This is a genomic window from Promicromonospora sukumoe (genome assembly GCF_014137995.1).
GTDB lineage: Bacteria > Actinomycetota > Actinomycetes > Actinomycetales > Cellulomonadaceae > Promicromonospora > Promicromonospora sukumoe.
The window spans coordinates 2,165,658-2,221,927 of record NZ_JACGWV010000001.1 but is presented as its reverse complement, the minus strand read 5'-3'; the positions used below and the strand labels follow the sequence as shown (position 1 = coordinate 2,221,927).

The following is a 56,270-nucleotide window of genomic DNA, read 5'->3' as shown; positions in this document are numbered from 1 at the left end:
CCAGGCGTCCGGCGAGCTCGCCGAAGCGATCCGCACGCGTCGGCCCAGCGACGTCCGCATCCGCAAGGTGTACCGCTCCGCCCTGCTCCTGGACCCTGTCGCCGCCCAGGGCCTGGCCCGCGACCGCGACCGGCACGGCGCGCAGATCCGCATCACGGGCGACGAGATCAACGAGACGATCATCCTGGACCGCCGCCTCGTCATCCTGGCCGGCGACGTACGCGCCGGGCAGCGCAGCTACAGCGTCATCACCCAGCCCGAGACCGTCCAGGGCGTCACGTCGCTGTTCGAGGCCGCCTGGCGGTCGGCCACCGACCTCGACGTCTACGACACCCGGATCGCCGAGATCCGCCGGCTCGCACCCCAGGTCCTGGACCTGCTGAGCCAGGGGGTCAAGGACGAGACCGCGGCCCGCACCCTGGGCCTCGGCGTGCGCACCTACCGCCGCCGCGTCGCCGAGCTCATGGACGCCCTGGGCGCCGGGTCACGCTTCCAGGCAGGAGTCCGGGCCCGGGAGCTCGGGCTCGTCTGACCCGGTCTCCGACGGCGGTCGCACGGGACGCTGGTCGGACGCGGACCGGCGGGCATGTCAGTGGCTGGTGCAAGACTCCCCACGTGACCGAACGCGCCCCCGTACCCGTCGACGTCGTCCACCGGATCGCCGCGATCCTCGAACGCCTGCCCGAGTGCCGGGAGCACGACGCCTGGACCGGCGTCGCCTGGAAGACCCGCGACGCCACCGTCGCCCACGTCTTCGGCGGCGAGGACGGCCTGGTCCGCGTCACCTTCCGCGCCGAACCCGACGAGGTCCACGCCTTCCAGCACATCGGCCCCCAGTACTTCAAGGCCGACTGGGGCAGCAACGTCGTCGGCGTCGTCCTGGACCAGCACACCGACTGGGACGAGCTCACCGAGCTCCTCACCGACTCCTACTGCATCCAGGCACCCGACCACCTCGCCGCACAGGTCGACCGCCCGGGCATGCCCGACGCCGGGTGAGTAGCCTCGACGCATGAGCAACCGCGAAGCCGTCGAGACCTGGATCCGCGACTACGAACGACTCTGGCGCACACCCGGCACCGACGGCCTCGACCGGCTCTTCACGGCCGACGCCACCTACCTGACCTCACCCTGGGCCGAGCCCATCACCGGGCTCCCGGCGCTCGCGGAGTTCTGGGAGAGCCACCGCGACGGTCCGGACGAGGAGTTCACCCTGACGGCCCAGGTCATCGCGGTGGACGGCCCGACGGCGGTGGTGCGGGCGAGCGTGGAGTACCTCGAGCCGGGGGACCGGTGGCGGGACCTGTGGGTCCTGGAGCTCGACGTCGACGGTCTGTGCGCCGCCTTCGAGGAGTGGCCGTTCGCCCCGGGTCTGGAGGGCCAGCACAACGGTCAGTAACCCTGCTTCCTGGCGACGGCCGACGCGGGCCGGGCTCCCGCCCGGATCTCGGTCAGGGCGGCGTCCAGGGCGCCCACGACGTCGGACGGCAGGGTCAGGCCGGAGACGTGCGGCGTGACGGTGACGTCGGACCGCCGCCACAGGGGCGACGACGCCTCCAGCGGCTCCCGCTCGACGACGTCCAGCGTCGCGTGGCGCACCGTGCCGTCGTCGAGTGCGTCCAGCAGCGTAGACGTGCGGACGGCCGAGCCGCGGCCGATGTTGACCAGGTGCACGCCGTCGAAGGCGCGCAGCAGCCCGGGCGTGACCAGGCCGTCGGTGTGTGGCGTGTGGGGGAGTGCGAGGACGAGCACATCTATACGTGTCGGGTCGAACGGTGTCGTGTCGAGTCGTGCTGCGCCGTCGCGCGTTCCGTCGGGGCCTTCGCCGGAGAATGCCTGGGCGAGGGGGAGTGCGGCGTCGAATGCGTCGTCGGGCCGGCCGCTCCGGCTCAGCCCGACGACGCGGTACCCGAGGCCGCCCAGCGACCGGGCGATCGCCGCGCCCATGGCGCCGGTGCCCAGCACGACGGCCTCGCCACGCGCGGGCGCGACGGGCGGGTTCGACGCGTCCCAGGCCGCCGTCGCCGACTGCGTCAGGTACCGGGCAACCTGCCAGCGCTCCGCGAGAACCCAGGTCAGCACGTACTCGGCGATGCGCCCTGGCATCGTGCCGGTGGTGCGGGTCAGGAGCACGCCGTCGGGCAGGGCGGGCGCCAGGTGCTCGACGCCGGCAAAGGGGGAGTGGACCCACGCTGAGCCTCCCGCCTGTCCTGGATCGGTAGTGATCGCGAGTGTCGCGTCGCGCTCGGTGACCTCCAGCCCGTGCGCGCGGGCCCATCCGTCGAGGGCGTCGCGCCAGGTGGGGTCCACACCGTCGCCGAGGCGCACGGTAGGACGACGGCGGAGCGCGTCGGCCAGCGCATCCACATCAGGTTCACGGGCGTCGGGTCCAGGCGTCATGCGGCGATTCTGCCTGGAGGAGCGCGCGGCTCCGTTATGTCAGCGAGCCGGGGTTGCCGGTCGGAGCGCCGATCTTCGGTGAGGAGCCTCCAGAAGCCCGTCAGGGCGTCAAAGTGACGAGGCGATGCCTGCTGGCATGGCTCGGAGCCCGACGACGATCACATCCCGACCACGCTGCACGGAGCACGCACAGCACAACGCGCTCGTACTGCAGGCTGGAGCACCCAGGCGGCTCGACGTCGATCACCACGAGCACCACGAGGTCGAACTTCGCGCCCCGCAGGGTGCGCACACGGCACAGAATCAGCTTCAGAACCGGCACAGATGCTGAGATCTCGCCATTCTGGGCTAGATCCGATAATGCACATTATGTCATTTCGGCGTGGAGGCGACGCGCAGACAGGTCCCCCGATGACGGCGGCACTCTGCGTCCAGGCCGGCAGTCTGCCGCGCAAAGTTGGCACTCTGCACCGAGGTCGGTCCAGGCCTGTGCCGACCTCGACGCAAACTGCCGACCCCCAATACGGACTGCCGACTCTGTGCGGCAGGCTGCCGACCCGAGCGGCTGAGGCGGCTGGTGATCGCAGGCCTACGCCATGCATCTGCTGCCAGGACCTGACTGGTTCCGGCAGAAACTGCATGGTCCGACACGGGGCTAGACGCGGCTCACCGGCGGCCGCGCCGTGCACCGGCCCAGAGCTGGCGCGTGGCCCGATCCATGGCCTTGCGCGACCCCTACCCGCCCGCTGAGTCAGAGCTTTGTGCAGCCCTTGGCCCCGCCCCTGATGCGAGATCCGTCGCCGAACCGGTCGGTTGCGTCGAGACCGGTCCACCGACCGACCGGTCTCGACGCAACCGACCGAAGCCATGCGAACACCGGGCCGGCGCCCGAGCGCCCAACCGGCACCTACTGGCTCAGCTCGCCCCACCCCTACCCCAGATGCCGGGCCGCACCTCTAAAGCATTGTGTATAGCGCAACACAACTGTTTTCAAAAACCAGGTAAGATCACCACGGTAGCAGGCGAGAAATCTGCGGCGGCTCCCCTGCTACCGGGCATACGCTCCGAGACGATGAACCTCGCCGGGATACTCGCCGCCTCCACGAGCACAGCCGTCCTCGTGGAGGGCGAGAGCGACCGCGCGGCCGTCGAGGCCCTCGCCGCACGACAGGGCCTCCCCCTCGCCCGCCGTGGTGTGCAGGTCATCGCCATGGGCGGCATCACCAACATCGGTCATCACCTCGTCGCCCTGGTGGACCTGCCGCCGAACGCCACGAGAACCATCCGGATCGGCGGCCTGTACGACGCCGCCGAGGAACGCTTCGTGGTCAAGGGCCTCGACCGCGTCGGGCTCCGCCCCGCGGCGTCGACCACTCCCCTGTCCGAGCACGGCTTCTTCCGGTGCGACCGGGACCTCGAGGACGAGCTCATCCGGGCGGTCGGCGTCGACGCGTTCGTCGAGCTCATCGCGGCCGAGGGCGAGCGGCGCAGCTTCGAGCGCCTCCAGGGCCAGCCGGTGCAGCGTGACTGGACCGTCGCCCAGCAGCTGCACCGGTTCCTCGGCAGCAAGGCCGGCCGCAAGGAGTACTACGGGCGGCGCCTCGCCGAGGTGCTCCCCCTGGACCGCATACCGGAGCCCCTGGAGGCGCTGCTGCGCTGGGCGGCCTGAGGAACCAGCCGACAGGAGAAACGAGCCGTCAGTCCCGCCCTGGGTCGAGCACCACCATCCCGGCGCGCGGCGCGGTGTCCATGGTCGGCAGCAGCTCCGCCGCCTCCTGCAGGCCCACGACCCGGTCGAGCAGGTCCTGCGGGCGCAATGCCCCCGAGGCCACCAGGTCGAGCATCTCCGGGTAGTCGACGGCGGCCATGCCGTGGCTGCCGAGCACGTCGAGCTCCCAGCCGATCACGCGCCCCATCGGCACGCGCGGGCCGCCGTCGACGGGCGGGAAGAGGCCGACCTGCACGTGCCGGCCACGGCGTCGCAGGCTCAGGATCGCGTCGGCGCACGTCCGCTCGCTCCCGACGGCGTCCACCGCGACGTGCGCACCGCCATCGGTCACCTGGTGCACGACGGCGGGGACGTCGAGCCCGTCGGCCAGCACGGTGCGCTCGGCGCCGGCCCGGCGGGCGGCCTCCAGGGCGCCCTCGGACCGGTCGACGGCGACGACGCGCGCCCCACGCGCCACGGCGATCATCACGGCGCTGAGCCCGACGCCGCCCGCACCGACGACCACCACCCACTCCCCTGACTGGACCCGCGCCCGGCCGGTCACGGCCCGGTAGGCGGTGGCGAACCGGCAGCCGAGGCTCGCCGCGGCCTCGAAGGACACGTCGTCGGGCAGGGCCACGAGGTTGGCGTCGGCGGCGTTCAGCACGACCAGCTCCGCGTACGAACCCCAGTGCGTGAACCCGGGCTGCGTCTGGTCGGGGCAGACCTGGGCCTGCCCGGTGCGGCACCACTCGCAGGTGCCGCAGCCGCTCACGAACGGCACGGTGACCCGGTCGCCCTCGCGCCACCGGGTGACGCCCGCCCCCACCTTCTCCACGGTGCCCGCCAGCTCGTGGCCGGGGACGTGCGGCAGGGCGGGGATGTCGGTGTCGTGACCGGCCCACGCGTGCCAGTCGCTCAGGCACAGCCCGGTGGCGTGCACGCGCACGACGCCGCCGCCGTCGGGGGCCGCCGGGTCGGGGACCTTCCGCACGGAGGTGGGGCCCTGGAACTCGTCGAAGAGGATCGCTCGCACCGACGGATTCAACCACGCGACGCTGACACCCCCGGGCGCCCTCACTCCCCCGACAGCAGCCGCAACACCGGGGTGAACGCGTCCACGAGCTCCTCGGACACCACGAAGTAGGAGACGCCGAGGCGCTCGCGGCGCTCCCGGAGCTGGTCGGCCATCTCCTGCGGCGACCCGCTGACCACGGACACCGCTCCCCTGGCCGCGAGCGCCGCGGGGTCGATGCGGTCGGCGAGGTAGCGGGGTACGGCGTCGCCGACGGCCATGAGGTTGATGTTGAGCTCGACGGGTGCGTCCCGGCCGGCGGTGGTGGCGGCGTCGTGCAGGAGCGTGACGAGTGCGGTGGCGGTGGGTGCGTCGGCGTCGAGCGGGATGCCGAGGGCGACGGTGTCGGCGTGCTGTGCGGCGAGGGTGAGCATGCGGGGGCCGCCGGCGCCGATGAGGAGCGGTACGTGGGGCAGGTCGGTGCCGTGCGGGAGCACGGAGGCGTCGGTGGTGGTGTAGTGCTCCCCCGTGGTGGTGACGGCCTGGCCGGCGAGGAGGCGGCGGATGATGTCGACGGACTCGGCCAGGCGGGAGACGCGGACGCCGGGGCGGTCGAACGTGCGTCCGATCATGGCGTCGTCGGGGCCGGTGCCGGGGTGGCCGGCGCCGATGCCGAGCTCGAAGCGCCCGTCGGACAGGACGGCGAGGGTGACGGCGTCCTTGGCGACGAGCACGGGGTGGCGGAAGTCGTTGGCGAGGACGTAGGTGCCCAGGTGCAGGCGGGTGGTGACGGTGGCGGCCGCGGCGAGCAGGGGCAGCACGGACAGGCCGTGGGCGATGCTGTCGGGTGCGACGAGGGTGTCGAAGCCGAGGCTCTCCACGTGTCGTGCGTGGTCCAGCCAGGCGGTGCCCGTGCGTGCGGGGGTGGCGACGACGCCGAAGCGGAACGGGGTGCTGGCGGTCATGGGTGTCTCCGTCCTGGGCTTGTCTCCTGTCCAGGTAACCCTCGGCCCCCGGCGGCCGCCAGCGCATTCGCCGGTGGGCGAAGCCGCGACCGCGCACCCGACGTGCTCCGTCGCAGGTCAGCGCCATATTCCGGCATATCGGGAGTGTCAGTGGCCCCGTCTAGGGTGACGGTCATGGTCGCTCCTCCGCGCCTCGAGCGCATCACCGTCGACGAAGCCGCCCGCCGTTACCTGGCCGCGGTCGAGGTCGAGACGATCCGTGGGGTCCTGTCCCCCGCCACCGCGCGCAGCTACACGCGTGACGTGACGGAGTTCGGGCGGCTGACGGGCCGCGAGCGCATCCTGGACGACGTGACGGGCGGGGACGTCGACACCGTGCTGGTGCGGTACCAGTCCGCGCCCGACGCCCGCTACACGGACCCGGACCGCAAGCCCGGCCCCGGGCGCAGCACGGCGACGGTCAACCGGTTCCGACAGTCGGTGACGCGGTTCTTCGCGTACGCGGCGCGGGAGTGCTGGGTGCAGGCCGACCCGATGCAGTGGGCCGCGCCGCCCGCGAAGGTGCGCGGCACCCTGCGTACGGCCCGGACGGCGCTGTCGGCGGGTGCGGCGCGCAGTCTGCTGACCTCCCCGGCGTCGGACACCCCCGCGCGCACGGACCAGGACCTCGCGCTACGGGACCGGCTGGTGGTCGCCCTGCTGCTGGTCCTGGGCCCGCGGGTCTCGGAGCTGGCCCGCACGGACGTGGACGACGTCGCCCGTGAGCCGGAGCGCACCACGTGGCGCATCCGCGGCAAGGGCGGCAGCACCCGCACGGTGACCCTGTCCCCGCCGCTGGCCCGCGCCCTGGACGACTACCTCACGCACCTGCGGCCCACCCTGGCCGCCAAGCGCCCCCGGGACGACGACGCGCAGCGCGCCCTGCTGCTGTCCTGGCGGGGCCGGCGCATCGACACCCAGGCGATCCGCGCCCTGCTGGCCCGTGCCGTGCGCCGCATGCCCGCTCCTTACCAGCGTGAGGCCACCCCGCACGCCCTGCGGCACACCACCGCGACCCTGCTGGTCGCCGACGGCTGGGACGTCAAGGTGGTCGCCGAGCTCCTCGGGCACGCGTCCATCGCCACCACCGGCGTCTACCTCGACCGCATCGAGGGCGAGCTGGCCGCCGCCATCCGGTCCCACCCGCTGGCGGCCGCCTTCGACTGAGCGCCACCGGATCGGCCCGGCGGGCCCGTGGTTCCGAGTGCGCCCCCACCCCCTGCGGGCGAGACTCGGTAACAGACCCGACCGAGGAGCGCGCCGATGCGGACCGACCGATGACCACGCTGCTGGTGACGGGTGCGGGCGGTCCCGCGGGCCGTGCGCTCGGGGCCCAGCTCGCCGCCCGGGCCGCCGCGGGCGCCGACCTCACCTGGGTGGGGGTCGACATCGTGCCCGTCGACGACCCGAACTACCCCGCCACCGACCACGCACCCCGCGCCGACGCCTGGGACTACGTCACCGGCATGCGGGACCTGGTCGTCAAGCACGCCCCCGACCTGGTGATCCCCACCGTCCAGGACGAGCTGCCCCAGGTCGCCGTCCTCGCCCAGACGCTCGACCACGCCACCACGGTGCTGACCGCTGCCCCGGGGCCTGCGGCGCTCGCGGCCGACAAGCTGCTCACCATGCTCGCGCTCGACCGCGCCGGCGTGCCCGTCCCCCGGTACGCGCTGCCGACGGACTTCGAGAGCGTGGACGAGGCACTCGCCTGGGCGCACGGCCCCGTCGTCATCAAGCCACGCGTCTCGCGCGGCGGACGCGGCGTCCGGCTCGTCGAGTCCGCCGCGGACCTCTCCGCGCCCGGCGACCCAGGAGACCTGACCGGGCCCGCCGGACCGACGGTCTGGACCGCCCTGGACGCCTCCTGGATCGTGCAGACCTTCGCCGAGGGCACCGAGTACTGCCCGCAGCTCTTCCGCCCCACCGCGAGCGCCGGCACCCCCGGCATCGACGGCACAGGCACCACGGCCGTCGTCCTGGAGAAGACGGTGCTCAAGCAGGGCCGCGTGGGCAACGCCGCCGCCGTCGTCCGCCCCGCCGCCGGCACCCTGCCCGACGTCGAGGACGTCGCCCGCCGCGCCGTCGCCGCACTCGGGCTGACCGGACCCGCCGACCTCGACATCCGCCGCGACGCCACGGGCGCGCCCCTGGTCCTGGAGGTCAACGGACGCTTCGGCGCCAACAGCGAGCACACCCCGGAGCTGCTCGACGCCGTCCTGGGCACCTACCAGCACGGCACCTACCCGGACGGAACAAGCCGACCAGCGCAGGCACCCCGATGACCGACGCCCTGGCCGCGGCCGTCCTCGTCTTCGGCGCCACGATCCTCGTCATCGGCCTGGCCCGCCTGCTCATCGTGCCCTGCGCCCTCTGGTTCGAGGTCCGCCACCGGCGCCCGCCCGCGGGCACCCCACCCCACGCCGCGACGATCTTCGACCCACCACCGGCCGCGCCGCCCTCCATCACGGTCGTCGTCCCCGCCTACAACGAGGGCGTCGTGCTCGACGCCTGCGTCCGCTCCATCGCCCGCAGCGACTACCCCGACTTCGAGGTCGTCTGCGTCGACGACGGCTCCACCGACGACACCTGGGCACAGCTCCAGGCGCTCGCGGCCGAGCTGCCCCGCGTGCGCGCCCTGACCCAGCCCAACGGCGGCAAGGGCGCGGCCCTGAACCACGGCATCCGCGAGGCCCGCGGCGAGCTGCTCGTGCTGGTCGACGCCGACGGCGTGTTCCGCCCCGACACGCTCGGCGAGATGGTCCGCGCCTTCAGCGACCCGCGCATCGGCGCCGTGTGCGGCGACGACCGGACCGTGAACCTCGACCGGGTCCAGACGCGCTACCTCGCCCTCGTCAGCCACGTCGGGACCGGGCTCGTGCGCCGCGCCCTGGACGTGCTGCGCTGCCTGCCCATCGTCTCCGGCAACACCGGCGCGTTCCGGCGCGACGTCCTGGACCGCACCGGACTCCTGCGCGAGGACACCGTCGGCGAGGACCTCGAGCTCACCTGGCGCGTCTACCGCGCCGGGTACCGCGTCGCGTTCGCACCCCGCGCCCTGGTCCACGCCGAGTCGCCCTCCACGCTGCGCGGCCTGTGGAAGCAGCGCGTGCGCTGGGCCCGGGGCCTGCTCCAGTCCGTCCGGTGGCACCGCGACATGATCGGCAACCCCCGCTACGGCGTCTTCGGCCCCTACCTGGCCCTGACCGTCGCCACCCAGGTGCTGCTGCCCGTGATCCAGGTCGCCGCGTTCGCCCTCCTGGTCACCCTCGCGTCCCTGGGCGACACCGGCTCCGTCCCCGACACCGTCTGGGAGGTCGTCCTGTTCACCGGCCTGGCGCTCTCCGTCGGCCTGCTCCTGGTCGCCGTCCTGCTGGACCGCTCACCCGGCGACCTGCGGCACGCCTGGACCCTGCCCCTGTGGCCGTTCTACTCCGCGGTGATGAGCCTGGTCATGATCCGCGCGATCTGGCTCGAGCTGAGCCGCGCCGACAACCGCTGGAACAAGCTCGAACGCACCGGCACCATCTCCGTCGACACCGGACGGGAACCATGAACAAGCACACCGCCCACACCGCGAACCGCAGCGCCGTCCGCGCCGCCGCCCGTACCACCGCGAGCGCCGCGACAGTCGCCGTCGCCGCCACGCTCGCCCTCGGCGGCTGCACCGCAGACCCGATCCCGCCCACCGTGGACCGCCCGCTCGTGCGGGCCGACGACGTCCAGTCGATCAGCCTCGGCATCGAGGACGTCACCGACAACGAGCAGGACTGGGACGCCGTCCGCGAGCGCCTGGACGCCGCCCACGCCAACATGGTCACGCTCGCCTCGGGCCGCGTCGAGTTCGTCGCGTTCGACTGGGAGGCCCACCCCGAGGCCGTCGCCGACGAGGGCACCGACCACCTCGCCGTGGCCATCGACGAGCTCGCCGCGGGACCGGGCGACGAGCCGCGTCTGGTCGACATCCTGATCGACGCCCTGATCCCCAAGTGGATCAGTGAGGACCCCTCGGTGGGCGGCGTCGCCGAGGACGGCTCCGTCTCGAAGTACACGCCGTCGGCCACCGCGATCCACGACGGGCCCGTCGGCGACCGGTACCTCGAGCTCGTCGAGGAGCTCGCCCGCCGCTACCAGCCCGACCAGATCACGTTCACCGAGCTGAAGTTCGACGACGAGACGTTCGGCAAGGACGACTCGGCCCTGTACCGGCAGATGACCGGCGAGGCGGACTGGCCCCGCCGGGACGACGGGAGCATCGACCAGTCCGCGCCGGAGATCGGCGAGTGGCGCTCGCAGGTGCTGGCCGACCTCCTGGACCGTGCGTCCGCGGTGCTGGACGACGTCGCCGCGGACACGGGCAAGCGGACCAAGCTCGGGATGGACACGCTGATCAACTGGGACGACCCCACCGCCGGGGTGCCGGACTCGGGCCTGAGCTACCCGGTGCTGGTCGAGCACGCCGACCGGCTGGTGCTGTGGGGGTACCTCGGCATCGGGAACCACACGCCGCGGGAGCTCGAGGATGTGCTCGCGGCGCTGGAGCGGTCCGGGATGCCCATGGAGAAGTTCATCGTGTCCGTGGGGATCTGGGACCACGGGGAGGCCGACGGCACGATCTCGCCGAAGCTGATGGCCGCCGGGGTGCGCGCCGCCGACACCCACGGCATCACGTCGGTCAACGTCACGCCGTACACCCTGATGACGCCGGAGCACTGGAGCGCACTCAGCGAGGTGTGGACGACGCTTCCCGCGACCCTCCCGGCGCCGAGCCCGTCGGAAGGGTCACCGTGACCCGGGTACCGCCGGCCGCGTTCTCTGAAGCCGTGCTCTCGACGACGACGTCGCCCCCGTGCGCGCGCACGACCGCCGCCACGACGGGCAGCCCGAGCGTGAGCCCCCGCACCTCCTGCCCGGCCCGCCCCAGCAGCTCCTGACCGTCCGCCGGCCCGGTGTCGGCGACCTCGACGACGGCGCCCGGCGTCGTGACGCCCACCCGCACCGTCACGGACCCGCCGCGCGGCGTGCGCCGGACCGCGCCGTCCAGCAGGCTGTCGATCGCGACCACGAGGGCGTCGGGGTCGCCCGGCACCAGGACCGGCCCGGGCAGCTCGGCCGTCAGGGACACCCCGGCGACCCGCGCCATCGGCCCCAGCTCGGCGACGCAAGCGCCCGCCACGTCGGCCAGGTCCAGGTCCTCGCGGCGCAGGCCGAACGTCCCGGCCGCGAGGTGCGCGGCGACCAGGAGCTCGTCGACCAGGCGCAGCATGCGCCGCCCGTTGCGCTCGATGACCTCCGCGTACCGGTGCTGCTCGTCAGTCAGGGAGCCCACGCCCAGGAGCTGCGCGTACCCGATCACGGCGGTCAGCGGGGAGCGCAGCTCGTGCCCGACCAGGCCGAGGTCGGCGTCCGGCCCAGGTTGCTCTGCCGGCTCGGACGGCCCGGGCTCGGGCGTGCTCACCCGAGCACCGTCGGCGACGCCGGGGCCAGCCGCATCGTGGACCGCACCGTCTCCAGCGGCTCGGCGTACCGGCCCTGGGTGAACCGCGACCAGTACCGGGCGGTGGCCCGCACGATGTCCTCGTCCATGTAGTCGCGGTGCGCCTGGGAGCTGAAGGCGCGCAGCATCCGCAGCTTGGTCTCCAGGTACTCGTCGATGTCGATGAACCGGTTGGGCTGGTAGTCGATCGTGGACGAGGGGCTCTGGAAGCACGCGAGGTCGGCCACGCCGCGGCACGCGACCTGGACGGCCTGGTGCACGGCCCGGTGGTCCTGGTGCCGGTCGTGGTTGCTGTGCGTGTAGACCTGGTCGGGGCGGAACTCCCGGACGACCTCCTCGACGGCGGTGATCGGGCCGGATGCCGGGTCCAGGTGCGTGTCCTGGAAGCCGAGGTGGATCAGCTGCGCGCCCACGAGCTCCGCGGCCTCCTGCGACTCGCGGTGCCGTGTCCCGGCGTCCCCGCCGACGGCGCCGCCCGACATCGTCAGGATCACCAGCCGGTCCCCGGTGCCGGCGTGCGCGGCCAGGGAGCCGCCCACCCCGATCTCGACGTCGTCCGGGTGGGCGCCGACGGCCAGCACCGTCTTCGTGCGGGTGGCCGCGCGCCGGTCGCGGCCGCGGCGCACGAGCATGCTGGCCCGCTCGACGAGCAGGGCGACGTCGACGGGCTTGACCAGGAACTCGTCCACGTCGCCGCGCAGGGCGCCCACCGCGTAGTCGACCCGGTTGTGGGCCGTCAGGACGATGATCGGGACGCCGACGGCGAGCCGATGCACCTCGGGCAGGATCTGCAGGCCGGAGCGCCCGGGCAGCTCGACGTCGATCACCACGAGGTCGAACTTCGCGCCCTGCAGCGCCGCCAGCGCGCTGTCCGCGTCAGCGGCCAGGACCACGTCGACGCCCGCGTGCTGGGCCAGCACGGTGCGTGTGAAGTCCCCCGCGTCAGGATCGTCCTCGACGACCAGCGCGGACCATGCGGGGGACGGTGCACCGGACAGCTCGTCGGTCATGCGTCCTCCTCCACACAGGGAGCCACCCCGCCCCTTGGTCGCCCTACCTCGTACGACGGTATGCAGGAAAACGTCCGGGCGCCTGTCGTCCCCGCACCTGGCCCCGCCCAGGACAGGTGTGCCGTGGCACGATAAGAGTTCCGGAGGAGGACACGATGAACCGGCGCATCCTGGTGGTGGACGACGACGAGGCGATCCGGGACGTCGTGCGCACGGGCCTGGAGGTGGTTGCCCGCTGGACGGTGGCGGTCGCCGGGAACGGGGCGCAGGCCCTGACCCTGTGCAGCGCCGACCCGCCGGACGCCGTCCTGCTGGACGTCATGATGCCCACGATGGACGGGCCCACCACGTTCTCCCGGCTCCAGGACGACCCGCGCACACGCAGCGTCCCCGTGATCTTCCTGACCGCGAAGGTGCAGCCCGCCGAACGGCGCCACTACGAGGGCCTCGGTGTCGCGGGCGTGCTCGCCAAGCCGTTCGACCCCCTCGCGCTGCCCGGCCAGATCTCGGACCTCCTCGGCTGGCGCGACTGACGGGCCGGCGCGACTGAGCCACCGTGATCTGCGGGTTCGCCGGGCGTGACCTACGCTCGGGCACATGGGGGCGCAGTCACGTGACGTCTTTCTGCGCTGGTGCTGGGTCTCCGGCGCCGTCGTCGCGCTGCTCGTGGTGATTCTCGCGAGCCCCCTGGACCAGTCCACCCGCGAGCAGGTCTCCATGGCCGCGATCGCCGGCGCGGGCGTCGTCGCCGCGATCAGCTGCGGGCACCGCGCCCTGCTGTCCATCGGCCGACGGCGGCGCGCCTGGGCCACCCTCTCCCTCGGCGGTGTCGTCGGGCTGGCCGGCAACGTCTACGCGGGCCTCGTCGGCGACCCCGAGACGGGAGACGTCGCCTACATCGCCGCCCTCCTGCTCGGCGTGCTCGGCCTCTCCCTCTTCCCCGCCGTCCGCCCGCGTGGCCGCGAGCTGCTGCGGATGCTGCTGGACAGCGTCGTCGTCGGCGGCTCCGTGCTGTACATCGCCCTGTTCGCCGTCGCGCTGCAGGCCGACGGCCCCCAGGGTGAGCCCGCGCTGACCGCCTATGCATTGCCCGTGGTGGATGCGTTGCTCGCCACCCTCGCCGTCCAGGTCATGACCCGCACGAACGCGGCGGAACGCATCCCGCTCGTGCTCGTCGGCGGCGGGTTCGTGCTCTACGCCGTCGCCGACGTCGCCTTCGCACTCCTGTCCGCGCAGGGCAGCTTCACGTTCGGCAGCCCCGTCGACGCGGCGTGGGCCGGCGGCTACCTGGCCATCGCGCTCGCCGCCCGGCACCCCGCGGCGTCCGGCAGCCCCGTCGTCGGCCGGCGCGAGGCCGGCACCCCCGTGCTCGGCACCGTCGTCACGTTCTGCCTGTTCCTCGCCGCCGCACTGGTCCGCGTCGGACAGACCCAGTCCAGCCACCAGTCCCTGCCCTGGGTCGCCAACGCGCTGTGGGTCGCGGTGCTCGTCGCCGTCGTCACCCGCCAGATCCTCGTCGTCGTCGACAACGAGTCCCTGCGCCACGGCCTCGAGCGCCGCGTCCAGGAACGCACCGCCCAGCTCCGCTCCCTGGCCAGCGAACGCGCCCGCACCCTGGAGTCCGTGGCCGACGGCATCTACGGCGTCGACACCGAGGGCCACGTCACCTTCGTCAACACCGCCGGCGCCTACACCCTCGGCGCCTCCGCGTCCGACCTCGTCGGACGCGACGCGCACGCCACGTTCCACGCACCCGCCCACGACGGCACCCCCCTGCCCGCCGACGGGTGCTACATCGCCGAGGCCCTGCGCGACGGCCTGACCGTCACCGCCGAGCAGGACCTCTACCTGCGCCCCGACGGCAAGGAGGTCCCCGTCGAGGTCACCGCCAGCCCCCTGCGCGACGACGGCGTCATCCGCGGCGCCGTCGTCGTCTTCCGCGACGTCACCGAACGCCGCGAGGTCGAACGGATCAAGGACGAGTTCGTGTCCGTCGTCAGCCACGAGCTGCGCACCCCGCTCACCGCCATCCGCGGCGCCCTCGCCCTCCTGGACTCCAACGCCCTGCAGGACTCCCCCGAACAGGCCGCACGCATGGTCCGCATCGCCCTGACCAGCAGCGAACGCCTCGGCCGCCTCGTCGACGACATCCTCGACACCGAACGCCTCGAAGCGGGCACCACCCAGCTCCACCTCGCCGACCAGCCCGTCGACGCCCTCGTCGCCGCCGCCGTCGACCAGGTCTTCGTCCTCGCCGACGAGGCAGGCGTCACCCTCGAAGCAGCCGGGTCGCCCGAGATCGTCCGCGCCGACGCCGAACGCGTCGTACAGACACTGACCAACCTCCTGGGCAACGCCGTACGGTTCTCCCCCGCCGGCGGGACCGTCCGCGTGACCGCCGCACCCGTCGGCGACCTCGTCGAGGTGCGCGTCGACGACCAGGGCCGCGGCATCCCGCCCGACAAGCTCGAAGCCATCTTCCGCCGCTTCGAACAGGTCGACGCCTCCGACACCCGCGAACGCGGCGGCTCCGGGCTCGGCCTGACCATCGCCCGCAGCATCGTCGAACGCCACGGCGGCCGCCTCTGGGCCGTCAGCGACGGCGAGGGCACCGGCTCCAGCTTCCGGTTCACCCTGCGCCGCGCCACCCCCCACCCGCCCGCCCCCGGACACGGACCCGACGGCACCGCCCAGGCCACCCGCGTCGTCGTCGTCGACGACGACCAGTACGTCGTCGACGTCCTGCGCACCGTCCTGGAGGAACGCGGCTACGACGTCGTCGGCCTCACCGACGGGCGCGCGGCGCTCGCCGTCGTCGAGGACGAGCACCCCGCAGCCGTCGTCCTCGACCTCGCGATGCCCGGCACCAGCGGCGCCGAGGTGCTCAGCAGGCTGCGACAGTCCGCCGCGACCGCCGACGTCCCCGTCGTCGTCCTGTCCGGCACCCGCCCCCACGACGCCCTGGAGACCGCGGCGCTCGCCGACGACTGGCTGGTCAAGCCCGTGGACCCCGACCGGATCGTGGAGACGGTGCGCGACGTCATCCGGCGCCAGCCGCACCACGGCCGGGTGCTGCTGGTCGAGGACCACGAGGACCTGCGCACGGTCGTGGCGACCGTCCTGCGCAACGCGGGCCTCGTCGTGACGACGACCAGCTCGGTGGACGAGGCGCGCGGCGCGCTGGCCCACGGCGCCGACCCCGACCTCGTCGTGCTCGACCTGACCCTGCCCGACGGCAGCGGCCGGGAGCTCGTCGCCGACCTGCGGCGTGACGGCCGGCTGCGCCGGGTGCCGCTGGTGGTCTACACGGGGGCGGAGGTCAGTTCGAAGGAGCGCGACGACCTGCGCCTGGGCAGCACCGTCTTCCTCACCAAGGGCCGCACGGCCCCCGACGCCGTGCTGCGCTCCGTGCTCGACCTGCTGGACGTCGCGGCCGGCCGCGACGTCGCGCACTCCGACCAGCCGGACCGGCCGGACCAGCCCGACCATGAGGACCAGCCGGACCAGCAGGAACTGCTCGACCCGCTCGGCACAACTGAACAGCACGACCGTCCTGAACAACCCGGGCAGCCCGGCCCGCACCCTACGACGAGGCCTCGATGACCGGTCCCCTGACCATCCGTGTGAGCGCAGGCAGTGGCACGGGGCGTACGCCCCTGGCCGCCTTCGACGCGGCCCTGGCCGCGGCCGGCGTCAGCAACTTCAACCTCGTGCGGCTCAGCTCCATCGTGCCGCCCGGGAGCGACGTGCTGGAGGTCCCGGGGAGCGAGCAGCTCCGCGGCGACCACGGAGACCTGCTGTTCTGCGTGTACGCCCAGGGCCACACCTCGCTGCCGGGACACGAGGCCTGGGCGGGGATCGCGTGGTCCCGGCACGAGGACGGCAGCGGGGCCGGCCTGTTCGTCGAGCACGAGGGGCCGTCCCTCGAGCAGGTCTCGTCGGACCTGACCCACAGCCTGGAGGACCTGTCCGCGACCCGCGGCAACACGTACCACCCCGAGGGCCGCCAGGTCACGGGCATCACCTGCGTCACGCTGCCGGTGTGCGCCGTGGTCGTCGCGACGTACCGGCGCACGGGGTGGGACGGCATGGAAGGGGCACGACCGTGACCGCTGACGTCGCCTTCGAGACCGTCGTGGACGGCGCCGTGGCCGAGGGGTTCTGGACCCTGTACGCCGAGGCGTTCGAGCCGCTGCGCACGCGTGCCGCCGCCCGGCACGTGCTGCACCGCGAGGAGTTCGACGCCGAGATGACCGACCCGCGCGTGACCAAGCTCCTGGCCCGCGACGAGCAGGGCGAACCGGTCGGGCTGACCACCCTGGCGACGGACCTCGCGGCCGTGCCGTGGGTCAGCCCCGAGTTCTTCGCCGCCCGCTACCCCGAGCACGCCGCGCGCGGCGCCCTCTGGTACATCGGCTTCACCCTGGCGCACCCCGGACGGCGCTCCACCCGGACCTTCATGGACATGATCGACGCGCTGGTGGGCCACCTCGCCCGCAACCGCGTCGTGTGCGCCTACGACGTCTCCCGGTTCAACGACGACTCGCTGCGGTTCGCCGACAACCTGCGCCGCCACCTCGAACGCACCCAGGACGTCACCGTCGAGACCGTGGACCGGCAGGCGTACTACGCGACGACGTTCCACTGACGTTCCACCTGATGTTCCACCGCCGTTCTACCGGCCCGGCGTGCTTCCCGGGTCCCGCGGCGTGAGACCGGGTACCGTGAGGGTCGTGGCTGAACGCAAGATCCCCGGTAACTTTCCGAAGCTCACGCTCGACGTCCCGACCGACTTCGTGCAGCGTGCCCGCTCGGTCGTGACCCGCGCGGCGATCGTCGCGGCCGCCGTGCCCGTCGCCGCCGCCGTCGCACTGACCGCGACCGACATGGTCCGACGGCGCCTGCACCCGCTGACCGCGAAGTTCCCCACCGAGAAGCCGCTCACCGAGCACATCGACGAGACCGCCACCACGGTCTACACGTACGGCGCCGACCTGTACGAGGCGATGCTCGACGCGATCCGCGGCGCCCGCAAGAGCGTCATGCTGGAGTCGTACATCTGGAAGAACGACGAGGTGGGCCAGCTCTTCAAGGACGAGCTGATCAAGGCCTCCGCGCGCGGCGTCGACGTCTACGTCATCGTCGACGGCTTCGCCAACCTCGTGGTGCCCTACTCGTTCTTCCGCTTCCCGCCCAGCGTGCACGTGCTGCGCTTCCCCGCGCTGCGCCCCGGCATGGCCTACCTCAACGTCCGCAAGTCCGGGCGTGACCACCGCAAGATCCTCGTGGTCGACAACGAGGTCGGGTTCGTCGGCGGGTACAACATCGGCTCCCTGTACGCCACACAGTGGCGCGACACCCACGTGCGCCTCGAGGGCCCGTCCGTGTGGGAGCTGCGCAACGCGTTCGTCGACTTCTGGAACCGGCACCGCAAGCCGCGCCACCCCATCCTGTCCGACGTCGGCTCCGGGACCTGGCTGCCGCACCTCAAGGCGGCCCGCAACGCGCCGTCCGAGCTGGTCTTCCCGATCCGCGGCATCTACCTCGACGCGATCGACCGGGCCACCCACCACGTCTACATCACGCAGGCGTACTTCATCCCGGACCACGACATCCACGCTGCCCTGCTGGCCGCCGCCGCCCGCGGCGTCGACGTCCGCGTCCTGGTGCCCCACCGCTCCAACCACGTCGTGGCGGACTGGCTCGCCCGTGGTCAGTACGCGTCCCTGCTGCGCGGCGGGGTGCGGATCTTCCTGTACCAGGGCGCCATGGTGCACGCCAAGACCGCCACCATCGACGCCCGCTGGACCACCATCGGCACGGCGAACATCGACCGCCTCAGCCTCACGGGCAACTACGAGGTCAACCTCGAGATCGTCGACCCGGGCCTGGCCGCCCGCATGGAGGACGTCTTCGCGATGGACCTGTCCAACGCGGAGGAGCTCACCCTGGCCCAGTGGGAGGAACGCGGCGCCCTGGCCAAGATCGGCGAGTACCTCCTCATCCCGCTCCGCCCGCTGCTGTAAGGCTCAGGACGGCATCGACCGGGGAGAAGTCGACGACCTTGCGAACGCAGGTTCTTCTCTCGCTGCAGCGCGCGTTCTGGAACCTTGTGACCCCGAACCTGCGGGGTGTCGCCGTCCGGATCCTCGCTGAGGACGTCTCCGTGCGTCTCATCTTCGAGAACGATCCCACCGAGGATGACCTGGAGAACATGTCCGAGGCGGAGACCTATGCGATCGCCGACTTCACGGACGCGGTAACCGTCTCGTTCGAAGCGGACCACGTTCCCGCTGGGCAACCCCGTGAACTGACCACGGGTGAGGAATGGGTCTATCTCCGCAAGGAGGAGTGACCAGGAACGGCGTTCACACCATGTCGGTCTCACCAACTGTTTTTAGCCTGATTCGCGCCATCGCGGGACACATTCCGCAGGAGGATGCGGCCACCTTGGTCCGGCAGGCGCAAGAGGCCGCGGTGGTGGACGAGGACCGATCGAACCCGTCCCCGCGCTGCTCGACGAGCACGTGAACGTAGTGGGCGAACTGCTGCTCTGACTGAGGTGCGAGGTAGCGGGCGCAGGTCTGGTAGCACTCTGCGCGCCGATAGTGCTACCAGACCCGCGCTCAATCCCGGACCGACTGAGGCACCGCGCGCGTCACACCGCCAGGGACTCCCCCGGGCCAGGCGCGCGTACTTGTGCTCCTCCCTCCACGGCCCCTGCTCTGACCGCACTCGGGGCCTCGGTCTCCCACCGCGTCCGCGGCAACGCGTGCGGCGCCTCCCGCTGCAACCACGTCACCAGCCCTTCGCGCACCGCGCACCGCAGGTCCCACAGCGCCGAGCTGTCCGCACCACTGACCAGCACCCTCGTCCGCACCGTCCCCGACACGGCGGCCGTCACCTGCAGCCTCGCCACACGCCCGTCCCACAACCCTGACTCCCGCACCAGACGCTCCAGCTCCGCACGCATCGCGTCCAGCGGCACACGGAAGTCCACGTCGATCTCCACCGTGCCCATCACCTCGGAGGACCGTCGCGTCCAGTTCTCGTACGGCGTCGTCGTGAAATAGGTGCACGGCAGGATCAGCTTGCGCTCGTCCCAGATCCCCACCACCACGTACGCCAGCGTGATGTCCTCGATCGTGCCCCACTCGCCCTCGACGACCACGACGTCGCCGACCCGCACGGCGTCGCTGAACGCGATCTGCAGCCCGGCGAACACGTTCCCGAGCGAGGACTGCGCCGCCAGCGCGGCGACCACGGACAGCACACCCGCCGATGCCAGCAGACTGGCGCTCGCTGCCCGTGCCTCGGGGAACGTGAACAGCACCGCCGCACTGGCAAGGATCGCGACGAGGCCGATCGTCAGCCGACGAACCACCATGACCTGGGTCCGCGCCCGGCGCGCGTACCGGCCCGCCAGACGGTTGCCGACCCGTCGCAGCACCCGGTCCTCCACCACCACCGCGACGGTGCCGATCATCCACGCCGAGCTCACGATGACCGAGACGACCACCACGTGCTCCAGCACCGGGAACCACGGGTCACGACGGTTCGCGGTGGACCAGACCGCGATCCACATCGCCAGGACCATGAACGTCGCGTGCGCGGGCTTGCGCAGTCGCAGCGCCACCTCCTGGACGGTCGTGTTCCTTCGGGCCATGACCCGCACCAGCTTCAAGGCCAGTGCGACCGCCACGTACGCGACCGTCACGGCCAGAGCCGCCCATCCCAGGGTCACGGCCAGGTTGGTCGCCTGCTCGATGTCTTCGTCAGCCACGCGTCCAGCCTCACGCAGCACGGCCACCGATCGCAAACTACGCAAAGCAGTCGGGCTGGCGTCGTTGCCAAGGTAGTGAGCGCGGGTCCGGTGGCACTCCCGGCGCGCATGGCGCCACCAGACCCGCGCTCATTTCCGGACCCGCCTGGGGCGCCGCGAGCGTCACACCGCCAGGGACTCCCCCGGGGTCAAGCGGGCGTACTTGTAGTCACCGCCCAGCCGGGCCGTGTCCAGCCACCGGCCCACCAGGGCGTGCCCGATCTCCGACAGCAGCCCGTCGTGGATCGGCACCACGAAGCCGGCGGGGACCGACCGCGCGAAGTCGATCGCCTCGGACAGCCGCATCCACGGCCCCGACACCGGCACCAGCAGCACGCCCAGACCGGCCTCGGGCAGCGCGGCCGGCACGTCGTACGAGTCACCCGGGTGGAACACGCTCCCACCGCCGACCCCACCGACCCCGTCAGCCCCGGGCAGCTCCACCAGGTACGTCACGTTCACCGCACGCGGCACCTCCGGGTGGATCAGCGCATGCTCCCCGCCACCCACCGTCACTCGCGCGCCAGCGACGTCCAGCACCTGCCCGGGCGTCACCTCGTGCACACGGTCCGCCGGGGCGCCCGCCTCACGCAGGGCGCTCGCTGCCGGGCCCGTGGCCCACACCTGGGTGTCCGGAGCGGCGGCGAGGTGCTCCACGAGGGCCAGCACGTCGACGTGGTCGGGGTGGTCGTGCGTGATCAGCACGGCCCGCGCGCCGGCGAAGGCCGTGGTGGTGTCGCTGAAGGTGCCGGGGTCGATGACGAGCGTCCCCGCGGCATCACTACCGGACGCGCTGTCGGGCGAGGTGCCGGGCAGGCCGAGGGAGACGCACGCGTGTCCGTGGAAGGTGAGCTGCATGCTCGCAGGCTACGCCCGTGACCTGCGACCAGCAGGAGGTGCCCTCGGCGCCCCCGGTGAGACGTGGCAACAGCAAGCCGCCTGGTCGGGGTGCGGTGGCGACCCCTGGCCAGACGGCCGGGTCAAGCAGAGCGAGCAAGCAGGTCGGGCTTCGGACGGCCGGGTCGGAAGGCGGGGTCAGACGGCGGAGCGAGCCGCCCTGCGTTGGGCGAGCTCGTCGCCCTCGACCTCCGGGACCTCGCCGGGCTCGCCCGGTTCGAGGGTCTCGGTCGGCATCTGGGCCAGGGTGCCCTCGATCTCGCGCCAGACGCGTCCGACGGCGATGCCGAAGACGCCTTGTCCGCCGGCCACCAGGTCGACGACCTCGTCGGGTGACGTGCACTCGTAGACGCTCGCGCCGTCGGACATGAGCGTGATCTGGGCCAGGTCCTCCACGCCGCGTTCCCGCAGTGCGGTGACGGCGGTGCGGATCTGCTGGAGGGAGACGCCGGTGTCGAGGAGTCTCTTGACGACCTTGAGCACGAGGATGTCGCGGAAGCTGTACAACCGGTGGGTGCCGGACCCGGTGGCGGGCTTGATGCTCGGCTCCACGAGCCCGGTGCGGGCCCAGTAGTCGAGCTGCCGGTAGGTGATGCCGGCGATGTGGCACGCCGTGGTGCCCCGGTAGCCGGTCGTGGCGTCCTGTTCCGTCAGGTCCTCACCGAAGAGGAGACCCTGCGCGCCGTGCGGGACCGTAGCGCGTGTGGCTCTCTCACCGCTGGTGTTCACTGTGCCTCCTGGGGTGTCGTGACCACGCTATGGCGCGTCGAAGGTGATTTCAAAGATGCGCGCCGTAATACGTTCCGGCGTGTCGCGGTTCAGGCGCCTTTCAGCCGGTCCGCCCACCTCCTTGGGCGCCGCCGCCGGGCGGGCCGGAGAAGTCCTCGGGCGTGACGTGGTCGAGGAAGTCGCGGAACCGTTCGACCTCGGCCTGCTGGTCGACGTCGACGATCTCGACGCCGGCCAGGGCGACGATCTCGGCCGAGCACAGGACGGGGCTGCCGGTGCGCACGGCCAGGGCGATCGCGTCGGAGGCGCGCGAGTCGAGGTGCACGCCGTTGCTCAGGACGAGCTCCGCGAAGTAGATGCCGCCCTCCAGTGCGACGATCTCGACCCGTTCGAGGGCGACGCCGACGGCGCCCAGGACGTCGCGCAGCAGGTCGTGGGTCATGGGGCGGGGTGTCGCCAGGCCCGCCTGGGCCATGGCGATGGCACTGGCCTCGCGTGCCCCGATCACGATCGGGATGGCCAGGTCGGCGGCGCTGTCGAGCAGCAGCACGACGATCTCCTGATCGCGTTGCTGCTGTCGAACGCCGAGGATTTCCACGGGGACCATCGGCACGTCGTCCGGCCTCACGCTTTCACCGTACGGCGTCCTGCCACCACTCGTCGCGCGGTCGGGTCAAATTCCTGGTCACGGCCCGGTCCACGGACGGCAAAAGTTACGGCGGAACCGTTTACGTAAACCGTTGACGTCAGTCGAGGTCGTCGATGCCCTGGCGCACCCAAGTGGTGTGCAGGCGGGTGAACAGCTCGCCCATCTCGCCGGCCATGCTCGCGGCCTTGCCGCGGCCGGCGCTGGCCTGCTGGCTGCGCAGCGGCGCGACGACCTGGTCCACGAGGGTGACCTGCCGGTCGGCGGCGGTGCGGAAGGTGCGCAGGTGGCGGGGTTCGACGCCGAACTCGGCCAGGGCGCCCGCGATGCGGGCGATGTCGACGGCGCCGGACCCGTAGGTGGTGCCCGACGTCGGCAGGAGGCCCGCCTGGGTCAGGCTCTGCACGAACTCCTCGGTGACGCCGGCGGCCTCGGCCACGGCGGGCCCTGTCCAGCGGCGTCGGGCCGGGGACCCGTTGGTGGCGAGGCGTGGTGCGGGGTGCTCGGCCGAGTCGGGGTCGGCGTCCATCGCGGCGAGGCGTTCCTTGATCACCTTCAGCGGCATGTAGCTGTCGCGCTGCTCGGTGAGGACGAAACGCAGGCGCTCGACGTCGGCCTGGCTGTACTGGCGGTAGCCCGACGGCGTCCGCACGGGCTCGATCAGGCCCTGCTCCTCCAGGAAGCGGAGCTTGGAGTGCGAGACGGAGGGGAACTCCTGGCCCAGGGCGCGCAGCACGTCGCTGATGCGCATGGTGGCCTGCCGGGAGATGCCCCGGGGCCAGGGCGCGTCCAGGTCCGCGGCACGGCCGTGCTGACGGTCATGGTCGCGTGCTGCACCGGCGGTCACGGGGCGGGCGTTCCCGGGCCCCACTGAGCCGGCGACTGCGGGCTGGCGTGGAAGGTCAGGCGGAACTTGCCGATCTGTACCTCGTCACCGGTCACGAGCGTCGCGGCGTCGATCCGGCCCCGGTTGACGTAGGTCCCGTTCAGGGAGCCGATGTCACGCACGACGAACGAGTCGCCCTCGCGGACGAACTCGGCGTGCTTGCGCGACACCGTGACGTCGTCCAGGAAGATGTCCGCCTGCTCGCTGCGGCCGGCGACCGAGCGACCGGTGTCCAGGAGGAACCGTGCGCCGAATCCGGGGCCGCGCTGCACGATGAGCAGCGCCGAGTGCCGCGGCAGGGCGGCGACGGCGGCCGCCTCCTCCGGGCTCAGGGCGGTGCGCGGTGCCTGCTCGTCGGAGGTCGGGAACGCGATGCGACCCAGGTTGGCCGTGGTATCGGGCCCGACCGGATGGGCGCTGGGGTCCGTCATCAGGTCTCCTCGGGTGCGATGTCGATTGAACTGGGGCTACTACGTTGGGACAACGGCCGGGGGACCGTCCTGGTTCCACTCGACCTACCCCGAACCTACCCCGATCGGGATGGCGGCGAAAACCAATGTCTGGAACCAACCCGGATAAAACTACCCACGTCCCGGCGGTTCCGCATGCTGGTTCGGCAGGTTGGTCCACAAAGGGTGTCCGGGCTGGTCAGGAACGTGTCGGGGGTCACTTCCCGTCGGCGGGCTCGGCGTGCTCGGGCTCCCCCGGGATGCGGACGGCGTCGACCAGCACCTCGTCCTCGACGGTGGTGGTCGCATCGCCCCCCTCCTCACGGATCCGGGGCAGCGCGCCGCCCGGGATCTCCAGGGCGCGGTCGATGGTGTCGGGGTCGCCGATGGCGGTCCACTCGTAGGGCGAGGAGATCGCCGCGCCGTCGAGCACGACGCCGCCGCCCGAGTCCACGAAGTAGCTCGTCGTGACCAGCCGGACGCCGTTGACCTGGATGGCCTCGGCGCCCGCGTTGCGCAGCTCCTCCAGCAGGTTGAACAGCGACTGCGCCTCCAGCGGCTTGTCGCCGTCGGCCACGTGGATCTCCACGCCGGGACCCCGGGCGGGCAGGCGACCCGACAGGATGCCCTCCTGCTCCGCGCGCTGCTGCGCGAGGTCGCGTGCCGCCTGGTCGCGTCCGTCCTCGGACTGCAGGTCGTCACGGATCGCCTCCAGGTCCGAGACCTCGGCGTCGAGCTGGTCGGCGCGCTGGGTCACCTCGTCCAGGAGCCGCACCAGCTCGTCCTGCCGCAGGCTGCTGAGCTGGTCCCCCGTCGACTGCCCCACCTGCACCGCCAGGGCGAACCCCAGCGCCAGGCACAGCAGCCCCGTCAGCAGCTCCGAGCGCGTGCCGCGGGGGCGCAGCAGCTGCCCCACCCGCTTCCAGCCCGACGCCGGCTCGGCGGGCGCGGGCGCTTCGGCTGGTTCGGCACCGGCTACGGTCGCGTCGTCGTCCCGCTGCGCCGGCTCGGCCGGAGCGCTCTCGACCTGTTCCGGCTCGGCCTGTTCGGTCTCGGGGGTCTCGACAGGCTCGACCCGCGGGACCTGGCCGGCATCGGGCTTGTTCGGCTCGGTCTTGTCGGGCTTCGCGCCCGCACCATTCTTGTCCTTGCTCATGCTCACGCCTTGAAGATGTGCCGGCGGATCGACGCGGCGTTCGAGAAGATCCGGATCCCGAGCACCACCACGACCGCCGTCGACAGCTGGCTGCCCACACCGAGCTGGTCACCGAGGAACACGATGAACGCCGCCACCACCACGTTCGACAGGAACGACACCAGGAAGACCTTGTCGTCGAACAGGCCGTCGAGCATCGCGCGCAGCCCGCCGAACAGGGCGTCCAGCGCTGCGACCACCGCGATCGGCAGGTACGGCTGCAAGATCAGGGGAACGGTCGGCTGCAGCACCAGCCCCGCAACCACCCCGATCACCAGCCCGACGATCGCGATCATCCGTTGTCCTCCTCGGATCGGTCCTGTGTCGTGCCTGTCGTCCCTGTCGAGGCCCCCGCCGTCGGGGGTGTCGCACCCGACTGCGGGACCCGTGCCCACCGCAGCGTCGGAGAGCCCGCACCCGGCAGGTGCATCCCCTCGCTCGTGCTCACCTCGTTCTTGATGTCGTACTCCGCGCTCAGCAGCTGCAGGAAACCCAGCCCCGCCGACCGCGCGAACTCGACCTGCATGTCCTCCGGGTCACCGATCGCCTCGATCGTGTACGTCGGACCGTTCAGGGGCTGCAGGTCCACCAGGATCGCGTCCCCCGCGTTCCGGATCGCCGACAGCGACGTCAGCCGCTCGTCGTTCACCGCGATAGCCTCCGCACCCGCCGCCCACAGCTCGTTGACCACGAACTGCACGTCCGCGTCCCGCACCCGCGACTCCGCCGGCGCGTCACCCGGCTCCACCAGGCCACCACCCGAACCATCGGTCAGCGAGACCACCATGCCCGGACCCTCCACCGGCACCTCACCGCTGACCAGCCGGTCCAGCTCGTTGACCTCCTGCAGCGCCGACGGCAGCAGCCCACCGCTCTGCAGCCCGTCCACCTCGGAGCCGAGCGCCGTCGCCCGCGCCGACAAGGACTCCACCTCCGCGCTGCGCTCCTGGATCTGCTCCATCAGCACCGTCCGCCCCTCGGCCACCGTCGGCCGCGGCGCTCGCAGGTCCCGCACCGCCACCACCGTCACCGCGCCGAGCAGGACCGCCACCAGCAGCAGCGTCACCACACTCCGCACGCTACGCCCCGACGGCGCACCCGCCGCGCCCTCCTCGGCCCGCCGTCGCGCCATCTCCGCGTACCCGGGGTCCAGCGGCCGCTCGGTCACCTCCCGCAGGAGGGTCATCGACTCGTCGAGACGCCGCTGAGCCGGCGGACGAGTCGGCGGAACCGTCATCCCGCGGCCACCAGCCGGCGCACCTGCGCCACGTACTGCAGGCCCGCCAGCCAGTACAGGCCCACACCCCACCAGGTGAACGCCCAGCCCACCACGTGCGCGACGGCGCCCACCCAGCCCGGCACCTCCGCCAGCAGCAGCAACGGGAACGCGTACAGCAGCGCGAACGTCGCCACCTTGCCCACGGTCGTCACGTTCAGCGTCCCGTACCCGAGCCGCGCCAGGACCGGCACCGTCAGCGCCAGCAGCACGTCACGCGCCACGATCGCCAGCACCAGCCACAGCGGCACCACCTCACGCCAGGCCAGACCGATCAACGTCACGAAGATGAACAGCCGGTCCGCGAACGGGTCCAGCATCTGCCCCAGCCGGGTGACCTGGTTCAGGCGACGGGCCAACACACCGTCCAGCCAGTCCGACACACCCGAGACCGCGAGGACCAGCAGCGCCCAGCCGTCCTCGCCCACCACGATCAGCACCGCGAAGACCGGCACGAGCGCCAGCCGCACCATGCTGATCACGTTGGGCACGGTCAGGACCCGGGAGCTCATCTCTGCCCCAGTGGACACGCTCACCGCCCTTGCTCACGCCGGTTTCGTCTCGGCCGCCATACTACGGGGCGACCGTTGCGTATACGCACGGGCACGCCGTCAAGGCCCCGACGACACGCCCGGCCCACCACTTCGCCCTTTGCTCGCCCACCCGCCCAGAGACCACCCGCAGGCCCTCCCGCAACGCCCTCACCACGCACGACATCACCCGCGTGCTGCACGTCACGCTCCCCACCTCTGTGCTCCAGGCGCTCGCAGCCGATACAGTGGTGGCACATCCCCTTGGAGTTCGTCGTCTTCCCGTGTGTGCACGAATCGTGCGAGACAGGCCCGCAGCCTCGGCTGCGGGGAAGGTGTGTCGGGAGCAAGCGACGCGAGGGCCCTCACCTCGGCCCTGACTCCCCACCCGACGACGAACGGTGCAGCACTGCATGTCTATCGACACCCCTGACCTGATCGCGCCTGCCGAGCAGGAGACCGAGCTGGTCATCGCCGACTCCGGCGACCAGGTGGCCCCCGAGGCCGCCACCACCCCCGAGGCCCAGCCGACCGAGGCAGCCCCGACCCAGGCCCAGCCCACGCAGGCAGAGCCCGCCCCGGCCCCGGCCGAGCCCACGGAGCCCACCGGCCCCACCTTCGCGAGCCTCGAGCTCCCCGCGCCCCTCATGGCCGCCATCGACGAGCTCGGCTTCGTCACCCCCTCGGCCATCCAGGCCCGCGCCATCCCCGAGCTGCTCGCCGGCCGCGACATCACCGGCGTCGCCCAGACCGGAACCGGCAAGACCGCCGCGTTCGGCCTCCCGCTCCTCGCCGCCGTCGACCCCAAGCTGCGCAAGGTTCAGGCCCTCGTCCTGACCCCGACGCGCGAGCTCGCCATGCAGGTCGCCGACGCCATCGAGTCGTTCGCCAGCAAGATGGACGACGTCCGCGTCCTGCCCGTCTACGGCGGCTCCCCCTACGTGCCCCAGCAGCGCGCCCTGCGCGACGGCGTCCACGTCGTCGTCGGCACCCCCGGCCGCATCAAGGACCACCTCGAGCGCGGCGCCCTGCGCCTGGAGGACATCCGCTTCCTCGTCCTCGACGAGGCCGACGAGATGCTCCGCATGGGCTTCGCCGAGGACGTCGAGGAGATCTTCGGCCAGGCACCCGCCGAGCGCCAGGTCGCCCTCTTCTCCGCGACCATGCCCCCGGCCATCCGCAAGGTCGCCGACCAGCACCTCACCGACCCGGTCCAGATCGCCGTCACGCGCCAGGCCTCCACGGTCACCGCCGTGCGCCAGACCTACGCCGTCGTGCCCTTCCGCCACAAGGTCGGCTCCCTCGCCCGCGTCCTGGCCACCTCCGACGCCGACGCCGCCATCGTCTTCACCCGCACCCGCGGTGCGGCCGAGGACGTCGGCTCCGCCCTCATCGAGAAGGGCATCTCCGCCGCCACCATCTCCGGTGACGTCGCCCAGAAGGAGCGCGAGAAGATCGTCGAGCGCCTCCGCTCCGGCGCCCTCGACGTCCTCGTCGCCACCGACGTCGCCGCCCGCGGCCTCGACGTCGACCGCATCGGCCTCGTCGTCAACTTCGACGTCCCCGGCGAGCCCGAGGCCTACGTCCACCGCATCGGCCGCACCGGCCGCGCCGGACGCACCGGCGAGGCCCTCACCTTCGTGACCCCCCACGAGCGCGGCAAGCTCCGCTCCATCGAGCGCACCATCCGCGCCCAGCTCGAAGAGGTCGAGATCCCCTCCCCCCGGGACGTCTCCGCCCACCAGGTCAAGCGCACCCTCGGCAAGGTCGCGGCCCGCCGCGAGGCCGGCCGCCTCGAGATGTACACCGAGCTCATCCGCGCCTACGCCGACGAGACCGGCACCGACCCCATCGAGATCGCCGCAGCCATGGCGGCGCTCGCGGTGGGCGACGACGGTCCCCGCGCCCGTGCCGAGCAGGAGGAGTACGAACGCGAGCGGGCCGAGGCCAAGTCGGCCGCCGCCCGGCGCAACGCCCGTGACGGCGACCGCCACGACCGCTCGGGCGACCGCCCGGCACGCGGCCGCTCCGAGGGCGACCGCGGCATCCGCCGTCCGGCCCGGGGCACGCGCTACCGCATCGCCGTCGGCCACACGCACGGCGTGCAGCCCGGCGGGATCGTCGGCGCGCTGACCGGCGAGGGTGGCATCACCGGCGCCGACGTCGGCAAGATCGACATCTTCGGCAGCTTCTCGCTGGTGGACATCATCGCGCCGCTGGACAACGAGGCGCTCGACCGCCTGGCCCGCGCCCGCGTGGCCGGCAAGCCGCTGCGCATCACCCTGGACCGTGGCCCGGCGCGCACCGGCGGCGACCGGGACCGTGCCCCGCGGAGCGGCGGCGACCACCGTCGTCCCGACGGCGACCGTGGCTCGCGCGGCCGCGGCCCGGCGCACTACGAGGCCCGCAGCAGCCGCTGACGCCCCCTGAGCAACAAGCAGAGCCCCTGTCCACACGGACAGGGGCTCTGCTCTTTGTCTTCCAGACTTTCAGGCCCCCCGGCTTCCCGGCGTGGCCGGCGCCTACCGCTGCTCGGGCTCCGGGGCCTCGCCCAGCTCCGCGATGAGGGCCACCAGGCGGCGCGCCTCGTCCATGGCGTACTCGCCGTCGGCCCGCTGGATGCCCATGACGGCGAGCACGTCGCCGTCGGCCAGGTCCAGGTGCACCCACGGGTCGCTCGGGCCGAACCGCACGGTCACGATCTCGGCCCAGTCCAGGTGCCGGCGGCTGGCGTAGTTGACGACCGTCAGCCCACCGGGACCCGGCACGGCGCGCACGGCACCGAACCGCCACGCGACGAGCGCGCCCAGCACGCCGACCACGATGATCGAGATCCGGTTGACGGCGTCCGCCCCGGGGCCGCTCGCCGCCAGCGCGACGAACGTGCACCCGCCGGCGAACAGGATCGCGAGCCCGTAGGCGGTCGGCGTGCCGAAGCGGCCGCGGAAGGTGCGGAAGTGGTCGTCGTGCCGGCCACGGCCGGCCGCGCTGCTTCCCGTCGCCGCACCCATCGGTCCTACAGCCGCGAGGCGTGGATGGAGGTCACGATGATGGCCCGCGCCCCGACGTCGTACAGCGCGTCCATGATCCGGTTGGTCTCGCTGCGCGGCACCATCACGCGCACCGCGCGGGCGTCGCTGTGGTGCTGCGCCGAGACCGTCGGGGACTCCTTGCCCGGCGTGATCGCCACGGCCTGCTCCAGCTGCGCGGCGGGGACCACGTAGTCCATCAGCACGTACTCGCGGGCCGTGATCACGCCCTCCAGCCGGCGGGTCAGCACGTCCAGCCCGGCGGGCTTCTCGGCGTCGGACTGCCGGATCAGCACGGCCTCCGAGCGCAGGATCGGCTCACCGAAGACCTCCAGGCCCGCGGCCCGCAGCGTGGTGCCGGTCTCCACGACGTCCGCGATGACGTCGGCGACGCCGAGGCGCACGCTCGACTCGACGGCGCCGTCCAGGTGCACGATCGCGGCAGGCTCGACACCCTGCTTCGCCAGGTGCTGGGCCACCAGCGTGGTGTACGACGACGCCACGCGACGCCCGGCGATGTCGGCGATCTCGGTCACCTGGTCGGTCGCGCCGGACCCGGCGGGGGCCGCGTACCGGAAGGTCGAGCGGGCGAACCCGAGGCCGAGGTGCTCGACGGCATCGGCGCCCGAGTCGAGCATCAGGTCGCGGCCGGTGATCCCGACGTCGACCGTGCCGGTGCCCACGTAGACCGCGACGTCGCGCGGGCGCAGGAAGAAGAACTCGACGTCGTTCTCGGGGTCGGCGAGCACGAGCTCGCGGGTGTCACGGCGCTGGCGGTAGCCCGCCTCGCGCAGCATCTCGGAGGCGGGGCCGGACAGGGCACCCTTGTTGGGGACGGCGATACGCAGCATGTGGTTGGTTCCTCTCTGGGGTGTACGACGGATCTGGGTGCGAGGTCCGGGGTCTCGACAGGCTCGACCAGCGGTCAGATCGACCAGCGGTCAGATCGACCAGCGGTGGTCGAGCCCGTCGAGACCCGGAAGCCTCGCTACAGATGCGTGTACACGTCCTCGAGGGTCAGTCCCTTGGCGACCATCAGGACCTGCAGGTGGTACAGGAGCTGGGAGATCTCCTCCGCGGTCTCCTTGTCCGACTGGTACTCGGCCGCCATCCACACCTCGGCGGCCTCCTCCACGACCTTCTTGCCGATCGCATGGACGCCCGCGTCCAGCTGGGCCACGGTGCCGGAGCCCGCGGGACGGGTCTCGGCCTTCTCGGTCAGCTCGGCGAACAGGGTCTCGAAGGTCTTCACCTGCTCAGAGTAGTCGGGCGACGGGGGCACCACCCCTCACCGTCCCACGTTGTGGCCAGCCTCTCGTTCGGCGCCGCTCCGTGCCGTGCCGTGCAGCGTGCCTCACGCCGCGTCCCTCACGAGGCATCGGGCCACTCCGCCGGCAGCCCGCCGTCGTCCGTGGGCAGGACCACGCCCTGGTAGGGCGTGATCAGGTGGAACCCGACGGGCTCGTCCGAGGAGCCGTCGTCGGTCGAGCCGGACAGCAGCACGATCACGGACCCGGAGCCCGCGCCCCCGCCCGTGGCCGTAGCCGGGTCGAGCGGGTCGCCGCCGGGGTACGCGGCGTCCGCTCCCCCACAGGTCTCGGGCGTGGAGACGATCGACACCTGCTCGCCCGCCGAGACCTCGAGCTCGGGCGGCGGCTCGGCGGCCGGGTTCGCGCGGGCGTCCTCGGGGTCGGGCCGCTCCAGCACCTCCTCGACGTCGAACAGCCAGCGGTTCGCCTCGACGCCGTACAGCTCCGCCGTCCCCTCGTGCCGCACGACCTTCCCCAGGAGCACGGCTCCCGCGTCGGACGCCGCCTCGGTCGGGGTGAGGAACCGCATCCAGTCGACGCACGCGACCCCGTCCTGGGGCAGCCCGTCGACCAGGTCGGCCTCCTCGGCCGTTCCCTCCGCCGTCTCCTCCGACGCCTCCCCTGCTGCTCCCCCGCTCGTGCCCGGCGCTCCGCCGGTCGGAGCCTCGGAGGCGCAGCCCGCCAGCGCTCCCACCAGAGCCGTCGTCACCAGTACCGCTGCCGCCCGCCGGGCGTGTGAGGTTCTCATGCCCGCTCAGTGTGCCGACCGGCCTATTTCTTGCGGCTGGTCGGTGCGTTGTCGGCCTGTCCTGGGTGGGCGCGTACGCGCTTGGCACACTATTTATCTACGAGGAAAGGAGCTGCAAGGACCGGGAGACGGTCAAGCCGCTCGCCCCACCCTCGACGTGCCGTCGTTCCACCTCGGCCTGGGCGGCGGCGTGGTGCCCGCCGCCGCCCAGAGGCCGGGTCAGAGGCCCCGCAGGCCCGCCGTCGACGAGAGGCTCTTCAGCGCCACTGCCGTCGCGATCGCGGCCTCGGCCGCCTCCGCGCCCTTGTCCTCCTTGGACCCCTCCAGGCCCGCCCGGTCGAGCGCCTGCTGCTCGTCGTCGCACGTCAGCACGCCGAACCCGACCGGCACCCCCGTCCGCACGCTCACGTCCGTCAGGCCCGACGTCGCCGCCTGGCACACGTACTCGAAGTGCGGGGTGCCCCCGCGGATCACGACGCCGAGCGCGACGACGGCGTCCGCCGCCGGTCCCCCGCCGACCCCGATCCCTGCCGCGCGGGCCGCGGCCACGGGCAGCTCGAACGAGCCCGGGACCCGCAGCTCCGTCCACTGCGCGCCCGACGCCACCAGGGCGCGCCGGGCGCCGGCGAGCAGGCCGTCCATCACCTGCTCGTGCCAGCTCGCCGCGATCACCACCACCCGCAGGCCCGTGCCGTCGACCATGATGCTGGGTGCTCCTGCGCCGCTCATGCGCGTGCTCCTTCGTTCTCGTGCTGGTTCTGGTGCTGGTTCTCGTGCTCGTTCTGGCTCTGGAGGTAGTTCTGGATCTGGTGCTCGCCCGGCGTGCCGATGCTGTGCCCCAGTACCACCCGCTTGGTCTCCAGGTACCGGTGGTTGTGCACCCCCTGCCCCACGACCAGCCCCCGTCGCCCGACGACGTCCGTGCCCGCCGCGCGCAGCCCCGTCACCTTCTCCGGGTTGTTCGTCAGCAGCGTCACGCGGTCCAGGCCGAGGTCCGCGAGGATCGCCGACGCCGCGCCGTACTCCCGCGCGTCCACCGGCAGGCCCAGCTCGACGTTCGCCTCCACGGTGTCCAGCCCGAGGTCCTGGAGCGCGTACGCCTGGATCTTGGCCGCCAGGCCGATCCCCCGGCCCTCGTGCCCGCGCAGGTAGACGACGGCGCCGCCCTCGGCCGCGACCGCCTCCAGCGAGGCCTCGAGCTGGGGTCCGCAGTCGCAGCGCAGCGAGCCGAGCCCGTCGCCGGTGAGGCACTCGGAGTGCACCCGCACGAGGGCACTGTGCCGGCTGCTGTGCTCGTCCCCCTGCTCGTGCCGGGCGCCCCGCCCCGCCGGGACCTCGGGTGTCAGCGCCAGGTGCTCCGCACCGGTACGCAGGTCGCGGTACGCCACCACCCGGAAGTCGCCGTGCCGTGTCGGCAGGGCGGCCACGGCGACGCGCTCGACCCAGGGGCCGAGTGCGCTCTCCGGGCCGATGCTCTCCGGGTCGTTCTCCGTCGAGCCCGCCGGCACCACCGGGTCGTGCTCCGTGCGCCACGCCACGAGGTCGCTGACGGTCAGCAGCACGAGCCCGTGCTCCTCGGCCAGGGCCAGCGCCTCGGGCAGCCGCATCACCGCGCCGTCGTCGCGGACCAGCTCGGCGATGCCGCCCACCTCGCCCGCCACGCCGGCCAGCCGCACCAGGTCCACCGCCGCCTCCGTGTGCCCCGGGCGCTCCAGCACACCGCCGGCCCGGGCCCGCAGCGGCAGCACGTGCCCGGGCCGGATCAGGTCCCGCGCGCCCGACGCCGGGTCGCCGAGCACGCGCAGCGTGAGCGCCCGGTCCGCGGCCGAGATGCCCGTCGAGACGCCGACGGCGTCCACCGACACCGTGTACGCCGTCCGGAGCGGGTCCTCGGTGTTCGGCACCATCAGCGGCAGCTCCAGGGCGTCCGCCCGGTGCGCCGGCATCGGCGCGCACAGGTACCCCGACGAGTGCCGCACGGTCCACGCGACCCACTGCTCCGTCGCGGTGCCCGCCGCCAGCACGACGTCGACCTCGTTCTCCCGGCCGGCGTCGTCCGCCACCAGCACGGGACGACCCGCGGCGAGCTCGGCGAGGGCACGCTCCACGCTGCCCGTCACGATCCCCGGAGCGCTGACGGCGCCCGTCTGCCCGCCGGTCATCGGACCGCTCCCGCCGCCATCAGGCGTTCGACGTACTTCGCGAGCACGTCCACCTCCACGTTGACCGCGTCCCCCGGGGCCAGGCGGCCCAGCGTGGTCGCGGCGAGCGTGGTCGGGATCAGGGAGACGCCGAAGCCGTCGTCGGACACCCAGGTCACCGTGAGGGAGACGCCCGACAGGGCCACCGAGCCCTTCTCCGCGACATACCGCGTCAGGGCGGCGGGCGCCGAGAACTCGAGGTCGTCCCAGCGCGGGCCGGGCGTGCGCCGCACGAGCGTCGCCACGCCGTCGACGTGCCCCTGGACCACGTGCCCGCCCAGGCGCCCGTTCGCCGGCAGGGCCCGCTCCAGGTTGACCTGGGCGCCCGGGACGAGGCCGCCCAGGGAGGTGCGCCGCAAGGTCTCCGGCATCACCTCGGCCACGAACGCACCGTCCGCCACGGAGGTGACGGTCAGGCACACGCCGTCGACGGCGATCGAGTCGCCGGGGCGCGCGTCGGACGTGGCGAGCGGCCCGGAGACGGTCAGGACCGCGTCGGGCGCGGTGCCCGCGGGAGTGTCGGCCTCCGGCCGGACGAGCGCGACGACGGAGCCGAGCTCCTCGACGATTCCGGTGAACATCAGATCTCCTCCTGGGTCTGCCGGGCGGGCCGGCCGGGCTGCGTCTCTGTGGGATGCGCTTCTACGGGCTGTGCTTCTACGAGCGGGGTTTCTCGGGGCTTGAGCCGCCGGGCGACCAGCAGCATGTCGTCGCCCAGCCGGGTCACGTCGTCGGTGGCGAACCGGGCGGCCTCACCGATGGTGGTCACGCCGAGGTCGCCGACGGCGGTCGCGCCCGCGCCGAGCAGCACCGGCGCGACGTACGCGTGCACCTCGTCGACGGCGTCCGCGGCCAGCAGGGCGGTCGCCAGCGTGGGGCCGCCCTCCACCAGCAGGTGCCGCACCTCCCGGTCACCGAGCGCGCGCAGGGCGCCGTCGAGGTCGTGCCCGGGCAGCGTGAGCAGGTCGCCGCCGGGCCCGCGCAGGCGGGCGCCGTCGGGCACGACACGGTCGCCGAGGACCACCCGCAGGGGCTGGTGCTCGAACCGGCCGCCGTCGGTCCGGCGCGCGGTGAGGGACGGGTCGTCGGCCAGTGCGGTCCCCGTGCCGACGGCGATGGCGTCCACCTGCGCGCGGACGACGTGGGCGTGCGCGCGGGCCTGCGCGCCGGTGATCCACCGGCTGGTCCCGTCGACGGCGGCGACCCGCCCGTCGAGGCTGGTCGCGAGCTTGAGCGTGACGTACGGGCGGCCCGTGCGGACGGCGTGCAGCCAGGTACGCAGCAGCTCCTCGCCCTCGTCGGCGAGCAGGCCCGTGGTCACCTCGATCCCGGCGTCGCGGAGCTTGGTCGCCCCGCCCGTCGCGACGGGGTTCGGGTCGCCGACCGCGACGTGCACCGCGGCGACGCCCGCCTCGATCAGGGCGTCCGCGCACGGACCGGTGCGGCCGTGGTGCGCGCAGGGCTCCAGCGTCACGACCGCCGTCGTGCCGAGCGGGTCGATGCCGCGGGAGCGGGCGTCGGTCAGGGCCGCGGCCTCGGCGTGCGGCGTCCCCGCGCCCCGGTGGTAGCCCTCCGCGACGGTGCGGCCGTCGGGGTCCAGGAGCACGCAGCCGACGCGCGGGTTGGGCCCGTACGCCGGTCCCAGCCGTGCCAGCGCGAGCGCGCGGCGCATCGCCGCCTCGAGACCGTGCGGCGCTGTCGCCGTCTGACCGGTGGCTGCCTGATTCATGCCGTCCTCCCCGAGCGTCGGCGCTCCGGGGGTGGACGACGGGTACGCGGACAGGGAGCCCGAAGGCCCAGCCCGCGCGCACGACGTCACGACGTAGCACGCCCCTGGGGACGGCTCCGCCGCACGTGCATCCTCCCATCCGGACTTTCACCGTCGGTCCTGGAGTTCCACCAGGTCAACCGGCCCGTCCTTGCGGACGGACGCGGGTCGCGGACTATAACCGCCGGCTCGGAATTACACCGACCCCGGAGCACGTGTGTGCGTACTGCTGATCGCCAGCATGCCACAGCCCGCGCAGCCAGGTGCCATGGCCTGCGTCACACCCCGGCACCACCTGGGCCGCCGCGGCCCTGCTGCCGCGCGCCCGCATACCCGCCCGGACTCCCCCGCTCGGGGCTCCGTGGTGACGTGACTCGTCGAGGTGCGTCGGTCAAACAACGCGCTTGGCACACTATTTCTACCCGAACGAACTAACCCACCCGGCTCCGTTGAGTGCTGGGTATTCGCCCTTTTTCGTGCGCGAGAAGGGCGAATACCCAGCACTCAACGAGGCGGGTTTGGTGGGGTCAGTGGGTGTGCTTGGCCGCCAGCTCGCGGAGCGTCGCGATCTCGGCCGGGATGTCCTCGGCCCCGTACACGGCCGAGCCCGCCACGAAGACGTTCGCGCCGGCGTCGGCCGCCCGCTCGATCGTGTCGCGGGACACTCCCCCGTCGACCTGGATCCACACGTCCAGGCCGGACTCGCTGACGGCCTGCCGGGCGCGCCGGATCTTGGGCAGCGTGCCGTCGATGAACGACTGCCCGCCGAAGCCGGGCTCGACCGTCATCACGAGGATCATGTCGACCTCGGCGAGCAGGTCGAGGAACGGCTCCACGGGCGTCGCGGGCCGCAGCGCGACGCCGGCCCGCGAGCCGAGCCGGTGCAGCTCCCGGGCCAGCCGCACGGGCGCCTGCGCGGCCTCGGCGTGGAAGGTGACCGACGCCGCCCCCGCCTCCGCGAACGCCGGCGCCCACCGGTCCGGGTCCTCGATCATGAGGTGGGCGTCGAGCGGGATGGGCGACACCTTCGCGAGGCGCTCGAAGATCGGCAGCCCCAGCGTCAGGTTCGGCACGAAGTGGTTGTCCATGACGTCCACGTGCGCGTAGTCGGCGGTGGCGATCTTGCCGAGGTCGCGCTCCAGGTTCGCGAAGTCGGCGGACAGGATGCTGGGGGCGATGAGTGCTGCCATGATGCCAGCCTAGAGGCCGACGGACAGGGAGCACCGATGATCCCCGAAGTGAACTACTGGGCTGTGATCGTGGCGACGCTGTCCACGCTCGTCGTGGGCTCCGTCTGGTACACGCCCCGGGTGTTCGGCACCCGCTGGATGCGCCTGGCGAGGGTCGACCCGAAGGCCGCGCAGGCGGCGGGCATCTGGCCCATCGTCGTCACTGTGATCGTCAGCTTCCTGACGGCGTGGGTGCTCGCCGGCGCCGTCTACATCTCCTGGGTCTTCTACGAGGGCAGCTTCTTCACGGCGTCGGTGGTGACCGCCGTGCTGCTCTGGATCGGCTTCACGGCGGCCCGCTTCATCACCCACGACGCCTTCGAGGGCCGCCCGCCCGCGCTCACCACCCTGAACCTGGCCCACGAGCTGGTGACGATCCTGGTCATGTCCGTGATCATCGGCGTCTGGCCGCCGGCGGGCGTGTAGCCGAGCCTTCCAGCCGCACCTCCAGCGACCAGGTACCAAAGTTCACCCAGGCTCCGCCCGGGAGCATCTGACCCGGACGTCGGACGGCGCGCTAACGTCCGGCCATGGTCAGCAAGCCGGACGGCAGCCACGGATGGTTCCGCAGGTTCTACGACGAGACCTACAACCTCCGCACCATCAGCACCAGGCGGCTCTGGTTCAACGCGTTCCTCTTCCCGTGCTGCATCGTGCTGGGCATCCTCCTCATCGCAGATGTCCACGGGGACCGGCAAGTTCTGGAGTCGCGCGGTGTCGTCGTCGATGCGGTTGTCGTCGAGCGCGGCGACAACCTGAAGCTGGAGATTCCCACGGGCGACAGAGGGCCAGCGACCTACGTGCCCCGCCCTGACGATGCGCTTGCCGTGGGCGACGTCGTCACCGTCCGCTACGACCCCCTGGACCCCACCAACTTCGCTCCCACCATGGAGAGCGGCCTCGGCGGTGCCATGGCGAGCTTCGGAGCCGTCCTGATCATCCTGGCGGCGCTGTGGTCGTTTCAGGTCGTCGAGCTGATCGGGCGCCTGGCAGGACGCCGACGACGCCAGCCTCGCAACGTCGGCTTCAACTTCACGCCCCATTTCACCGACTGAATCTCACCGGGTGACCGGGCCGAACATCGACCTGACGCTGCTACGCCGTGCGGCGCAGCAGCGTCAGGTGCATCGCGTCCGTACCGTGGACGTGCGGCCAGAGCTGCACGTCGTCGCGTTCGGCCAACGGGATGTCCGCGCCCGGGCGCAGCGCGGACCGCACGGCGGCCGGGGTGTCGAGCCGCTCGACGTCGCCGCGCTTCTTCAGCACGTCGGTGACCACGAGCTGCGTCTCGGCCAGGTGCGGCGAGCACGTCACGTAGGCCACCACTCCCCCGGGCCGGACGGCGTCCAGCGCCGAGGCGAGCAGCTCGCGCTGCAGCCCGGTGAGGGCGGCGAGGTCCGACGGCGTCCGCCGCCACCGGCTCTCCGGCCGACGGCGCAGCGCGCCCAGGCCGGTGCACGGGGCGTCGACCAGCACGCGGTCGTAGGCCCCGGGCTCCTCCGTGCCGACCTCGCGGCCGTCGCCGGTGCGCACCTCCTCGACCGCGCCGTCGGGCAGCGCGGCCAGGGCGCCCCTGACCAGGCGGGCCCGGTGCGGTGCCACCTCGTTGGCGACCAGGGCCGCACCCCGCTGCGCGGCGAGCGCGCCGAGCAGCGCGGCCTTGCCGCCCGGGCCCGCGCACAGGTCCAGCCAGCGCTCGTCCCGGCCCTCGACGGGCACGCCCGCCAGGGCGAGCGTGACGAGCTGCGACCCCTCGTCCTGCACGCCCGCGAGGCCCTCGCGGATCGCCGGGATGCCGGACGGGTCCGAACCCTCCAGGCGCAGCGCCGTCGGCGCCCAGCGGCCCGCGACCAGGTCGACGTCGCCCCAGGCGTCCTCGTCGGAGGCCTCGACCAGCCCGGGGCGCGCCACCAGGGTGACGCGCGGGGCGGCGTTGTCGGCGGCCAGCAGGTCGGCGAGCTCGTCCACGCCTCGCTCGTTGCCGGCCAGCGCCTCGCGCAGCGCCCGCGCGATCCACAGAGGGTGCGACTCGGCGAGCGCGAGACCCGTCAGGGTGTCGGGCGCCTCCTTCTCGAGGATCGACAGCCACTCGTCCAGCGGCCGCTCCGACACCCTGCGGAGCACGGCGTTCACCATCTGCGCGGGACCCGCACCCACCCGGTTGCGGGCCAGCCCGACGGTCTCCGAGACGGCCGCGTGCCCGGGCACGCGCATGCCGAGGAGCTGGTGGGCGCCGAGCCGCAGCACGTCGAGCAGCGCCGGGTCGAGGCCCGGCAGCGGGCGGTCGACGCACGTCGCCAGGATCGCGTCGTACCGGCCGCGCAGGCGCAGGGTGCCGTAGGTGAGCTCGGTCGCGAAGCCGGCGTCACGGCCGCGGATGCGCCGCTCGCGCAGCAGCGGCGGCAGCACCAGGTTCGCGTAGGCGTCGGACTCGTCGACCTCGCGGAGCACGTCGAACGCGGCCATCCGCGCGGGGTCGGTGCGCTTGCGCCGCTCCGACGGGGCCTGCGACGTGCGGGACCGGTCGCCGCGGGACCGCGACGCGGAGCGCTGCCGGCCCGCGGAGCTGCGCCGCTCGTCGCCGAAGCCGCGGTCGCCGTCGCGCCCGCCACTGCTACTTCCGCCGCCGCTGCCGCCGCGGTCGCCCTCGTAGCCGCTCATGCGGACACCTCCGCCGTGCCGGCGGCGCCTGCGGGCGTCGTCCCGGCTGCCGGGCCCGCCGTCGGCGAACCCGCCGTCGGCGAACCCGCCGTCGTTGCACCTGGCTGCGTCGAAGCTGCCGGAGTCGAACCTGCTGCCGTCAGAGCTGCCGCCGCACCCGCCGTCGGCGCGCCCGCCGTCAGGCCGCCGAGCACGAGACCCTCCTCGACGAGCGCGCGGCCACCGCCCCGGGCCCAGTCGGGCGCGGGCATCGCCTTCTTGCCGACCGGGCGCACCTCGCCGAGCGCGACGGCGTGCGTCGCCGTCCCGACCAGCACCTCATGCTTGTGCGCGCGCACCTCGCCGGCCGTCAGGTCGGTGACCTCGGGGCGCGGCGAGACGGGGCCGAGGCCCAGGCGGGACCCGTCGGGCAGCACGGTCCACGCGCCGGGCGCGGGCGTGCACCCGCGCACCAGCCGGTCGACGGCGAGAGCGGGGTCGGTCCACACCACGCGGGCGTCGTCGGTCGTGAGCTTGGGCGCCACGGAGATGCCGTCGGCGGGCTGCGCCTGGGGCTGGAGGGTGCCGTCCTCCAGGGCGTCGAGCGTCGCCACCAGGAGCTCGGCGCCGGAGACGGCGAGTCGGCCCAGCAGGTCGCCCGAGGTGTCGGTGGGCCGGATCGTCTCGGTGGCCGTGCCGAGCACGGGGCCGGTGTCCATGCCCTCGTCGAGCAGGAAGGTGGTGGCGCCGGTGACCTCGTCACCCGCGATGACGGCGCGCTGCACCGGCGCGGCGCCGCGCCAGGCGGGCAGCACCGAGAAGTGCAGGTTGATCCAGCCGAGGCGGGGAACGGCCAGGACGGCCGGACGCAGGATGTGCCCGTAGGCGACCACGGGGGCCGCGTCGATCTCGAGCTCGGTGAGCATCGCGACGAACTCGTCCCCGCGCGGCACGTCCGTGATGACGCGCAGGCCGGCCTCCTCGGCCCGGGCCCGGACCGGGCTCGGCGTGAGCTTGCGGCCGCGGCCTGACGGCGCGTCGGCGCGGGTCAGGACGGCCACCACCTCGTGGCGCGAGCCGAGCAAAGCCTCCAGCGAGGCGACTGCGGGTTCAGGGGTTCCTGCGAAGAGAAGACGCACCGGGTCAGTCTAGGTGTGCGCCAGACGTGCGGCCCTGTCGGGACTGCTCGGTCGTGGTGGCGCGGTCGGGGCGGCGAGCTCGGGGCGGCTCGGCCTGCAAGGTCGACGCGCTTCGGCACACAAACTCGGCACACATGCCCGGTACCAGGTGCCGCACCGTTGGAGGACCCCGATGCGCCGATCCACGCTCGTCCCAGCAGGGCTCATCACGAACGTGCTGAAGGCCGTGCTCGCGGTGGGTCTCTCAGTGGGGCTCACGACAGGGTGCGCGGCGGGCACGCCGGGCGCGGGCCCCGACGACGCCGACCCCGCCAACCCTGCCGACCGCGCCGACCGGAGCGACGGAACAGGCACGGGATTCGCGGAGGTGCTCGCCGGGCCCGCCCCCACCGCCGACTACGCCTGGTACCCGGAGACGGTCTCCGCGGCCCTGCCGTCGGTCCGGTACGCCGACGGCGGCGAGGCGCACGCCTCCGAGCTGGCCGCGGTCGGACGGTTCACGAGCTGGGCGGCCGGCGAACCGGGGCACCCGAGCATGGAGGAGATCGACCTGACGTTCGCAGTCGACGAGGTCGTCGAATCGCTCGGCGACCTGACGATGCTCGAGGGCACCACGGTCACGGTGCACGTCGCCGTCGACGGCTCCGCCGACTCCGACACCGACACAGACCGGATGGCCGAGGAGCTGCTCGCGCTGGACGACGTCGTGCTGTTCCTGAACCACGTGGGACCCGAGCCGTGGCCGCCGCCGGAGTGGGTCGTCGTGTTCGACAACACCTTCCTGGGGGACGTGCACGACGACGGCACCATCACCTGGCCCGTGGCAGAGGCGATCGCGGCGAACAACCCCGCCGACTCCCACCCGGAGGCCGACGTGACCACGCTCGACGAGCTGCGGGCAGCGGCTGGAGCGGCGTCCGAAGCAGCGGCAACGGCGGGCTAGCCGGCTACGGGGAGCCCCAGCGCGCGCAGGTCCCTGCGCAGGGCCTCGGTGTCCGTGAACACCACGCCGTGGAACCCGACGCCGCGCGCCGCGTCCACGTTCACGTGCTTGTCGTCCACGAACACGGCGCGCGCCGGGTCGACGCCGAACCGCTCGGCCACGAGCTCGAAGATGCGCCGGTCCGGCTTGGCCATGCCCTCCCGGCCCGAGACGATGACGTCCTCCATGAGCCCGATCGCCGGCGCGGCGGGCTCGGCGCTGTGGAAGGTCTCCGCCTGCCAGTTGGTCAGCCCGTACAGCCGCAGCCCCAGGCCCTTCAGCTCCGCGACCAGCTCCGCCGAGCCCTCGATCGGGCCCGTCAGCGACAGCTCGTAGTGCTCGACGTACCGCCGCAGGTCCTCGACGTGGTCGGGGTGGGTGCGCGCCACGCGCTCCAGGAGCACGGAGTAGGCGGTACCGGCGTCGGCCGCGTGGTTGAGCGAGCCGAAGTCCACGGCCTCGAAGAACGCCTCGACCTCGGCCCTCGGGCGGCCCTCGTACGGACCGAAGGGGTCCCAGCCGATGAGCACGTTGCCGAAGTCGTACACGACGGTGTCGATGGCGGTCTCGTCGGTGGCGGGTGCGTCGACGACGGTCTCGGTCGGGCGGTCGGCTGCGGTCACAGCATCTCCTTCGGGTCGAGCTGAACACGGACGGTGCCGCCCTCGCGGCGCGCGGAGCGGACGGCCAGGCTGGCCTTGAGCCTACGGGCGAGCTCGTCACCCTGGGCGAGCGGTACGCGCAGCACGGTCCGCACGGGCAGGTCGAGCGCCTGGAAGCTGATCGCGCTGCTGCCACCGCTGCCACCACCACTGCTACGACCACTGCCGCCGCTGCTCCGGCCGCTCCCGGCCCCGTTGCCCGGCCCGCCCCGTCTGCCCGACGGCGCCGCGGTGCCACGCCCACCCGGACCCCGGCCGCCCGACCCCCGCCCCGGGGTCTCCGGGTCGAGCTCGACGGGTCCGAGCACGCCCGAGCCCGCGCCCAGGTCCTCGCGCAGCCCCACCCGGCCGACGACGGCGTCCACCGCCGGCCGGTCGCCCGTCACGGCGGCGACCCGCACCGCGGGCGGCAGGTGCAGCTCGGCACGCTCGTCGAGCTCGCGCTCCGCGAAGCCCGCGGGGTCGAAGCGCACGAGGGCCTGGGTGGGCCCGGGGGCGCCGTCGCCGACGAGGAGCACCTGGCCGCCCGGCCCGGGCCGGACCAGCCCGGCCGCCGAGAGCCAGCGGTGCAGGGCCTCGGTACCCGCCGCGAGGCCGGTTCCGCCGGTCATCACGGCGGCGTCGAGCAGGAGGGCGATGGCGTAGCCGCCCTCGGCGACGGGCTCGGCCCCGGGGGTCGCGACGATGAGCGCGGGGGTGCCCGGGACGGCGTCGATCACTCCGCCCGGCGCGGACGCCGCCGACAGCCGCACCGGCACCCCGGTAAACGCCCGGCCGAGCTCCTCCGCGGTGCGGGCAGAGCCGACGCGGACGGAGCGCAGGCCCGTCCACCCGCACTCCTCGCAGCGCCAGCCGCCGGCCAGCCGGCCGCACCATGTGCACTGCGGTGCCCCGTCCGCGTGCGGCAGACCGAGCGGTCCGTGGCAGTGCGAGCAGCGGGCGGCGACCCGGCAGCGCGAGCACGCGACGACCGGCAGGTAGCCCGACCGCGGAACCTGCACCAGCACGGGGCCCCGGTCGAGGGCCTCGCGGGCGGCGCGCCAGGCGGCGGACGGCAGCCGGGCCGCGGCGGCCGCGCCCTCACGCGCGAGCTCGACGGACGTCAGCGCCCGCACCCGCGGCGCCCGGGCGCGCACGACGTCCCGGGGTGCCGCCAGCTCGCGCGCCCAGCCGGACGCGAGCAGCCCCTGCGCCTGCACGGTGCGCCCCGGGGAGCCCAGCAGGAACGCCGCGCCCTCGTGCTCGGCGCGCAGCGCCAGGACGTCGCGCGCGTGCGGGTACGGGGCGTGCGGCTCGGCCAGCGTCTCCTCGCCGTCGCCCCACAGGACCACCAGCCCCAGGTCCGCGACCGGGGCGAACATCGCGGCCCGCGTGCCCACCACGACACGCGCCGCGCCACGCAGCGCCCGCAGGAACGCCCGGTACCGGGGCGCGGGGCCGTCGTCCGCGAGCAGCCGCACGACGTCGTCCGGCGCGGCCCCGGCGCCCTCCAGGGCCGCCGTCACCCGCTCCACGTCCCGCGCGTCCGGCACGACGACGAGCACCCCGCGCCCGCCCGCCGTGCACGACCGCACGGCCTGCGCGACGGCGGCCGCCCAGTGCGGGGTGCCCGCTGCGGTGTCCTTGTCGGTGTCCTCACCAGTGCCTTCACCAGCGTCGACACCGACACCGGGCAGCGCCGACCACACGGCGCGCGGCGCCTCGCCGGACGCGATCCGCCGCAGGTACGCCTCTCCCCCGCGGTACGGCGCCCAGGCGGAAGACGACGGCGCGGGAGCGAACTCGGCGGCGGGAACATCAGCGGCAGGACCGTCGTCGGCAGCAGCGCCGTCAGCAGCAACAGCGGTGGGACCGTCGTCAGCCGAGACCTCAGCGGCCTCCGGCGCCGGCTCCTTCTCTGCCTCCTTCTCGACGCGCGCGTGGCGCGGCGGCAGGGCCAGGCGCAGGACGTCGGCGAGCGTCCCCGCGTACCGGTCGGCGACGGCGCGGCACAGCGCGAGCACCTCGGGGGTCAGCACCTGCTCGCCGGACACGACGCGGCGCAGCGGCACGAGCCGGCCGTCGTGGTCCGAGGTCTCCTGGCGCGCGACGACGTAGCCGCCGACGTCCTGCCGCCCGAACCTCGCCTTGATGCGCACGCCGGGCTGGGCCTCGTCGGCCATGGAGACGGGGACCAGGTAGTCGTACGGCTGGTCGAGGTGCGCGGGCTGGAGGTCGAGCACGACCCGCGCCACCGGCAGGTGCTCGGTGATGGGGATGCCGTTGGTCTCGGCGTTGTCGAGCGGGCCCCGGGAGCTCTTCTTGCCCCGGCTGTTTCCATGCTTGTTCCCCTGGGCCGCAGGAGCGCCGCCCACCTCGTCCAGCCCGAGCAGCGCGCCGTCCTCAGCGATGCCGTCGTCTGCCGTGTCGCCCACTGCGATGTCGCCCTTCGCGACGCCGTCCTCCACCGCCATGTCCCCGTTCACGTCCCTATCCCACCACGGGCCACCCACACTCCGCGGCGGGTGCGGAGCCTGGTCACGCGCGGTGCGCCCGACGTCGGGGCCAGAGCCCTCAGAACAGGCTGAGCAGGTCCTCGACGCGGTCGGTGCGCTCCCACGTGAAGTCGGGCAGGTCGCGCCCGAAGTGCCCGTACGTCGACGTGGCCCGGTAGATGGGGCGCAGCAGGTCGAGGTCGCGCACGATCGCGGCGGGCCGCAGGTCGAACACCTCGTGGATGGCGGCGGTGATCTTGGAGACGGGCACGGTCTCGGTGCCGAACGTCTCGACGTAGAGGCCCACGGGGTGCGCCTTGCCGATCGCGTACGCGACCTGCACCTCGCAGCGCCGCGCGAGACCGGCGGCCACGACGTTCTTGGCCACCCAGCGCATGGCGTACGCGCCCGACCGGTCCACCTTCGAGGGGTCCTTGCCGGAGAACGCGCCGCCGCCGTGCCGCGCCATGCCGCCGTAGGTGTCGACGATGATCTTGCGGCCCGTCAGGCCGGCGTCGCCCTGCGGCCCGCCGATCACGAACTTGCCGGTCGGGTTCACGAACTGCCGCGCGCCGGCCCAGTCGAGCCCGGCGGACTCCAGCACGGGCGCGATGACGGTCTCGGCCACCTCGACGTGCAGCTTCTCCTGCAGCACGTCGGCGTCGTGCTGGGTGGAGAGCACCACGGTGTCGACGGCGACGGGGCGGTCGCCGTCGTACCCGATGGTCACCTGGGTCTTGCCGTCGGGGCGCAGGCCCTGCAGCTCGCCGGACTTGCGCACGGCGGTCAGGCGCTCCGAGAGGCGGTGCGCGAGCCAGCCGGCCACGGGCATGTAGGCGGGCGTCTCGTCCGAGGCGTAGCCGAACATCAGGCCCTGGTCGCCGGCGCCCTGGGCGTCCAGCGGGTCGAGGTCGCTCGTGTCGTCGCGCATCTCCAGCGCCTTGTCGACACCCTGGGCGATGTCGGGCGACTGCTGGCCGATGGAGACGGACACACCGCACGAGTCGCCGTCGAACCCGATGGCGGACGACGTGTAGCCGATGCCGCGCACGACGTCGCGGACGATCTGCGGGATCTCGACGTACGCCTCGGTGGTCACCTCGCCCGCGACGTGCACCAGCCCGGTGGTGACCATGGTCTCCACCGCGACGCGCGACGTCGGGTCCTGCTCCAGCAGGGCGTCGAGGATGGCGTCGCTGATCTGATCACAGACCTTGTCCGGATGACCCTCGGTCACGGACTCGGACGTGAAAAGGCGCAGCTCGCTCATGGGACCCAGCCTACGGTCTCGCACAGTGGGAAGTCGATCCTGGCAGGTGAGACGGGTGTCACGGCAGCAGCTTGGTGACGGCGTCCCACAGGGCGTCCGCGACCTCGCGCTTGGTCCCGGAGGCCAGTCCGACGACGTCGCCGGCCCCGTCCAGGATGGTGACCTCGTTGCTCTCGGTGCCGAAACCGCGCCCGGAACCGACCGCGTTCACCGCGATCAGGTCGGCGCCCTTGCGCCGTGCCTTGGCCCGGCCGTGCTCCAGCACGCTGCCGGTGGCGTCGCCGGTCTCGGCGGCGAACCCGACCACGACCTGCCCGGCGCGCAGCCGCTCGTGCGCGAGCTCCGCGAGGATGTCGGGGTTCTCGACGAGCTCGATCGGCGCGGGACCCTGGCCGGGCACCTTCTTGATCTTGGCGTCGGGCGTGGCCGCCGGACGGAAGTCCGCGACGGCGGCTGCCATCACCACGACGTCGGCCTCCGCGCCCGCGGCGCGGACGGCGTCGCGCAGCTCGGCCGTCGACTCGACCTGCACGACGGCGCAGGCCTGGGGGCCGGTGCGCACCTGGTCGGTCACGTCGGCGGCGAGGTTGGCGGCCACGAGGGTCACCTCGGCGCCGCGCGCGGCGGCGGCCTGGGCCAGCGCCACGCCCTGGCGGCCGCTGGACCGGTTGCCGATGAAGCGCACGGGGTCGATCGCCTCCCGCGTACCGCCAGCGGAGACGACGACGCGGCGGCCGGCGAGGTCGAGGTTCTCGACGGGCACGGCCGCCGACGGGGTCTCGACCAGCGAGAGCGCCTCGCGTGCGATGTCCTCCGGCTCGGGCAGCCGACCGGGGCCGGTGTCCTTGCCGGTCAGTCGGCCCGAGGCTGGCTCGATCACGTGGACGCCCCGCTCGCGCAGGGTCGCCACGTTCGCCCGCGTGGCGGGGTGGTCCCACATCTCGGTGTGCATCGCCGGGGCGAGCACCACCGGGCACCGCGCCGCCAGCAGCGTGGTGGTCAGCAGGTCGTCGGCGAGACCCGCGGCGGCGCGCGCCATGAGGTCCGCGGTGGCCGGGGCCACGATCACGAGGTCGGCGTGCTGCCCCAGCGAGACGTGCTGCACGCCGGGGACGTCGTCGAACACCTCGGTGCTGACGGGCTCGCCCGACAGCGCCTCGAAGGTGGGGGCGCCCACGAACTCCAGCGCCGCGCGCGTGGGGATCACGCGCACGGCGTGCCCCTGCTCGCGCAGCAGCCGCAGCAGGAGCACCGCCTTGTACGCGGCGATCCCACCGGAGACGCCGAGGAGGATCCTCATCGGTGGTGTGGTGGGATCAGGCCGGGAACTCGGGCAGCGACTGCTCGGCCTTGGCAGCCGCGGCGGCGTCTGCCTGCGCCTGCACCTCGGCCGGGTCGACCTCCTCGATGGTCAGGAGGCCCTGGGTGATCTCGCGCATCGCGATGGAGAGGGGCTTCTCCTGGTTGCGGGTCTCGACGAGCGGGCCCACGTTCTCCAGCAGGCCCTCGTTGAGCTGCGAGTAGTACGCGTTGATCTGACGGGCGCGCATGGAGGCGTACAGCACGAGGCCGTACTTCGAGTCGATGCGCTCGAGCAGCTCGTCGATCGGCGGGTCGGTGATGCCCTCGGGGGCGGCGACGGTTCCGGCCATGGTGAAGCTCCAGAAGTCTTGGGGTGACGGGGGAAAGTCCGAGAAACGAGTCTACCTGCTCTGTCACTCGGGGGTGGCGGGCGCGCGGCTGTGCCGCCCGACACGATGGTCGGGCGAGCGGCGCGCCGCAGGGCTAGCCGGCGACGGGTGTGGTGGACCCCACACCCATGAAGGCGACGAGGGCGTCCGTGGCGCGGTGGACGTCGTCGTTCACGATCGTGACGTCGAACTCCTCCTCCGCGGCGAGCTCGACGCGCGCCGTGGCGAGCCTGCGCTCGCGCTCCTCGGAGTCCTCGGTGCCACGCCCGACGAGCCGGCGGACGAGCTCGTCGAAGCTCGGCGGGGCGAGGAAGACGAACCGGGCCTCCAGGCCCGAGGCCGTCACCGCGTCACGCACCTGGCGCGCGCCCTGGAGGTCGATCTCCAGGAGCACGGGGACCCCGGCGGCGAGCTTCTGCTCGACCGGTCGCCGTGGCGTCCCGTACCGGTTATGACCGTGCACCACCGCCCACTCGAGCATCTCGCCGGCGGCGACCATGCGGTCGAACTCCTCCGGCGACACGAAAAGGTAGTGCACTCCGTCCACCTCGCCCGGGCGCGGCGACCGGGTGGTCGCCGACACGGAGAGCCAGACCTGCGGATAACGGGCCCGCACGTCGGCGGAGACCGTGCCCTTGCCCACCGCGGTGGGGCCTGCGAGCACGGTCAGCCGTGCGGGATGTGTCGTACTGATCTCAGCCAAACCTCTCGATGAGCGCCGCCGACTGGTGCGGTCCGAGGCCTCGGACGCGGCGGGTCTCGGCGATCCCGATCTCTTCCATGATCGCCCTGGCCTTAACCTTACCGACACCCGGCAGCGACTCGAGCAACGAGACGACCTTGAGCTTGCCGACGACGTCGTCCTTCTGGCCCTGCTCGATGACCTCCCTCAGGGAACCTTGCGAGTACTTGAGCTTGTTCTTGATCTCCGCCCGCGCGCGTCGCGCCTCTGCTGCCTTCTCGAGTGCTGCCGCACGCTGCTCGGGTGTGAGGGGTGGTAGTGCCACGCAAGTCACCTACTCGTCTCTCGACCGGTCTTCTGACTCGGGGCGCCCGGTCCTCGCTCGGGCCTGATGCCCAAGTCCGTGACCTGCCCCGCAACCGGTCTGGTGTGAACTGCTGCATCGAAAGTAGCCATCGCCTCAACGGTCGGCAATCGCAGAACGCCACTTCGTGAAAACTCATGCACATGCGCTTTTAGGCAATTAGTACATTTCACAGCAAAGCGCCCTCGATCCGTAGGGATCGAGGGCGCTTTGTCCAACCCGAGGTGAAGCGCGAAAATCAGTTTCGCAAGGCCTTCGTCGCCTCCTGCGCGGCCGCCCGCGCGGCGCTCACCAGCGCCTCCGGGTCCGGTCCTGCGGCGAGCACCCCCCGGGACGACGACGCCAGCACGTTCTTCCGGGCACCGCCGAAGGTCGTGGCGAGCTCCCGCTCCCCCGCACCCTGGGCGCCGACGCCGGGGGCCAGCAGCGGGCCGTTCACGGCCACCAGGTCGGTACCCGTCGCGGCCACGGCGTCACCGATCGTGGCGCCCACCACGAGGCCCACCGAGCCCATCGGCTCGGCCCCCGCGTTGAGCACCGCCGCGTGCGCCGCCATGAGGGCGGCGACGGAGGTGCCATCTGTCTGAGCGTGCTGCACCTCGAAGCCCTCCTTGTTGGAGGTGAGGCACAGCACGAACAGACCCCGGCCCGTGGCCGTCGCGAGCTCGACGGCGGGGTCCAGCGAGCCGAACCCGAGGTACGGCGACACCGTCAGGGCGTCCCCGGCCAGGGGCGAGCCGTCCGCCAGGAACGCCTCGGCGTAGGCGCCCATGGTGGAGCCGATGTCGCCGCGCTTGGCGTCGACGATCGTCAGCGTGCCCGAGCCGCCGGAGCCGGTCGCCCGCGCAGCCGCGATCACCTCCTCCAGCACCCCGAGACCGCGCGAGCCGTGCCGTTCGAAGAACGCGGCCTGCGGCTTGAACGCCGCGACCTTCCCCCCGAGCGCGTCCACGACCCGCAGGGAGAACTCCCGCAGGCCGGCGACGTCGTCGGACAGGCCCCAGGCGTGCAGGAGCGACGCGTGCGGGTCGATGCCCACGCACAGCGGCCCGTGCTCGTCCATGGCGGCGGCCAGCCGGGCGCCGAACGGCGTGACACCGCCACCAGGAGTCGCGGTCACGCGTGCGCCCCCGCCGGGGATGCCACGACGCCCACCTGCGCGGCCGCACGGCGCGCCAGGGTGGCCTCCGTGTGCTCCTGGAGGCTCGCGACCTCGAACGGGCCCGCCAGGACCGCCTCGATGCCCTGCACCGCGGCCGCGAGCTGGTCGACCGTGGTCGCGATCGGCTTGTCGGCCGCCGTCGTCGCCGCGCGGATCTCGTACCCGTCCGCGCGGGCGCCCTGGCCCGACGGCGAGTTCACCACGAGGTCGATCTGCCCCTCGGTGATGAGCCCGACGACGGTGAGCTCGCCGTCCGGCCCGCGGCCCTCGGTGTGCTTGCGCACCTCGGTGGCCTCGATGCCGTTGCGGCGCAGCACGTTGGCGGTGCCGGCCGTGGCGAGCACCTTGAAGCCGAGCTCGACCAGGCGCTTGACCGGGAAGACGACGTGCCGCTTGTCGCTGTCGGCCACGGAGACGAACACCGTGCCCGACGTCGGCAGCCCGCCGAACGCCGCCGCCTGCGACTTCGCGAACGCGTGCGGGAAGTCCTTGTCGAAGCCCATGACCTCGCCCGTGGAGCGCATCTCCGGGCCGAGCACCGAGTCGACGACCAGGCCCTCGCGGGTCCGGAACCGCTTGAAGGGCAGCACGGCCTCCTTGACGGCCAGCGGCGCGCCCAGGTCGAGCGTGGCGCCGTCGTGCTCCGGGAGCACCCCGGCCGCCCGCAGGTCGGCGATGGACTCGCCCACCATCACACGGGCCGCGGCCTTGGCGAGCGGCGTGCCCGTCGCCTTGGAGACGAACGGCACGGTGCGCGACGCGCGGGGGTTGGCCTCCAGGACGTACAGGACGTCGCTCACGAGCGCGTACTGGACGTTGAGCAGGCCCCGGACGCCCACGCCCTTGGCGATGGCCTCGGTGGAGCGGCGGATGCGCGCGATCTCGGTCTCGCTGAGCGACACCGGCGGCAGCACGCACGCCGAGTCGCCGGAGTGGATGCCGGCCTCCTCGATGTGCTCCATGACGCCGCCCAGGAACAGCTCCTCGCCGTCGTACAGCGCGTCGACGTCGATCTCCATCGCGTCGTCCAGGAAGCGGTCGATGAGCAGCGGGGCGGCCAGGGTGCCGGGCGCGCCGTTCAGCGCGGCGGCCGCAGCACTCTCGGTCAGGGCCCGCTCCACGTAGCCGGTGAGCTGGTCCTCGCTGTAGACGATCTCCATGCCGCGCCCGCCGAGCACGTAGGAGGGACGCACGAGCACGGGGTAGCCGATGCCCTCGGCGACGTCGCGCGCCTGGGTCAGCGAGCGGGCCGTGCCGAACGCGGGGGCCGGCAGGCCGGCGTCGAGCAGGACCTGCCCGAAGAGGCCGCGGTCCTCCGCGGCGTCGATCGCCTCGGGGCTGGTGCCCAGGATCGGCAGGCCGGCCTCGGCCAGGCGCCGCGCCAGGCTGAGCGGCGTCTGCCCGCCGAGCTGGACGATGATGCCCTTGACCGGACCGGCGGCGAGCTCGGCCTGGTAGACCTCCAGGACGTCCTCGAAGGTCAGCGGCTCGAAGTACAGGCGGTCGGACGTGTCGTAGTCCGTGGAGACCGTCTCCGGGTTGCAGTTGACCATGACGGTCTCGTACTTGTCCGCCAGCGCGAGGGTGGCGTGCACGCACGAGTAGTCGAACTCGATGCCCTGGCCGATGCGGTTGGGCCCGGAGCCGAGGATGATCACGGCCTCGCGCTCGCGCGGCGCGACCTCGGTCTCGGAGTCGTAGCTCGAGTAGTGGTACGGGGTCTTCGCCGCGAACTCGGCCGCGCAGGTGTCCACGGTCTTGTAGACCGGGCGGACGCCCAGGGCGTACCGGACCTCGCGCACCGTGGCCTCGCCGGAGGCGCCCATGCCGCGCAGCCGCGCGACCTGGGCGTCCGAGAGCCCGTGCCGCTTGGCGTGCCGCAGCACGTCCTCGGTGAGGGTGGGCGACGCCGCGACCTCGGCCGCCACCTCGTTGACGAGCTGGATCTGGTCGAGGAACCAGGGGTCGATCTTGGTGGCGTCGAAGACCGCCTCCAGCGTGGTGCCGCCGGGCGTGCCGACGGACCGCAGGGCCTGCTGGACCTGGACCATGCGCTGCTCGGTGGGCCGCTCGATCTCCTTGAGCAGCGTCGCGAGCTCGTCGCCGGTCGGGGCGTCACCGTCCCAGTGGAACTGCACCCCGCCCTTGTCGATGGAGCGCAGCGCCTTGCCGAGCGCCTCCGTGAAGTTGCGGCCGAGCGCCATGGCCTCGCCCACCGACTTCATGGTGGTGGTCAGCGTGTCGTCGGCGGCCGGGAACTTCTCGAACGCGAACCGCGGCACCTTGACGACGACGTAGTCGAGCGTGGGCTCGAAGCTCGCGGGGGTCACCTTGGTGATGTCGTTCGGGATCTCGTCCAGCGTGTAGCCGACGGCGAGCTTGGCGGCGATCTTCGCGATCGGGAAGCCGGTCGCCTTGGAGGCCAGCGCCGAGGAGCGCGACACGCGGGGGTTCATCTCGATGACGATGATGCGACCGTCGTCGGGGTCGATGGCGAACTGGATGTTGCAGCCGCCCGTGTCGACGCCGACCTCGCGGATCACGGCGATGCCGATGTCGCGCAGCTTCTGGTACTCGCGGTCGGTGAGCGTCAGCGAGGGCGCCACGGTCACGGAGTCGCCGGTGTGCACGCCCACGGGGTCGACGTTCTCGATGGAGCACACGACCACGACGTTGTCGTCCTTGTCGCGCATGAGCTCCAGCTCGTACTCCTTCCACCCCAGGATGGACTCCTCCAGGAGCACCTCCGTGGTGGGCGAGTAGTGCAGGCCCTGGCCGACGATGCGGTGCAGGTCCGCCTCGTCGTAGGCCAGGCCGGAGCCGAGGCCGCCCATGGTGAAGGACGGGCGCACGACCATCGGGTAGCCCAGGATCTCGGCCGCCTTGAGGGCCTCGTCGATCGTGTGCACGATCTCGGAGCGCGCCGACTCGCCGCCGCACTTGGCGACGACGTCCTTGAACTGCTGGCGGTCCTCGCCCTTCTGGATGGCGGGGATGTTGGCGCCGATCAGCTCGACGCCGTACTTCTCCAGCACGCCCGCCTCGTCCAGGGCGATGGCGGCGTTCAGCGCCGTCTGCCCGCCCAGGGTGGGCAGCAGCGCGTCGGGGCGCTCCTTGGCGATGATCGTGGTCAGGACCTCGGTGGTGATGGGCTCCACGTAGGTGGCGTCCGCGAACTCCGGGTCCGTCATGATCGTGGCCGGGTTCGAGTTCACGAGGATGACACGCAGGCCCTCCTCCTTCAGCACGCGGCAGGCCTGGGTGCCGGAGTAGTCGAACTCGCAGGCCTGGCCGATGACGATCGGGCCGGACCCGATGACCAGGACCGAGGAGAGGTCGTTACGGCGAGGCATCAGTGGTTCTCCTCGGTGTCGTTCTGGGTCGTGTTCTGGGTCGTGCTGTGCGCCTTCAGGGCCGGCGGCCAGGCCGCCGGGTTCGTCAGGAGGCCGACGAAGCGGTCGAACAGGTACGCGGCGTCGTGCGGGCCGGCGGCCGCCTCAGGGTGGTACTGCACCGAGAAGGCGGGGACGTCGAGGCAGGTCAGCCCCTCGACGACCTGGTCGTTCAGGCCCACGTGGGACACGACGACGCGGCCGTAGCGGCCGCCGTCGTGCGGGGCGTCGGAGATCGCGGGCGAGCCGTCCTCGGCGAACACGGGCGCGTCGACCGCGAAGCCGTGGTTGTGCGCGGTGACCTCGACCTTGCCGGTCGTGCGGTCGAGCACGGGCTGGTTGATGCCGCGGTGGCCGTAGCCGAGCTTGTACGTGCCGTAGCCGAGGGCCCGGCCGAGGAGCTGGTTGCCGAAGCAGATGCCGAAGAACGGGATGCCGCGGTCCAGGACCGCGCGCAGCAGCTCGACCTCGTGGCCGGCGGCGCCCGGGTCCCCCGGGCCGTTGGAGAAGAAGACGCCGCGGGGGGCGTCGTCGGGCAGGTCCGCGAAGGCGGCCAGCACGTCGTCGATCGTCGAGGACTGCGGCACGACGACGACGCGCACGCCGCGCTCGGCCAGCCGCGCCGGCGTCATCGCCTTGATGCCCAGGTCCACCGCGACGACCGTCGCGACCGGGGTCTGCCCGGGGTTGTTCTCCAGCCACTCGCCGGACGGCTCGACCGTGTAGGCCTCCTTCGTGGAGACCTCGCCGGCGAGGTTCGCGCCCTTCATCTGCGGGGACGCCTGCACCTCGGCCACGAGCTCCTCGACGGGACGCGGGTAGCCGCCGCGCTCCAGGTCGTCGCCGGAGAAGATCCCGGCGCGCATCGTGCCCTCCTCGCGCAGGCGGCGAGTCAGGGCGCGGGTGTCGATGTCGGAGATGCCGACGACGCCCTGCGCGGCGAGCTCCTCGCCGAGGGAGCGCTGCGCGCGCCAGTTCGAGACCCGGCGCGCGGGGTCGCGCACCACGTAGCCCGAGACCCAGATGCGGCCCGACTCGGGGTCTTCGTCGTTCACGCCGGTGTTGCCGACGTGGGGCGCCGTCATGACGACGATCTGCCGGTGGTACGACGGGTCGGTCAGCGTCTCCTGGTACCCGGTCATGCCGGTGGAGAACACGATCTCGCCGAACGTCGTGCCCGCGGCGCCGTACGCGCGGCCGCGGAACGTGGTGCCGTCCTCGAGGACCAGCGCTGCGGATCGGGTGGACGTCTGGGGCGACGTAGGGGCGGACGTCGGGGCGGACGTGTCTGCGGACGTCATCGGGATGGTCACCGGGCCTCCTGCTGGTGCGGGTACTGCTGGTGCGGGTACTGCTGTTCGGGGTGCTGCTGGGTCTGCTGGGTCGCGGCGAGCAGGTGGTGGACGGCGTCGACGAGGGCGCCGCGGTCCTCCGCCCGCCGGGTGCGCAGGCCGGTGTCGACCAGGGCGGGCGCGACGCCGTCGGCCTCCGGGACGGCCCACGTGAGGACTACGAGCCCGTCCGTGCCGACGTACTTGCCGGCCATGCCCGGCGCGAGGCCGGCGCTGCGGATCGTCTCGACGGGGACCCAGAGGTCGTCGGCGCCGTCGCGCTCGATCAGGACGCCGCTGTCATGAACGGTGACGGCCGCGTGCGAGCGGTCGCCCAGGCCGTGCGCGCCGACGCGGGCGAGCCAGTCGCCGTGCAGCGTCGTCGAGACGTAGACGGCCTCGACGGGGCCGAAGCGCACGTCGCCGGGAGTCTGGGTGGGCAGCGGCGGCACCGGCACGACCGTGGTGGTGCGCTGCGCGAGCCGCCGTCGGCCGATGAGGGTCACGAACAGCACGAGGAAGACCGCCAGGACGACCAGCAGGGCGATGGAGAGGATCTTCATCGGGTGGCTCCTTCGAGGGTGGAGGTGCTGTCGACGGGCGCGCCGTCCAGGACGGTCGCCCGGCCCCGGAGGAACGTCGCGACCACGCGGCCCGGCAGCTCCATGCCCTGGAACGGGGTGTTGGCGCTGGCGGTGACCTGGGCGGCGCCGTCGACCGCGCGCGTGGCGGCCGGGTCGACGAGGGTCAGGTTGGCGGGCTCGCCGACGGCGATCGGCCGGCCCTGCGTGGCACTGATCCGGCCGATGCGCGCGGGGTTCTCCGAGAGCACGCGGGCGACGTCGGCCCAGGTCAGACGGCCGGTGTCGACCATGGTCTGCTGCACGACGGACAGCGCCGTCTCCAGGCCGGTCATGCCGAACGCGGCCGAGGACCACTCGCAGTCCTTGTCCTCGACCGGGTGCGGGGCGTGGTCGGTGGCGACGATGTCGATGGTGCCGTCGGCCAGGCCCTCGCGGACCGCCTCGACGTCCTTGGCGGTGCGCAGCGGCGGGTTCACCTTGAACACCGGGTCGTACTCGCGGGCCAGCTCGTCCGTGAGCACCAGGTGGTGGGGCGTGACCTCGGCGGT

General features: G+C 73.0%; 55 protein-coding genes, 1 pseudogene and 1 riboswitch (2 of these 57 cut by a window edge). Of the genes and pseudogenes, 18 read left to right on the top strand and 38 right to left on the bottom strand.

Going from position 1 to position 56,270, the window contains the following annotated elements:
• The 3 genes from FHX71_RS09815 to FHX71_RS09805 form a co-directional block, all read left to right on the top strand.
• Positions 1-532 carry the 3' portion of a helix-turn-helix domain-containing protein gene (locus FHX71_RS09815; RefSeq protein ID WP_182615784.1) on the top strand. The gene continues 128 nt to the left of window position 1, outside the view, so 532 of the gene's 660 nt are visible here — the last part of the coding sequence; its start codon lies beyond the left edge, outside the window; its stop codon occupies positions 530-532.
• 83 nt (positions 533-615) lie between these two features.
• Positions 616-999, top strand: coding sequence for an MmcQ/YjbR family DNA-binding protein (locus FHX71_RS09810; RefSeq protein WP_182615782.1), 384 nt, complete (start codon positions 616-618; stop codon positions 997-999).
• A gap of 13 nt (positions 1,000-1,012) precedes the next feature.
• Positions 1,013-1,399, top strand: a complete 387-nt coding sequence (locus FHX71_RS09805; protein ID WP_182615780.1) for a nuclear transport factor 2 family protein — start codon at positions 1,013-1,015, stop codon at positions 1,397-1,399.
• Here the strand turns inward: FHX71_RS09805 and FHX71_RS09800 are convergent.
• Entirely contained in the window at positions 1,393-2,400 is a 1,008-nt protein-coding gene (locus FHX71_RS09800) for an NAD(P)-dependent oxidoreductase (protein ID WP_182615778.1), read from the bottom strand. The genes FHX71_RS09805 and FHX71_RS09800 overlap by 7 nt on opposite strands.
• 1,072 nt (positions 2,401-3,472) lie before the next feature.
• On the opposite strand from FHX71_RS09800, the gene FHX71_RS09795 reads away from it, so the two are divergent.
• Positions 3,473-4,069 carry a TOPRIM nucleotidyl transferase/hydrolase domain-containing protein gene (locus FHX71_RS09795; RefSeq protein WP_182615777.1) on the top strand — a complete coding sequence of 199 codons (597 nt, stop codon included), beginning with the start codon at positions 3,473-3,475 and terminating at the stop codon, positions 4,067-4,069.
• Between the two features lie 28 nt (positions 4,070-4,097).
• Here FHX71_RS09795 and FHX71_RS09790 read toward each other — a convergent pair whose 3' ends face one another.
• Both FHX71_RS09790 and FHX71_RS09785 read right to left on the bottom strand, forming a co-directional pair.
• Positions 4,098-5,144, bottom strand: coding sequence for an alcohol dehydrogenase catalytic domain-containing protein (locus tag FHX71_RS09790; protein WP_182615775.1), 1,047 nt, complete (start codon positions 5,142-5,144; stop codon positions 4,098-4,100).
• Between the two features lie 41 nt (positions 5,145-5,185).
• Complete coding sequence (locus FHX71_RS09785; protein WP_182615773.1) at positions 5,186-6,088, bottom strand: TIGR03621 family F420-dependent LLM class oxidoreductase; 903 nt, start codon at positions 6,086-6,088, stop codon at positions 5,186-5,188.
• A gap of 174 nt (positions 6,089-6,262) precedes the next feature.
• Here FHX71_RS09785 and FHX71_RS09780 point away from each other — a divergent pair, with 174 nt between their 5' ends.
• From FHX71_RS09780 to FHX71_RS09765, 4 genes are all read left to right on the top strand, one after another.
• Positions 6,263-7,294: a tyrosine-type recombinase/integrase gene (locus FHX71_RS09780; RefSeq protein WP_182615771.1), complete on the top strand. Its 1,032-nt coding sequence runs from the start codon at positions 6,263-6,265 to the stop codon at positions 7,292-7,294.
• A gap of 110 nt (positions 7,295-7,404) precedes the next feature.
• Entirely contained in the window at positions 7,405-8,412 is a 1,008-nt protein-coding gene (locus tag FHX71_RS09775; protein ID WP_182615769.1) for an ATP-grasp domain-containing protein, read from the top strand.
• Positions 8,409-9,683, top strand: coding sequence for a glycosyltransferase family 2 protein (locus FHX71_RS09770; protein ID WP_182615767.1), 1,275 nt, complete (start codon positions 8,409-8,411; stop codon positions 9,681-9,683). The genes FHX71_RS09775 and FHX71_RS09770 overlap by 4 nt, the downstream gene beginning before the upstream one ends.
• Positions 9,680-10,918 (top strand): hypothetical protein, encoded by a 1,239-nt coding sequence (locus FHX71_RS09765; protein ID WP_182615765.1) that lies wholly within the window; start codon positions 9,680-9,682, stop codon positions 10,916-10,918. The genes FHX71_RS09770 and FHX71_RS09765 overlap by 4 nt, the downstream gene beginning before the upstream one ends.
• Here FHX71_RS09765 and FHX71_RS09760 read toward each other — a convergent pair.
• Together FHX71_RS09760 and FHX71_RS09755 are read right to left on the bottom strand one after the other, a co-directional pair.
• Positions 10,851-11,585, bottom strand: coding sequence for a sensor histidine kinase (locus FHX71_RS09760; protein WP_182615763.1), 735 nt, complete (start codon positions 11,583-11,585; stop codon positions 10,851-10,853). The two genes, FHX71_RS09765 and FHX71_RS09760, sit on opposite strands and share 68 nt — an antisense overlap.
• Entirely contained in the window at positions 11,582-12,634 is a 1,053-nt protein-coding gene (locus FHX71_RS09755) for a PIG-L family deacetylase (protein WP_182615761.1), read from the bottom strand. The genes FHX71_RS09760 and FHX71_RS09755 overlap by 4 nt, the downstream gene beginning before the upstream one ends.
• Before the next feature lie 155 nt (positions 12,635-12,789).
• Here FHX71_RS09755 and FHX71_RS09750 point away from each other — a divergent pair, with 155 nt between their 5' ends.
• The 6 genes from FHX71_RS09750 (at position 12,790) to FHX71_RS09725 (ending at position 18,989) form a co-directional block, all read left to right on the top strand.
• Positions 12,790-13,167, top strand: coding sequence for a response regulator (locus FHX71_RS09750; protein ID WP_182615758.1), 378 nt, complete (start codon positions 12,790-12,792; stop codon positions 13,165-13,167).
• A gap of 64 nt (positions 13,168-13,231) precedes the next feature.
• Positions 13,232-16,237, top strand: coding sequence for a response regulator (locus FHX71_RS09745; RefSeq protein ID WP_182615756.1), 3,006 nt, complete (start codon positions 13,232-13,234; stop codon positions 16,235-16,237).
• Positions 16,234-16,743: a pyruvoyl-dependent arginine decarboxylase gene (locus FHX71_RS09740; RefSeq protein ID WP_182615754.1), complete on the top strand. Its 510-nt coding sequence runs from the start codon at positions 16,234-16,236 to the stop codon at positions 16,741-16,743. Before FHX71_RS09745 ends, FHX71_RS09740 begins: the two co-directional genes overlap by 4 nt.
• Positions 16,740-17,282, top strand: coding sequence for a hypothetical protein (locus tag FHX71_RS09735; RefSeq protein ID WP_182615752.1), 543 nt, complete (start codon positions 16,740-16,742; stop codon positions 17,280-17,282). The genes FHX71_RS09740 and FHX71_RS09735 overlap by 4 nt, the downstream gene beginning before the upstream one ends.
• Before the next feature lie 85 nt (positions 17,283-17,367).
• Complete coding sequence (locus FHX71_RS09730) at positions 17,368-18,660, top strand: phospholipase D-like domain-containing protein (protein WP_312876987.1); 1,293 nt, start codon at positions 17,368-17,370, stop codon at positions 18,658-18,660.
• A 38-nt stretch (positions 18,661-18,698) separates the two neighbouring features.
• On the top strand, positions 18,699-18,989 hold the full coding sequence (locus tag FHX71_RS09725) for a MafI2 family immunity protein (RefSeq protein ID WP_182615750.1): 291 nt from the start codon (positions 18,699-18,701) through the stop codon (positions 18,987-18,989).
• Between the two features lie 303 nt (positions 18,990-19,292).
• Here the strand turns inward: FHX71_RS09725 and FHX71_RS09720 are convergent, their stop codons facing one another.
• The 10 genes from FHX71_RS09720 to clsA all read right to left on the bottom strand — a co-directional run bounded on the left by FHX71_RS09720 (position 19,293) and on the right by clsA (position 27,064).
• Positions 19,293-20,417 (bottom strand): mechanosensitive ion channel family protein, encoded by a 1,125-nt coding sequence (locus FHX71_RS09720; protein ID WP_312876986.1) that lies wholly within the window; start codon positions 20,415-20,417, stop codon positions 19,293-19,295.
• 162 nt (positions 20,418-20,579) lie between these two features.
• Positions 20,580-21,314 carry an MBL fold metallo-hydrolase gene (locus tag FHX71_RS09715; protein WP_182615748.1) on the bottom strand — a complete coding sequence of 245 codons (735 nt, stop codon included), beginning with the start codon at positions 21,312-21,314 and terminating at the stop codon, positions 20,580-20,582.
• Between the two features lie 177 nt (positions 21,315-21,491).
• Positions 21,492-22,082, bottom strand: a complete 591-nt coding sequence (locus FHX71_RS09710; RefSeq protein ID WP_182615746.1) for a MerR family transcriptional regulator — start codon at positions 22,080-22,082, stop codon at positions 21,492-21,494.
• Between the two features lie 100 nt (positions 22,083-22,182).
• Positions 22,183-22,689 carry a bifunctional nuclease family protein gene (locus tag FHX71_RS09705; RefSeq protein ID WP_182618592.1) on the bottom strand — a complete coding sequence of 169 codons (507 nt, stop codon included), beginning with the start codon at positions 22,687-22,689 and terminating at the stop codon, positions 22,183-22,185.
• Between the two features lie 139 nt (positions 22,690-22,828).
• Positions 22,829-23,575 carry a transcriptional regulator FtsR gene (gene ftsR / locus FHX71_RS09700; protein ID WP_312876985.1) on the bottom strand — a complete coding sequence of 249 codons (747 nt, stop codon included), beginning with the start codon at positions 23,573-23,575 and terminating at the stop codon, positions 22,829-22,831.
• On the bottom strand, positions 23,572-24,045 hold the full coding sequence (locus tag FHX71_RS09695; RefSeq protein WP_020015374.1) for an FHA domain-containing protein: 474 nt from the start codon (positions 24,043-24,045) through the stop codon (positions 23,572-23,574). Before FHX71_RS09695 ends, ftsR begins: the two co-directional genes overlap by 4 nt.
• Before the next feature lie 235 nt (positions 24,046-24,280).
• Positions 24,281-25,219 (bottom strand): DUF881 domain-containing protein, encoded by a 939-nt coding sequence (locus FHX71_RS09690; RefSeq protein ID WP_220489596.1) that lies wholly within the window; start codon positions 25,217-25,219, stop codon positions 24,281-24,283.
• A gap of 2 nt (positions 25,220-25,221) precedes the next feature.
• Complete coding sequence (locus FHX71_RS09685) at positions 25,222-25,554, bottom strand: small basic family protein (RefSeq protein WP_020015376.1); 333 nt, start codon at positions 25,552-25,554, stop codon at positions 25,222-25,224.
• The gene (locus tag FHX71_RS09680) at positions 25,551-26,444 is read right to left on the bottom strand and encodes a DUF881 domain-containing protein (RefSeq protein ID WP_246402446.1); all 894 of its coding nucleotides are present in this window, start codon (positions 26,442-26,444) and stop codon (positions 25,551-25,553) included. The genes FHX71_RS09685 and FHX71_RS09680 overlap by 4 nt, the downstream gene beginning before the upstream one ends.
• Before the next feature lie 47 nt (positions 26,445-26,491).
• Positions 26,492-27,064, bottom strand: coding sequence for a cardiolipin synthase ClsA (gene clsA / locus FHX71_RS09675; protein ID WP_312876984.1), 573 nt, complete (start codon positions 27,062-27,064; stop codon positions 26,492-26,494).
• A 413-nt stretch (positions 27,065-27,477) separates the two neighbouring features.
• Between clsA and FHX71_RS09670 the strand changes: the two genes are divergently transcribed.
• Positions 27,478-29,484: a DEAD/DEAH box helicase gene (locus tag FHX71_RS09670; RefSeq protein WP_182615739.1), complete on the top strand. Its 2,007-nt coding sequence runs from the start codon at positions 27,478-27,480 to the stop codon at positions 29,482-29,484.
• 102 nt (positions 29,485-29,586) lie between these two features.
• On the opposite strand, the gene FHX71_RS09665 is transcribed toward FHX71_RS09670, so the two are convergent.
• From FHX71_RS09665 to rpe, 9 genes are all read right to left on the bottom strand, one after another.
• Positions 29,587-30,075: a PH domain-containing protein gene (locus FHX71_RS09665; protein ID WP_182615737.1), complete on the bottom strand. Its 489-nt coding sequence runs from the start codon at positions 30,073-30,075 to the stop codon at positions 29,587-29,589.
• Positions 30,076-30,080: 5 nt separating this feature from the next.
• Positions 30,081-30,944, bottom strand: a complete 864-nt coding sequence (hisG, locus tag FHX71_RS09660) for an ATP phosphoribosyltransferase (protein WP_182615735.1) — start codon at positions 30,942-30,944, stop codon at positions 30,081-30,083.
• A gap of 137 nt (positions 30,945-31,081) precedes the next feature.
• A complete protein-coding gene (locus FHX71_RS09655; RefSeq protein WP_020015382.1) occupies positions 31,082-31,345 on the bottom strand; it encodes a phosphoribosyl-ATP diphosphatase in 264 nt (87 codons plus the stop codon).
• 116 nt (positions 31,346-31,461) lie between these two features.
• Entirely contained in the window at positions 31,462-32,151 is a 690-nt protein-coding gene (locus tag FHX71_RS09650) for a hypothetical protein (protein WP_182615733.1), read from the bottom strand.
• 219 nt (positions 32,152-32,370) lie between these two features.
• On the bottom strand, positions 32,371-32,880 hold the full coding sequence (gene ribH / locus FHX71_RS09645; RefSeq protein ID WP_182615731.1) for a 6,7-dimethyl-8-ribityllumazine synthase: 510 nt from the start codon (positions 32,878-32,880) through the stop codon (positions 32,371-32,373).
• On the bottom strand, positions 32,877-34,313 hold the full coding sequence (gene ribB / locus FHX71_RS09640) for a 3,4-dihydroxy-2-butanone-4-phosphate synthase (RefSeq protein WP_182615729.1): 1,437 nt from the start codon (positions 34,311-34,313) through the stop codon (positions 32,877-32,879). The genes ribH and ribB overlap by 4 nt, the downstream gene beginning before the upstream one ends.
• Positions 34,310-34,933, bottom strand: a complete 624-nt coding sequence (locus FHX71_RS09635; RefSeq protein ID WP_182615727.1) for a riboflavin synthase — start codon at positions 34,931-34,933, stop codon at positions 34,310-34,312. The genes ribB and FHX71_RS09635 overlap by 4 nt, the downstream gene beginning before the upstream one ends.
• Positions 34,933-36,081, bottom strand: a complete 1,149-nt coding sequence (ribD, locus tag FHX71_RS09630) for a bifunctional diaminohydroxyphosphoribosylaminopyrimidine deaminase/5-amino-6-(5-phosphoribosylamino)uracil reductase RibD (RefSeq protein ID WP_246402443.1) — start codon at positions 36,079-36,081, stop codon at positions 34,933-34,935. The genes FHX71_RS09635 and ribD overlap by 1 nt, the downstream gene beginning before the upstream one ends.
• Before the next feature lie 122 nt (positions 36,082-36,203).
• Positions 36,204-36,338, bottom strand: a riboswitch (FMN riboswitch).
• Positions 36,339-36,647: 309 nt separating this feature from the next.
• Positions 36,648-37,310 carry a ribulose-phosphate 3-epimerase gene (gene rpe / locus FHX71_RS09625; protein WP_182615725.1) on the bottom strand — a complete coding sequence of 221 codons (663 nt, stop codon included), beginning with the start codon at positions 37,308-37,310 and terminating at the stop codon, positions 36,648-36,650.
• Positions 37,311-37,346: 36 nt separating this feature from the next.
• On the opposite strand from rpe, the gene FHX71_RS09620 reads away from it, so the two are divergent.
• Together FHX71_RS09620 and FHX71_RS09615 are read left to right on the top strand one after the other, a co-directional pair.
• Entirely contained in the window at positions 37,347-37,775 is a 429-nt protein-coding gene (locus tag FHX71_RS09620; protein WP_182615723.1) for a DUF1761 domain-containing protein, read from the top strand.
• Between the two features lie 104 nt (positions 37,776-37,879).
• Entirely contained in the window at positions 37,880-38,404 is a 525-nt protein-coding gene (locus tag FHX71_RS09615; protein WP_182615721.1) for a hypothetical protein, read from the top strand.
• Positions 38,405-38,444: 40 nt separating this feature from the next.
• Here the strand turns inward: FHX71_RS09615 and FHX71_RS09610 are convergent, their stop codons facing one another.
• Positions 38,445-40,010, bottom strand: coding sequence for an RsmB/NOP family class I SAM-dependent RNA methyltransferase (locus FHX71_RS09610; protein ID WP_182615718.1), 1,566 nt, complete (start codon positions 40,008-40,010; stop codon positions 38,445-38,447).
• 185 nt (positions 40,011-40,195) lie between these two features.
• Positions 40,196-41,128, bottom strand: a pseudogene (fmt, locus tag FHX71_RS09605) (methionyl-tRNA formyltransferase); the annotation flags it as partial.
• Between the two features lie 172 nt (positions 41,129-41,300).
• On the opposite strand from fmt, the gene FHX71_RS09600 reads away from it, so the two are divergent.
• A complete protein-coding gene (locus FHX71_RS09600) occupies positions 41,301-42,071 on the top strand; it encodes a hypothetical protein (RefSeq protein ID WP_182615716.1) in 771 nt (256 codons plus the stop codon).
• On the opposite strand, the gene FHX71_RS09595 is transcribed toward FHX71_RS09600, so the two are convergent.
• The 12 genes from FHX71_RS09595 to FHX71_RS09540 form a co-directional block, all read right to left on the bottom strand.
• Complete coding sequence (locus FHX71_RS09595; RefSeq protein ID WP_312876983.1) at positions 42,068-42,733, bottom strand: HAD family hydrolase; 666 nt, start codon at positions 42,731-42,733, stop codon at positions 42,068-42,070. The genes FHX71_RS09600 and FHX71_RS09595 overlap by 4 nt on opposite strands.
• On the bottom strand, positions 42,730-45,237 hold the full coding sequence (locus FHX71_RS29720) for a primosomal protein N' (protein ID WP_312876982.1): 2,508 nt from the start codon (positions 45,235-45,237) through the stop codon (positions 42,730-42,732). Before FHX71_RS29720 ends, FHX71_RS09595 begins: the two co-directional genes overlap by 4 nt.
• An 88-nt stretch (positions 45,238-45,325) precedes the next feature.
• Positions 45,326-46,516: a methionine adenosyltransferase gene (metK, locus tag FHX71_RS09585; protein ID WP_182615714.1), complete on the bottom strand. Its 1,191-nt coding sequence runs from the start codon at positions 46,514-46,516 to the stop codon at positions 45,326-45,328.
• A gap of 58 nt (positions 46,517-46,574) precedes the next feature.
• Positions 46,575-47,816 carry a bifunctional phosphopantothenoylcysteine decarboxylase/phosphopantothenate--cysteine ligase CoaBC gene (gene coaBC, locus FHX71_RS09580; RefSeq protein ID WP_182615712.1) on the bottom strand — a complete coding sequence of 414 codons (1,242 nt, stop codon included), beginning with the start codon at positions 47,814-47,816 and terminating at the stop codon, positions 46,575-46,577.
• A gap of 16 nt (positions 47,817-47,832) precedes the next feature.
• Positions 47,833-48,168: a DNA-directed RNA polymerase subunit omega gene (gene rpoZ / locus FHX71_RS09575; RefSeq protein WP_020015401.1), complete on the bottom strand. Its 336-nt coding sequence runs from the start codon at positions 48,166-48,168 to the stop codon at positions 47,833-47,835.
• A 133-nt stretch (positions 48,169-48,301) separates the two neighbouring features.
• Positions 48,302-48,871 carry a guanylate kinase gene (gene gmk / locus FHX71_RS09570; RefSeq protein WP_312876981.1) on the bottom strand — a complete coding sequence of 190 codons (570 nt, stop codon included), beginning with the start codon at positions 48,869-48,871 and terminating at the stop codon, positions 48,302-48,304.
• A gap of 31 nt (positions 48,872-48,902) precedes the next feature.
• Positions 48,903-49,214 carry an integration host factor, actinobacterial type gene (mihF, locus tag FHX71_RS09565; RefSeq protein WP_020015403.1) on the bottom strand — a complete coding sequence of 104 codons (312 nt, stop codon included), beginning with the start codon at positions 49,212-49,214 and terminating at the stop codon, positions 48,903-48,905.
• 277 nt (positions 49,215-49,491) lie between these two features.
• Positions 49,492-50,373: an orotidine-5'-phosphate decarboxylase gene (pyrF, locus tag FHX71_RS09560; RefSeq protein WP_182615709.1), complete on the bottom strand. Its 882-nt coding sequence runs from the start codon at positions 50,371-50,373 to the stop codon at positions 49,492-49,494.
• Entirely contained in the window at positions 50,370-53,768 is a 3,399-nt protein-coding gene (gene carB, locus FHX71_RS09555; RefSeq protein ID WP_182615707.1) for a carbamoyl-phosphate synthase large subunit, read from the bottom strand. Before carB ends, pyrF begins: the two co-directional genes overlap by 4 nt.
• On the bottom strand, positions 53,768-55,108 hold the full coding sequence (gene carA / locus FHX71_RS09550) for a glutamine-hydrolyzing carbamoyl-phosphate synthase small subunit (RefSeq protein ID WP_182618587.1): 1,341 nt from the start codon (positions 55,106-55,108) through the stop codon (positions 53,768-53,770). The genes carB and carA overlap by 1 nt, the downstream gene beginning before the upstream one ends.
• A gap of 8 nt (positions 55,109-55,116) precedes the next feature.
• The gene (locus FHX71_RS09545; RefSeq protein WP_182615705.1) at positions 55,117-55,701 is read right to left on the bottom strand and encodes a PH-like domain-containing protein; all 585 of its coding nucleotides are present in this window, start codon (positions 55,699-55,701) and stop codon (positions 55,117-55,119) included.
• Positions 55,698-56,270 carry the final stretch of a dihydroorotase gene (locus tag FHX71_RS09540; protein ID WP_182615703.1) on the bottom strand. 789 nt of this gene lie beyond the right edge of the window, so the window shows 573 of its 1,362 coding nt (coding positions 790-1,362); its start codon lies off the right edge, out of view — the gene reads right to left on this strand; the stop codon is at positions 55,698-55,700. Before FHX71_RS09540 ends, FHX71_RS09545 begins: the two co-directional genes overlap by 4 nt.

Coding starts and splice junctions, on each gene's coding strand:
- FHX71_RS09805 (WP_182615780.1), top strand. CDS start 1,013: ATGAGCAACCGCGAAGCCGTCGAGACCTGGATCCGCGACTACGAACGA.
- FHX71_RS09800 (WP_182615778.1), bottom strand. CDS start 2,400: ATGACGCCTGGACCCGACGCCCGTGAACCTGATGTGGATGCGCTGGCC.
- FHX71_RS09795 (WP_182615777.1), top strand. CDS start 3,473: ATGAACCTCGCCGGGATACTCGCCGCCTCCACGAGCACAGCCGTCCTC.
- FHX71_RS09785 (WP_182615773.1), bottom strand. CDS start 6,088: ATGACCGCCAGCACCCCGTTCCGCTTCGGCGTCGTCGCCACCCCCGCA.
- FHX71_RS09780 (WP_182615771.1), top strand. CDS start 6,263: ATGGTCGCTCCTCCGCGCCTCGAGCGCATCACCGTCGACGAAGCCGCC.
- FHX71_RS09775 (WP_182615769.1), top strand. CDS start 7,405: ATGACCACGCTGCTGGTGACGGGTGCGGGCGGTCCCGCGGGCCGTGCG.
- FHX71_RS09770 (WP_182615767.1), top strand. CDS start 8,409: ATGACCGACGCCCTGGCCGCGGCCGTCCTCGTCTTCGGCGCCACGATC.
- FHX71_RS09765 (WP_182615765.1), top strand. CDS start 9,680: ATGAACAAGCACACCGCCCACACCGCGAACCGCAGCGCCGTCCGCGCC.
- FHX71_RS09755 (WP_182615761.1), bottom strand. CDS start 12,634: ATGACCGACGAGCTGTCCGGTGCACCGTCCCCCGCATGGTCCGCGCTG.
- FHX71_RS09750 (WP_182615758.1), top strand. CDS start 12,790: ATGAACCGGCGCATCCTGGTGGTGGACGACGACGAGGCGATCCGGGAC.
- FHX71_RS09745 (WP_182615756.1), top strand. CDS start 13,232: ATGGGGGCGCAGTCACGTGACGTCTTTCTGCGCTGGTGCTGGGTCTCC.
- FHX71_RS09740 (WP_182615754.1), top strand. CDS start 16,234: ATGACCGGTCCCCTGACCATCCGTGTGAGCGCAGGCAGTGGCACGGGG.
- FHX71_RS09715 (WP_182615748.1), bottom strand. CDS start 21,314: ATGCAGCTCACCTTCCACGGACACGCGTGCGTCTCCCTCGGCCTGCCC.
- FHX71_RS09705 (WP_182618592.1), bottom strand. CDS start 22,689: ATGGTCCCCGTGGAAATCCTCGGCGTTCGACAGCAGCAACGCGATCAG.
- FHX71_RS09695 (WP_020015374.1), bottom strand. CDS start 24,045: ATGACGGACCCCAGCGCCCATCCGGTCGGGCCCGATACCACGGCCAAC.
- FHX71_RS09690 (WP_220489596.1), bottom strand. CDS start 25,219: ATGAGCAAGGACAAGAATGGTGCGGGCGCGAAGCCCGACAAGACCGAG.
- FHX71_RS09685 (WP_020015376.1), bottom strand. CDS start 25,554: ATGATCGCGATCGTCGGGCTGGTGATCGGGGTGGTTGCGGGGCTGGTG.
- FHX71_RS09680 (WP_246402446.1), bottom strand. CDS start 26,444: ATGACCCTCCTGCGGGAGGTGACCGAGCGGCCGCTGGACCCCGGGTAC.
- FHX71_RS09670 (WP_182615739.1), top strand. CDS start 27,478: ATGTCTATCGACACCCCTGACCTGATCGCGCCTGCCGAGCAGGAGACC.
- FHX71_RS09665 (WP_182615737.1), bottom strand. CDS start 30,075: ATGGGTGCGGCGACGGGAAGCAGCGCGGCCGGCCGTGGCCGGCACGAC.
- hisG (WP_182615735.1), bottom strand. CDS start 30,944: ATGCTGCGTATCGCCGTCCCCAACAAGGGTGCCCTGTCCGGCCCCGCC.
- FHX71_RS09650 (WP_182615733.1), bottom strand. CDS start 32,151: ATGAGAACCTCACACGCCCGGCGGGCGGCAGCGGTACTGGTGACGACG.
- ribH (WP_182615731.1), bottom strand. CDS start 32,880: ATGAGCGGCGCAGGAGCACCCAGCATCATGGTCGACGGCACGGGCCTG.
- ribB (WP_182615729.1), bottom strand. CDS start 34,313: ATGACCGGCGGGCAGACGGGCGCCGTCAGCGCTCCGGGGATCGTGACG.
- FHX71_RS09635 (WP_182615727.1), bottom strand. CDS start 34,933: ATGTTCACCGGAATCGTCGAGGAGCTCGGCTCCGTCGTCGCGCTCGTC.
- ribD (WP_246402443.1), bottom strand. CDS start 36,081: ATGAATCAGGCAGCCACCGGTCAGACGGCGACAGCGCCGCACGGTCTC.
- rpe (WP_182615725.1), bottom strand. CDS start 37,310: ATGGCAGCACTCATCGCCCCCAGCATCCTGTCCGCCGACTTCGCGAAC.
- FHX71_RS09620 (WP_182615723.1), top strand. CDS start 37,347: ATGATCCCCGAAGTGAACTACTGGGCTGTGATCGTGGCGACGCTGTCC.
- FHX71_RS09615 (WP_182615721.1), top strand. CDS start 37,880: ATGGTCAGCAAGCCGGACGGCAGCCACGGATGGTTCCGCAGGTTCTAC.
- FHX71_RS09610 (WP_182615718.1), bottom strand. CDS start 40,010: ATGAGCGGCTACGAGGGCGACCGCGGCGGCAGCGGCGGCGGAAGTAGC.
- FHX71_RS09600 (WP_182615716.1), top strand. CDS start 41,301: ATGCGCCGATCCACGCTCGTCCCAGCAGGGCTCATCACGAACGTGCTG.
- metK (WP_182615714.1), bottom strand. CDS start 46,516: ATGAGCGAGCTGCGCCTTTTCACGTCCGAGTCCGTGACCGAGGGTCAT.
- coaBC (WP_182615712.1), bottom strand. CDS start 47,816: ATGAGGATCCTCCTCGGCGTCTCCGGTGGGATCGCCGCGTACAAGGCG.
- rpoZ (WP_020015401.1), bottom strand. CDS start 48,168: ATGGCCGGAACCGTCGCCGCCCCCGAGGGCATCACCGACCCGCCGATC.
- carB (WP_182615707.1), bottom strand. CDS start 53,768: ATGCCTCGCCGTAACGACCTCTCCTCGGTCCTGGTCATCGGGTCCGGC.
- carA (WP_182618587.1), bottom strand. CDS start 55,108: ATGACGTCCGCAGACACGTCCGCCCCGACGTCCGCCCCTACGTCGCCC.
- FHX71_RS09545 (WP_182615705.1), bottom strand. CDS start 55,701: ATGAAGATCCTCTCCATCGCCCTGCTGGTCGTCCTGGCGGTCTTCCTC.